The sequence below is a fragment of the Rhabdochlamydiaceae symbiont of Dictyostelium giganteum genome (genome assembly GCF_964291045.1).
In the GTDB taxonomy this organism is placed as follows: domain Bacteria; phylum Chlamydiota; class Chlamydiia; order Chlamydiales; family Rhabdochlamydiaceae; genus PALSA-1444.
Window position 1 is genome coordinate 1,038,089 of the sequence record NZ_OZ197277.1, and the last position, 57,671, is coordinate 1,095,759.

Annotated in this window: 35 protein-coding genes and 3 tRNA genes (1 of these 38 cut by a window edge); 14 read left to right on the top strand and 24 right to left on the bottom strand. The window is 37.8% G+C overall.

Features of this window, described 5'->3' with window-relative positions:
• Positions 1–2,727: 2,727 nt before the first annotated feature.
• Together ACI7T6_RS03615 and ACI7T6_RS03620 are read right to left on the bottom strand one after the other, a co-directional pair.
• The gene (locus ACI7T6_RS03615; protein WP_404665057.1) at positions 2,728–6,228 is read right to left on the bottom strand and encodes a tetratricopeptide repeat protein; all 3,501 of its coding nucleotides are present in this window, start codon (positions 6,226–6,228) and stop codon (positions 2,728–2,730) included.
• Positions 6,229–6,531: 303 nt separating this feature from the next.
• On the bottom strand, positions 6,532–9,318 hold the full coding sequence (locus ACI7T6_RS03620; RefSeq protein ID WP_404665058.1) for an insulinase family protein: 2,787 nt from the start codon (positions 9,316–9,318) through the stop codon (positions 6,532–6,534).
• Positions 9,319–9,767: 449 nt separating this feature from the next.
• Between ACI7T6_RS03620 and ACI7T6_RS03625 the strand changes: the two genes are divergently transcribed.
• The 8 genes from ACI7T6_RS03625 to ACI7T6_RS03660 all read left to right on the top strand — a co-directional run bounded on the left by ACI7T6_RS03625 (position 9,768) and on the right by ACI7T6_RS03660 (position 18,268).
• The gene (locus tag ACI7T6_RS03625; protein WP_404665059.1) at positions 9,768–10,244 is read left to right on the top strand and encodes a hypothetical protein; all 477 of its coding nucleotides are present in this window, start codon (positions 9,768–9,770) and stop codon (positions 10,242–10,244) included.
• A complete protein-coding gene (gene hemW / locus ACI7T6_RS03630) occupies positions 10,244–11,353 on the top strand; it encodes a radical SAM family heme chaperone HemW (protein ID WP_404665060.1) in 1,110 nt (369 codons plus the stop codon). Before ACI7T6_RS03625 ends, hemW begins: the two co-directional genes overlap by 1 nt.
• Positions 11,354–11,442: 89 nt before the next feature.
• The gene (locus ACI7T6_RS03635) at positions 11,443–11,700 is read left to right on the top strand and encodes a hypothetical protein (protein ID WP_404665061.1); all 258 of its coding nucleotides are present in this window, start codon (positions 11,443–11,445) and stop codon (positions 11,698–11,700) included.
• A gap of 477 nt (positions 11,701–12,177) precedes the next feature.
• The gene (gene tal / locus ACI7T6_RS03640; protein WP_404665062.1) at positions 12,178–13,143 is read left to right on the top strand and encodes a transaldolase; all 966 of its coding nucleotides are present in this window, start codon (positions 12,178–12,180) and stop codon (positions 13,141–13,143) included.
• A 116-nt stretch (positions 13,144–13,259) separates the two neighbouring features.
• Positions 13,260–14,183, top strand: coding sequence for an ABC transporter ATP-binding protein (locus tag ACI7T6_RS03645; RefSeq protein ID WP_404665063.1), 924 nt, complete (start codon positions 13,260–13,262; stop codon positions 14,181–14,183).
• Positions 14,180–14,965, top strand: a complete 786-nt coding sequence (locus tag ACI7T6_RS03650; protein WP_404665064.1) for an ABC transporter permease — start codon at positions 14,180–14,182, stop codon at positions 14,963–14,965. The genes ACI7T6_RS03645 and ACI7T6_RS03650 overlap by 4 nt, the downstream gene beginning before the upstream one ends.
• Positions 14,966–15,148: 183 nt before the next feature.
• On the top strand, positions 15,149–17,044 hold the full coding sequence (locus tag ACI7T6_RS03655) for an AAA family ATPase (protein ID WP_404665065.1): 1,896 nt from the start codon (positions 15,149–15,151) through the stop codon (positions 17,042–17,044).
• A 96-nt stretch (positions 17,045–17,140) separates the two neighbouring features.
• Entirely contained in the window at positions 17,141–18,268 is a 1,128-nt protein-coding gene (locus ACI7T6_RS03660) for an ATP-binding protein (protein ID WP_404665066.1), read from the top strand.
• 359 nt (positions 18,269–18,627) lie between these two features.
• Here ACI7T6_RS03660 and rpoC read toward each other — a convergent pair whose 3' ends face one another.
• From rpoC to infA, 12 genes are all read right to left on the bottom strand, one after another.
• Positions 18,628–22,782: a DNA-directed RNA polymerase subunit beta' gene (gene rpoC, locus ACI7T6_RS03665; RefSeq protein ID WP_404665067.1), complete on the bottom strand. Its 4,155-nt coding sequence runs from the start codon at positions 22,780–22,782 to the stop codon at positions 18,628–18,630.
• A gap of 10 nt (positions 22,783–22,792) precedes the next feature.
• Entirely contained in the window at positions 22,793–26,557 is a 3,765-nt protein-coding gene (rpoB, locus tag ACI7T6_RS03670; protein ID WP_404665068.1) for a DNA-directed RNA polymerase subunit beta, read from the bottom strand.
• A 147-nt stretch (positions 26,558–26,704) separates the two neighbouring features.
• Entirely contained in the window at positions 26,705–27,094 is a 390-nt protein-coding gene (gene rplL / locus ACI7T6_RS03675; protein WP_404666126.1) for a 50S ribosomal protein L7/L12, read from the bottom strand.
• 10 nt (positions 27,095–27,104) lie between these two features.
• Positions 27,105–27,614: a 50S ribosomal protein L10 gene (rplJ, locus tag ACI7T6_RS03680; protein ID WP_404665069.1), complete on the bottom strand. Its 510-nt coding sequence runs from the start codon at positions 27,612–27,614 to the stop codon at positions 27,105–27,107.
• A gap of 3 nt (positions 27,615–27,617) precedes the next feature.
• Complete coding sequence (rplA, locus tag ACI7T6_RS03685) at positions 27,618–28,307, bottom strand: 50S ribosomal protein L1 (protein ID WP_404665070.1); 690 nt, start codon at positions 28,305–28,307, stop codon at positions 27,618–27,620.
• Positions 28,308–28,310: 3 nt separating this feature from the next.
• Positions 28,311–28,751 (bottom strand): 50S ribosomal protein L11, encoded by a 441-nt coding sequence (gene rplK, locus ACI7T6_RS03690; RefSeq protein WP_404665071.1) that lies wholly within the window; start codon positions 28,749–28,751, stop codon positions 28,311–28,313.
• An 18-nt stretch (positions 28,752–28,769) separates the two neighbouring features.
• Positions 28,770–29,309, bottom strand: a complete 540-nt coding sequence (nusG, locus tag ACI7T6_RS03695; RefSeq protein WP_404665072.1) for a transcription termination/antitermination protein NusG — start codon at positions 29,307–29,309, stop codon at positions 28,770–28,772.
• A gap of 4 nt (positions 29,310–29,313) precedes the next feature.
• Entirely contained in the window at positions 29,314–29,505 is a 192-nt protein-coding gene (gene secE / locus ACI7T6_RS03700) for a preprotein translocase subunit SecE (protein ID WP_404665073.1), read from the bottom strand.
• Between the two features lie 91 nt (positions 29,506–29,596).
• Positions 29,597–29,669, bottom strand: a tRNA-Trp gene (locus tag ACI7T6_RS03705).
• 44 nt (positions 29,670–29,713) lie between these two features.
• Positions 29,714–30,898 carry an elongation factor Tu gene (gene tuf, locus ACI7T6_RS03710; RefSeq protein ID WP_404665074.1) on the bottom strand — a complete coding sequence of 395 codons (1,185 nt, stop codon included), beginning with the start codon at positions 30,896–30,898 and terminating at the stop codon, positions 29,714–29,716.
• A 25-nt stretch (positions 30,899–30,923) separates the two neighbouring features.
• Positions 30,924–30,995, bottom strand: a tRNA-Thr gene (locus ACI7T6_RS03715).
• A gap of 185 nt (positions 30,996–31,180) precedes the next feature.
• Complete coding sequence (gene infA / locus ACI7T6_RS03720; protein ID WP_404666127.1) at positions 31,181–31,402, bottom strand: translation initiation factor IF-1; 222 nt, start codon at positions 31,400–31,402, stop codon at positions 31,181–31,183.
• A 90-nt stretch (positions 31,403–31,492) separates the two neighbouring features.
• On the opposite strand from infA, the gene ACI7T6_RS03725 reads away from it, so the two are divergent.
• A complete protein-coding gene (locus tag ACI7T6_RS03725) occupies positions 31,493–31,924 on the top strand; it encodes a SufE family protein (protein ID WP_404665075.1) in 432 nt (143 codons plus the stop codon).
• A 160-nt stretch (positions 31,925–32,084) separates the two neighbouring features.
• On the opposite strand, the gene ACI7T6_RS03730 is transcribed toward ACI7T6_RS03725, so the two are convergent.
• The 8 genes from ACI7T6_RS03730 to ACI7T6_RS03765 form a co-directional block, all read right to left on the bottom strand.
• The gene (locus ACI7T6_RS03730) at positions 32,085–32,225 is read right to left on the bottom strand and encodes a hypothetical protein (protein WP_404665076.1); all 141 of its coding nucleotides are present in this window, start codon (positions 32,223–32,225) and stop codon (positions 32,085–32,087) included.
• 154 nt (positions 32,226–32,379) lie between these two features.
• Positions 32,380–38,019, bottom strand: a complete 5,640-nt coding sequence (locus tag ACI7T6_RS03735; protein ID WP_404665077.1) for an ankyrin repeat domain-containing protein — start codon at positions 38,017–38,019, stop codon at positions 32,380–32,382.
• A 417-nt stretch (positions 38,020–38,436) separates the two neighbouring features.
• A complete protein-coding gene (locus ACI7T6_RS03740; protein WP_404665078.1) occupies positions 38,437–39,618 on the bottom strand; it encodes a M24 family metallopeptidase in 1,182 nt (393 codons plus the stop codon).
• Positions 39,619–39,874: 256 nt separating this feature from the next.
• Complete coding sequence (locus tag ACI7T6_RS03745) at positions 39,875–46,273, bottom strand: tetratricopeptide repeat protein (RefSeq protein ID WP_404665079.1); 6,399 nt, start codon at positions 46,271–46,273, stop codon at positions 39,875–39,877.
• A 506-nt stretch (positions 46,274–46,779) separates the two neighbouring features.
• Entirely contained in the window at positions 46,780–48,444 is a 1,665-nt protein-coding gene (locus ACI7T6_RS03750; protein ID WP_404665080.1) for a HEAT repeat domain-containing protein, read from the bottom strand.
• Between the two features lie 29 nt (positions 48,445–48,473).
• The gene (locus ACI7T6_RS03755; protein ID WP_404665081.1) at positions 48,474–48,809 is read right to left on the bottom strand and encodes a histidine triad nucleotide-binding protein; all 336 of its coding nucleotides are present in this window, start codon (positions 48,807–48,809) and stop codon (positions 48,474–48,476) included.
• Complete coding sequence (locus ACI7T6_RS03760; protein WP_404665082.1) at positions 48,806–49,666, bottom strand: MYG1 family protein; 861 nt, start codon at positions 49,664–49,666, stop codon at positions 48,806–48,808. Before ACI7T6_RS03760 ends, ACI7T6_RS03755 begins: the two co-directional genes overlap by 4 nt.
• Positions 49,667–50,167: 501 nt before the next feature.
• Positions 50,168–51,373 (bottom strand): DUF1207 domain-containing protein, encoded by a 1,206-nt coding sequence (locus ACI7T6_RS03765; protein WP_404665083.1) that lies wholly within the window; start codon positions 51,371–51,373, stop codon positions 50,168–50,170.
• Between the two features lie 121 nt (positions 51,374–51,494).
• Between ACI7T6_RS03765 and ACI7T6_RS03770 the strand changes: the two genes are divergently transcribed.
• The 3 genes from ACI7T6_RS03770 to ACI7T6_RS03780 all read left to right on the top strand — a co-directional run bounded on the left by ACI7T6_RS03770 (position 51,495) and on the right by ACI7T6_RS03780 (position 54,235).
• Positions 51,495–51,567: transfer RNA gene (locus ACI7T6_RS03770), tRNA-Ile, on the top strand.
• A gap of 398 nt (positions 51,568–51,965) precedes the next feature.
• Entirely contained in the window at positions 51,966–52,868 is a 903-nt protein-coding gene (locus ACI7T6_RS03775; RefSeq protein ID WP_404665084.1) for a hypothetical protein, read from the top strand.
• Positions 52,869–53,338: 470 nt separating this feature from the next.
• Positions 53,339–54,235, top strand: coding sequence for an HIT family protein (locus ACI7T6_RS03780; protein ID WP_404665085.1), 897 nt, complete (start codon positions 53,339–53,341; stop codon positions 54,233–54,235).
• Positions 54,236–54,263: 28 nt separating this feature from the next.
• Here the strand turns inward: ACI7T6_RS03780 and ACI7T6_RS03785 are convergent, their stop codons facing one another.
• Positions 54,264–55,070: a lysostaphin resistance A-like protein gene (locus tag ACI7T6_RS03785; protein ID WP_404665086.1), complete on the bottom strand. Its 807-nt coding sequence runs from the start codon at positions 55,068–55,070 to the stop codon at positions 54,264–54,266.
• A gap of 188 nt (positions 55,071–55,258) precedes the next feature.
• Between ACI7T6_RS03785 and ACI7T6_RS03790 the strand changes: the two genes are divergently transcribed.
• Positions 55,259–55,876, top strand: coding sequence for a GNAT family N-acetyltransferase (locus ACI7T6_RS03790; protein ID WP_404665087.1), 618 nt, complete (start codon positions 55,259–55,261; stop codon positions 55,874–55,876).
• 85 nt (positions 55,877–55,961) lie between these two features.
• On the opposite strand, the gene ACI7T6_RS03795 is transcribed toward ACI7T6_RS03790, so the two are convergent.
• A complete protein-coding gene (locus ACI7T6_RS03795; RefSeq protein WP_404665088.1) occupies positions 55,962–56,606 on the bottom strand; it encodes a transaldolase family protein in 645 nt (214 codons plus the stop codon).
• Positions 56,607–56,859: 253 nt separating this feature from the next.
• Here ACI7T6_RS03795 and ACI7T6_RS03800 point away from each other — a divergent pair, with 253 nt between their 5' ends.
• A protein-coding gene (locus ACI7T6_RS03800; RefSeq protein WP_404665089.1) for an NAD-dependent epimerase/dehydratase family protein crosses the window boundary here: on the top strand, positions 56,860–57,671 show its 5' portion. 166 nt of this gene lie beyond the right edge of the window; the window shows 812 of its 978 coding nt (coding positions 1–812); its start codon is at positions 56,860–56,862; the stop codon falls past the right edge of the window.

Here is a 57,671-nt window from a genome sequence, read left to right on the forward strand (position 1 = left end):
GACCGCCTCCTATCAGAGATCTCTAAAGATTCATAATTTTTATTTTTTAACGATAGTACCTTTTCTAGATTTACATAAGACCTGGACCAATGCTCAAATAGTGTCACTTGCCATTGGGCCTCTTTTGCATCATGTTGAAGAGAGTCTGTAATATTAATTCCTTTACGAAAATATTCTTCTGCTTGATCATACTTACCTAAAGCACTGTAGGCACTTCCTAAATTATTATAAACAATCCCTTCCCCTATTCGATCTTTAAGGATTAGAGAAATTTTTAATTTCTCCTTATGATAATTAACTGCTTTATGATGATCACCTAATGCACAATAAGAATTTCCTAAATTGCCATAGGCTCTTCCTTCTGCTGCCTGATTTCTACATTCTAAAGCAATTTTTAAATCATTATCATAATATTCAATTGCTTTAGAAAACTCTCCTATAGCGTAATAGTTGTTTCCAAGATTACAAGATGCTCTTCCTTCTCCTAAACGGTCCTTAAGCTTTAGAGTAATAGCTAAATGCATCTCGTTATATTTAATTCCTTTGTGATACTCACCTAATCTATGATATGCATTTCCTAAATTACCATAGGTCTTTCCCTCTCCTTCTTGATCTCCAATTTCTCGAGAAATGATTAAATCTTTCTCATAATATTCAATCGCTTTACGAGACTCTCCCAGCTCATCATAAGCAATTCCCAAACTATTATAACCCCTTCCTATATCATGATAATTTTTTAACTCTTGAACAATCGCTAAATGCTTCTCATGGTACTCAATCGCTTTATGAAATTCCCCTAAATAACGATAAGTCATTCCTAATTTGGCATAAGCCCTTCCTTCTTTTTCCTTGTCTCTAAGCTCTCTGGCAATGACTAAATACTTCTCATGATACTCAATTGCTTTATGACTCTCGCCTAAATCACCATATGCGCCTCCTAAATTACAATACGCATCCGCCTCTCCCAGTTGATCTTTAAGCTCCAAGGCAATTTTTAAACTATTTTCTTGATAATAAATTTTTTGATGGCAATTTCCTAAATTACCATAAGCATTTCCTAAATTAGCGTAAGCTCTACCCTCTCCCAATCGATCTTCAAGCTCTAAAATAATTTTTAAATTTTTCTTATGATACTCAATTTCCTTATGATAACTATTTAAAGTGCAGTAGGCATTTCCTAAATTGTTATAAGCTCTCCCTTCTCCTATTTGGTCGTTAAGCTCTAGTGCAATCTCTAAACTCTTCTCATAATAATCAATTCCTTGATCGCACTTTCTTAAAGCTACATAGGCGTTTCCCAAATTGTTATAAGCCCTTTCTTCTCCTAAACGATCCCTAGCCTCTATAGAAATTTTCAAATCTTTCTCGTGATACATGATGGCTTGATGATAGTTCCTTAGATTATACTCTGTATTTCCCAAGTTCGCATAAGCTCTCCCTATTCCAGGCTGATTTTTGATCTCTAAGGCAATAGTTAACTGTTGATTGTAATAGTTGATAGCTTGATCATACCTTCTTAAAAGGGTGTAGGTATTTCCTAAATTGCCATGCCCTTTCATTTCTAGCTCACGGTCTTTAAGGACTTTAGCGATCTCTAACTCTTTTTCATAACATTTAATCACTTTAGAGTGCTCTCCTAAGAAAGAGTAAGTATTACGTATATCAGTTAAGACTTTTTGAACATGAGCATACGGGCTTTCACTGGTTAATGCATGGGAGTGATCTTGCTGGATTAGTAAAGGTATAGCCGTTTCATAAAATCCCTCTTCTTCAAATAATTGATCCAAAAGGAGAAGAATGTCATCTCTTTGAGGACCTTTTAATAGGAGTTTAAAAGGCTCTTTTCTTAAGAAAGATACAGCGTGGTCTAGATAAAGATGAAACCCTTTTTCATGACGTCCTTGATCTTTTATGAGCTCCTCTAATTGAAATTTAGTCTTATCCCACACCTGAGCACAAATTTCTTTTTGCTGCCCATCGGCAAATTTCTTATAAAGAGCTTCTTGCAACTGATAATCTATTTCATAACATATCAGATTTGAAAGAGAAGAGCTTAAATATTTTATAACCCCATGTTCAATTAGTTGTTCTAAAGCATCTCTAAAATCTGTTAGAGAACGACAAGGATATAAATCCTCAAAAAAGAGCTTTAATAATTCTTCAGGAATAGAGCTTCTTCCCAAGAGAGAGATTCTCTTCATGAGATCTTTACTTAATGGAGAAAATGTATCATCTTCATCAAGGCCTAATAAGATTGCTTGATGTAAAGGGGTTAATATGTTGCTCGGTTCAAGATGAAGATATTGTCTTTCAGTCAGAAAAGATGAGCTTTTTTGTAATACATGGCCGTGACTATCTTGATTAACTGAGGTAATATTTTCTTTAAAGCTTATACTTTTCTTAATCTTTTCTTGTAAGGTAACTGCCATTTCTATAAGAAACTGAGGAATATGCGTAAAAAAGGAATACAGCCTAGTTTTATAATCTAGGGTATTTGAGGAAGAGTGAAGAGCGTCTGCTACTTTTTCTTTAGTCAAAATATTTGTATTAATATCCATCTGTAAACTCCTCAATCATGCATAAAATTAAAAACATAAAACCCAAGACAACATTTTATTTTTTGAATCAAAAATAGAAAATCTTAAACCCGATCTAAACAGGATTAACCTAAAGCTTCATTTTGGAACATCTTAACCTAATCTTCAAACATGTTATGCATGTACATCCTTAAATCAAGCCTGATAAGAAAAAGGCTCCCCATTGACGAGGTTTATCTCGCTCTATTTTTATCGCCATAAGAACTGCCTGCCGTAATGCCTGTGCTTTATTTAGCTTTAAAGTCTCTTTTCCTAGGTAATGTTCATAAAAAGTCTTCACCATTTTGACTGTTATATCTCCCTCAGGAAGTGGCCAATAACTTGCAATGGTAGATCTAGCCCCAGCTCCTAGAAAAGACCAAATGGGACCGATACTTCCTTCTTTTTGAAGATTACCTCTTCCTAAATGGCATGCACTCATAAAGACAAGATCGGCTTTAAGCACAAATTGATTCACCTCTTTTGCGTGAAGATGCCCTGAGGCATGCTGAATATCTGCGGCTAGTTGAAAAAACCCTTCAAATACAGAGTGAGGATCATCTAGTGGCTTTTGCCCTGCTATTCCATGACAGGCAAAATGAATCCACTTTGCCAAGGAAGCATATTTAAGGACATTTTCTACTGTCGCACCTTTCTGAGTCAAAACTTGATCATTGGGAATATTCATCAATGGGGCTATAGCATGGCGTAGCTCTAACTCAGAATGGAGTAGATTATTATCTTTTTCTACGGGAGTTGTGGGATTACCTATTAAAAGAGCTTGATCTGAAAACTCTTTAGGTAGCTGATCTAAAAGAGAAAGCACTTGAATAGAGGGCGCTATGGAGACCGGGTATTTTTCAATGAGATATTGCTTTTCTTGCGTGTGATAAAACGCCCCAAAAGGAAGATGCGCTAAAAAACCATCTGGAATAAAGGTGAGAGTCTCTTGATCATCTTGCGAAGGGAGATATGGTTCTATAGGATGAATGAAAATGTCATACCAATTGATGAGTTTTTCCTTAAAAAGTTCGTTGGGGTTCTTTTTCCCTCTTACGGGGCGTTTACCTTCATCTTGATAGGGAAATGTTTGGAAAATTTGATCCAATTGCGAAAAAGCACCATCTGGAATAGGGATGGAGATTGATTGGATAGAATCTCCTCTTGAAGAAGCAATATAGGCATAGAGGTATATCTTTTCCTCGCCTAAAGGCATAATGGAATAGATGATAAAAGTTGTATGCAGCTTTTTTGCTAACTCTTGCATGTTTTGAAATGAAAGGGCTTGAATAACAGGTTCTTGATTTTTTTCTAGCAAGAGTTTTTGAGAGAGAAGAAAGGAGAGAACTCTGGCCCGTCTCATATCAGCAACTTCTAATGCCTCCTTATCTTTACCCTGTAATAATAACACCTTTTCGAGGCTGCTATAAGTTGTGGATAATTGCTCAAAAATTGTGACTTGCGATTGAGCCTCTTTAGCATTACGTTGAAGAGTGGCGGCAATTTCAATGCTTTGGCGAAAATACATTTCTGCCTGAGGGTAATTTTTTAAGGTATAATGAATATTTCCTAAATTATTATAAGCTCTCTCTTTCCCTACATGATCTTTAATATCTGAAGAAATTTTTAGCTGTTTTTCATACCACTTCATTGCACGAGGAAAGTCATTTAAACTAAAATAATAACGTCCTAAATTCCCATACGCTCTTCCTTCTGCAGTTTGGCTTCCAATTTTTAAAGCAATTGCTAAATCATTTTCATAATATTTAATTGCTTCAGAACTGTTTCCTAATGAGGCATAGGCATTTCCCAAATTGCAAGAAACTCTCCCCTCTCCTATTTGATCTCCTTGCTCTTTAACAATGATGAATTGTTTCTCATAGTATTCAATTGCTTGATGATATTTTCCTAAGCTACTATGGGCATTACCTAAACTCCCATAAGCAGTTCCCTCTCGGCTTCGATTTCTAAGCTCTTGGGCAATAGTTAAATATTTACCGTAATACTCAATCGCTTTACGGGGTTCTCCTAATTCCTCATAAGTAATGCCTAATCCGTTATAAGCATTTCCAATTACTGTCTGGTTTCTAAGCTCTAGAGCAATCATTAACTCTTTCTCATGGTACTTAATCGCTTGATGGTATTCTCCTAAATAGCGATATATCATTCCCAAGTGCGCATAAGCCTTAGATTCCCCGGTGCGGTTTTTAAGATTAAGATCAATGAGCAAAGATTTTTTAATATACTGTATCGCTTGATCAAATTTTCCTAATTCATAATAGGAAGTTCCTATATTGAAATAACATCTCCCCTCTGAAACCAGGTCTTTAAGTCTAAGTGCAATGTCTAAACTTTTCTCATAATACACAGTTGCTTCATAAATTTTTCCTAAAACTTTATAAGCATTTCCTAAATTATTATAGGCTCTTCCTTCTCCAACTTGATCTTTAATCTCTAGAGAAAGATTTAAATCTTTTTCGTGATACATGATAGCTTGATGATACTTACCTAAGATATAAGCTGTATTTCCCAAATTTGCATACGCTCTCCCTACTCCAGGCTGATTTTTGATCTCTAAAGCAAGAACTAACTGCTGATTGTAATAGTGGATAGCTTGATCACATTTTCCTAAAGAATAATAGGCATTTCCTAAATTGCCATACCCTTTCATTTCTAGCTCACGGTCTTTAAGGACATTAGCGATCTCTAACTCTTTTTCATAACATTTAATCACTTTAGAGTGCTCTCCTAAAGAAGAGTAAGCGTTACGTAGATCGGTTAAAACTTGTTGAACATGCGCATAAGAACTTTTACTTGTTAATGCATGAGATGGATACTGAGTGGGTGAAGGTAAAGCTCTCTCATAAAATCCCTCCTTTTCAAATAATTGATCCAAAAGAAGAAGAATATCATCCCTTTGAGGACCTTTTAATAAAAGTTTAAAAGACTCTTTTCTTAAGAAAGATATAGCGTGATCTAGATAGAGATGAAACCCTTTTTCATGACGCCCTTGATCTTTGATGAGCTCATCTAATTGGAATTTAGTCATCTCCCACATATGAGTACGAATCTCTTTTTGCCGCTCATCACAGAATTTTTGATCAAGAGCATCTTGAAGCTGATAATCGATTTCATAACATAGTAAGTCTAAAGAAGAAGAGCTTAAGCGCTGTATAACATGAAGTTTAATGAGCGGTTCTAAAGCATCTCTAAAATCCCTTAAAGAATGACAAGGATATAAACTTTGAAAAAATTGTTTCAGTAGCTCTTCAGTAATAGAGCCTCTTCCTAAAACAGATACTGATCTGATCAGATCTTTACTTAACAAAGACAATCTATCATCCTCATCAAGAGTTAATAAGATGGCTTGGAAAGAAGGAATTAAGGTTTGACTCTGTTCAAAATGAGAGTGCTGCCCTGTAGCTATTGAGTTTTTTTGCTGTGAATAACCTTGATCAAGGAGGTTAATATTTCCTGTAGAGTTTACGCTTTTCTTAAACTTCTCTTTTAAGATAGCTGAAGTTTCTATAAGAGCCTGAGGAACATTTGTCAAAAAAGAAGAAAGCTTTTCTTTGTAACTGGGTAAACTTGATTGAGGCAAAGACGCTTCTGCTAAGCTTTCTTGAGTGAAATTTTTTGTATTAATACTCATGTGCAACTCCCAGAGTTTTAATAAAATTCAACTATGAAATACAAGAGAATATTTCTCAATATTTTTAATAAATGATTCCAATTGAGCTGTTGCAATCTCAATTTTTAGATATTTCAATCTGATCTTAAATCACATATTCAAGAAAATCACTCTCTATTTTGCACTTTTTTAATCATGAGAATAGAGCCTCTTTCTCATTTAAAGATTCAATACACTAAATACTTCTCAAAAAAATATATTGTTTTTTTCAAAACTTAAGGCACATGAATTTTCTATTAACCTCTAAAGCAAAGAAATGAGTTCCTATTTAGAAATAGGGATAGAAAGAAGGGCAGCTTTTTGCCGATTTTTACAGCTTAAGATTTTTCTTGCATGCTCAATAAATTCGTCATAAGAAATGTTCTCAATAGCTTGCAAGTATTTTTTATCGCATTCACAATTTAAATGTCCCTTGATTAAATGAGCATGTAGAGAGACCACTTTCTGAGGAAGTGTTCTTGGATAAATAGGTTTAACCCGGTTTATTGCAATTTTCTTAAGATCCAGAAAACGTTCATAAGGAATTTTAAGGGTTAAATCGTGAATAAAATCTTCTAAAAAATGCTCTATATTAATGACCATTTCTTGAGGTGTATAAGCGGTAGATTGCGCTACAAAAATGTAAAAATTTTTCCCTTTTATCTTCCAACTGTCACAATCGCTTGCATAACTTACCTTCTCATTCGTTCGCATGAAATGAAAAAAGTACGCCTTCATTACAGGTCTAAGAATCTGTTGAACAGCGTAGGTTAAATCTGTGGAACCTTCTGGATTAAGGAGTAAAAAAGCTGCCTGAGGTTGTTGATAAACAGAAGGCCTAAAAATATTTTTTATTCCTCCTTCCAAGGAATTTTCTATTTTTAATAGCGGCTTTTGATTTTCTAATCGATCGGTAAAAGGCGATGGAGGAATAAAATTAGAATATATTTCAATCAAATGTATGGCTTCTTTCTCTGAAAGGTCTCCAGCAATTGTTGCCTCTGTGTAAGTAGAAAGAAATAGAGACTTAGCTTTTAAAAGATAATCTTCATAAGAAAGCGACTCAAGAAACTCTATTTGATGTGCAAGAGGAGAAGTTATTTTTAATATATCTTCTTTAACGATGCTACCAACATTATCTAGAATTTTTCTTCTGCTCATATTTTGATATTTTTTAAGAATATGTTTTTTATAGAAAATAAACTCTTCTCGAGATACCAAGGGATTGAAAAAAGATCTCATCATTTTTTCAAAACAAGCTGGAAAATTCTCACTCCATCCTGAGAGAGTAACAACATAATCCAAATCCCGGGGCATTACCTCAAATTGAATTCCAGCAGCATTCATTAAATCTAACTCTTCCCCCATTTTTCCATAAGTTTTACCCATATGAAGATCGAGTAAAACTTTTGAGGATGTTGTGTTATCTATCATAGGTGCTTGAATATTCAAATAGACAGCAGTTTGAGGAAGCTGATAATTTTGATCTTGAAGAAAATACACCCTTCCCATTGGATTATCTATTATTTTTTTCGGCTGCTGTTCAGGAATTTCCATTTGATGAGAACTGCTTAATGTTTGAGGAAAATAGGGATTAGGTGTAAAAAATATTTGACAATGGGGCAATTCTGCCCACTTTGCTAACTGAGAAGCATCTATTGAATGGAGTGTATAGGGTGTATTAGTCCATTTTTCAATTAATGTATTTTCTTCTGAAAAAGTAGCGGGTGGGACGGTTAATACATACAAACATTTTGTAGGACTTAAATGCTCTAGAAGGGATTTTATTGTTTTGCACTCATTAGTCAATGAGTTAAGATGAAAATTCTTGCCTAATGCCATATCTTGAGCTAGCTGAGAAGCTACTGCACGTTCATCCTTGGAGTATTGATAGTATCTATCAATAAGATTTTTTTTATTAAAATCTTCCCAAATACAGGAAGGAATTTCAGTATTTTTTAGCGATTGAAGATATTGAAATGTTCTCTCAATAATTTCATATGGATGAGTCAATCCTTCCTCTGTTAACACATATTCAAATTCAATCATCGCTGATGATTGATCATGCCACTGGCTTTTAATATTGAAAGATGTTGCAAGATCTTCTCCTCTTAATAAATCAAGAAAACTATCCTGTTCTGGCTTGATCAGGATCATTTTAAGCAATGCAACTGAGCTAGAGTTTTGATCCATCAGAGATGTTGGAATTGCCCAAAGCATACTTAATCGGTGCCTATTTTCCATTGACTCAATGCGAAGAAGCTTTTTTTCATTTTTGGAAGAGAAAAGAGGCGGGAGTGGTAGTTTAGAAGGGATCTTATGATGCATTAGCTGCGAAAAATGGGTTTCAGTCAAAGTCATGAGTGTTTCTAAGGGTTGCGGAGAAATAATCACAAGATGCATTTGGCTGGGGTCATAATTATCCTGGTACCAAGAGTGAAGATCTGTTGCATGAATGGATGATAAAGTTTCGTAATTACCTACTTTAAACTGAGAAAAAGGGTGTAAGGGGTTGACAGCCTGTTGAATACAGTAAAACGTCTTTTGTGCATTTTTTCTTAACTGATACTCTTGCTCAATAACAGTCACTTCTTTTTGGATATTTTCTTGAAAAAAATGCGGTTCTTTAAAAAGAGAAGCAATTTTATCTATCCCTTCTATTAAATCTTGATCAAGAAGAGAAAATTCATAGCTTGTACAGTTAGTGTCTGTATAAGCCCCGTAGGTCCCCCCCTTTTCTGCTAACCATTTCACAAAACTCTGTGAGGAGCCTTGAGGGCCATTTTTTTGGATAATTAAATGCTCTATCAAGTGAGCCATTCCAGGATAATTTTTTGGATCTTGATAGTTTCCTACCGCAACATTTATCACAACATGAGATTGAGAAGCTTGAGGTGATGAGATTAAAAGAGCTTGAAGTTGATTCGGAAGCTTAATTTGAATAGCTGTTGCATGGGAAAAAGAAGGGGAAAGCGCGTCTAATTTTTGCTCATTATTGATGATTGTATAGGAAGAAAATAATGCGTTATTGAAACAAAAAAACACACATAAAAAACGAAAAAACAATTTCATTATTAACACCATTACAAACTGTTATTAAAAACTCTCTACAATTTTAAAATATAATCAATCTTAATTCAACAAAATTTATTCAATTCAAAAAATGTAAAAAATCCAAAACGAGCGTCTTTTATTTGAATAAAAAATATTTGCGAGATTCCATTGTCCCCAAAAATGTACATATTTTCTCATCTTTCATTTTCATGCGTCAATCATTATTTTTTTTAGCATTGTAGAATCCACATAGAATAACAACTCATTACAACGATTAAATATAATCGTTATAAAAACACTATGTTTAAAAAAAACTCAATACTTTAAAAATTCATCAGAAATACAAATATTCTTCTTGTGAATAATTAGATTCTGCTGAATAATTTTGGACACCTTGATTAAAATATGTCTTATATTTTAAAGATACAAAAGAGCTTTAAAATAAGCTGAAAGATAGGATGTTTTCCATGAAAAGCGAACGATTAAGAAAACTTGAAGCCGAGTTAACTGACCTAGAACAATGGTTGAAATTAGGACTAGTGCCTAAAAAAGATGTCGAAAAACACCAAGGTGAAATTCTTGTTCTAAAACAAAAAATTCAAGAAGAGAAAGATAGACTCCGTTTCCTCAAAGAAAGCGGCGCTCTTGAAGAGTATGTTCCCCCTAAACGGTCGAACCACGCCAGACAACCTTTCTCTGATGCAGCCAGCATGCCTGATATTGAAACACCAGAAGAGGGGCTCACAGAGTTCGGCTTAGATGTTGAAAATGAGTCATATGAATTTGAAACAACCATGAGTGATGAAACAGATGGGGGTTCTGAGTCTGGATCTCAAGGTGATGAAGATGATCAAGACGAAGATGAAGATGATGAAGATCCTTTCAGCGATCGTAACAGATGGAAACGAGGAATTCTCGAAGATCCTGATGCAGATAGCTGGTAATGGAGGAGATCTCTCTTTACTTTCACATCCCTTTTTGTACAAAAAAATGCCCTTATTGCCATTTTTTTGTAGTTCCTAACAATATAGGCTCTCATTCAGATCTCCTTGAAGGATTAAAAACTGAATGGGAGCTCATTTCTCCTCTTATTGAAAATAAGAAAATCGTTTCTATCTATTTTGGAGGAGGGACTCCTTTTTTAATTGGCAGCGCTGCCATTCAAACCATTTTAAGCTGGATTAAGCCGTCTCACCCTGTAGAAATCACGTTAGAGGCAAACCCTGATGATATTACCTTAGAAGCGATGCAAGACTTTTATGAAGCTGGAATTAACCGGGTTAGCATTGGTATTCAGTCGTTAGATAATCCTCTTTTAAAAACTTTAGGAAGAATTCATACAGCCCAAAAAGCTACCGAGTCTGTTTTACTTACCCATCAAGCAGGTATTCATAATATTACAGTAGATCTCATGTTTGATCTTCCAGGACAGACACTTAGCTCATGGAAATCTACACTAAGAGAAGTCTCTACACTTCCTATCACTCACCTCTCTCTTTACAACTTAACCTTTGAGCCAGGAGCTGTGTTTTATAAAAAACAAAAAGAGCTCTCTCCTCTTCTCCCCTCGGAAGAGGTGTCTTTAGAAATGCTCTCTTTAGCCACAACATCTTTAGAAAAAATGGGCCTTAAGCGGTATGAGATTTCAGCTTTTGCAAAGCCTTCATTTGAGTCTTTACACAATGTGGGATACTGGACAGGAAGATCTTTTTTAGGGCTTGGCCCCTCGGCTTTTAGTTATTGGGAAGGGAAGAGGTTTCAAAATGTGTGCCATTTAAAAAAATACACCTCTTCTTTAAAAGAGAAAAAGCTCCCTAGAGATTTTGAAGAAAAACTAACTCCTCAAGCAAGCCTTCACGAAAGATTTGCGATTCACCTAAGGCTTTTTAGAGGAGTTCCTCGTCATCTGTATCATATCCAAGGTGATCTTTTAACCCGGTTAGAAAAAAAAGGGTGGATCACTCTATCGCCTGATACCATTTGCCTTACAGATGAAGGTAAACTTTTTTACGACTCTGTCGCTGAAGAGATTGTGATTTTAAACTCTCCCTAGCCAGTCACTTCTCTTATCTATTTTCTTTAAAAAATCTATTTTATCTTCCTATTTACAAAAAAATAGGGATTTGTCATAAGGAAAATATGATGAAAAAAACTTTATATTCTCTCCTTGTAGGGACAATGCTCATGACAGCATCTCCCTCTTTAGCAGAAGGGTCTTTGCAAGATTGGCAAACAGAAACAGATGATCTATGGAAGACAGAGTCTAATGTCCCTGACACCTTAAATACAAACATTAACTCTTCCATGCTGGCATGGGGATTTGGCTTAGGGATTGGGATTGCTATTTTATCTGCAGTGCTGGGTCAAGGAAGCTCTCATCAATCAACTGATGCGCCTTAAAAAAGGCTTACAACCTTCCCTTTTTTAACACAGGGTATTCTTCCTTTGGTAAAGAAAATAGCTATGCTCCTCTTCTTTTTGGAAGAAATTCGCGGCTCAAAATAGCTTCTCTTTTTACAGTAAAAACTCCCCAGCCTAAATAAGATTTCTTTTTATCAAGCAATTCCCTGAAATCTTCTCCATTTCAGGAAAGCTTTTTCTCCTATTTAAAGGCATCACGCTCTCTTAAAGGCTAATTTTTTTTAAATCTTCATATAGACAGTTTTTTCTTCAAAAAACTCTGCTGAACATAACAGGCCTTATTTTTTTTACAAAATCATTTGATTCAGCAAGAAGAAAAAGAGTATCCTTGATCCATTAAGAGTGGCTAGGGGTTAGCTTCTAGGCAATAAAATACCTATTAAAAACCGTTTTTCACCCTCTGTTATCTCTTAAAATATCTACACCTTTCTTTTAACCGATCTTCAAGGAAAACAGATGAATCAACTTGATCAATTAAAGACAATGACCACAATTGTTGCAGATACAGGAGACATTGAGGCTGTTAAAAAATACCTGCCAACTGATGCAACAACCAACCCTTCGCTTATATTAGCTGCCGCCTCTCAAGAAGAGTATCAATTTTTGATTGATGAGGCTATTCAGAAGACCCTTGCACTGGGCTTAGATTCTACTCAAGTCTTAAGATGCCTATTAGATCAAGTGTGTGTAAATTTTGGCATTGAAATATTAAAAATGATTCCTGGCCGTATCTCAACAGAAATCGATCCTAGACTCTCTTTTGACTCTCAAAAATCGGTTCAAAAAGCAAAAGAGATCATTAGCCTGTATGAAAAAGCTGGCATTGATAGAAGCCGTATTTTAATTAAACTAGCTTCGACATGGGAAGGGATCCAAGCAGCAGCTGCTTTAGAAAAAGAAGGTATCCACTGCAATATGACTCTTATTTTTAGCTTAGCTCAAGCGATTGCGTGTGCAGATGCTAAAGCCACTTTAATATCTCCTTTTGTGGGACGGATTTTAGATTGGTACCAAACGCATACAAAAAAGAGCTACTTGCCTCATGAAGATCCAGGTGTTCTCTCTGTGAAAACCATTTATAACTACTATAAGAAATTTCATATTAAAACAGAGATCATGGCAGCTTCTTTTAGAAACTGTGATGAAATTACAGAGCTATCAGGATGTGATCTTTTAACAATTGCGCCTAAATTTCTTGAAACACTTTCTCAAGTAGAGAGTCAAGTGCCTCGTCAACTCTCTATAGAGTCTTCACAAAACATGGATATTAAGCTAGTCAAAATGGATGAAGCTTTATTTCGGTGGATGATGTGTGAAGATGCCATGGCCTCTGACAAACTGTATCAAGGGATTAGAGGATTTACATCTGATATCTTAAAGCTCGAGACACTTTTAACTCAAAAGATGCAATCCGCTTCATAAATAGAAAAGAGTAAAGGGGTGAAGATAAGAAAAGGTCTGCTTCTCCAACCTTAAAGACCTTTTTGTTTACTTCATCCCTTTTATGGGATACAATGATGGCAAAATTTAATTGACTTATGGCACATATTTTAGTTGCAGATCAGCTCTCTAAGACCTTTCCAGGTAGCCCTCCTATGACGGCTGTTGATAGTATTTCTTTTCATTTAGGAAAAGGAGAAATTCTTGGCCTTTTAGGATGTAATGGGGCAGGAAAAACCACTACCATTCAAATGCTTCTAGGAACCCTCACCTACAGCTCAGGTTCGATTCAATATTTTGGTAAAGAGTTTAGCAAGCACCGTACTGAGGTGTTACAACACATTACATTTGCAAGTACTTATGCCAACTTACCTTGGAAGCTCACCATTGAGCAAAATTTAAATGTGTTTGGAAGGTTATATAGCCTCTCTAATGCTCAAATTAAAAAACGGAGAGACCCTCTTTTAGAGCGGTTTGGGATTGCGGATAAGTTAAAAACAGCCGTCTCTCAACTCTCTGCAGGGCAGCTCACCCGTTTAATTCTTGTGAAAGCGTTTTTAGCAAGGCCCAAAATTGTGCTTTTAGATGAACCGACTGCTTCTTTAGATGCGGATATGGCAAAAGAAGTGTGTTCTTTTCTTTTAGAAGAGAGAAAAGAACATGGGACATCCATGCTCTTTACCTCCCATAAAATGGCAGAGGTGTCTCAACTGTGTGATAGAGTTCTTTTTCTTGAGAAAGGAAAAATTGTTGCTAACGATGTCCCGAAGAATTTAGTGAAAACCATTTCTCATTCTCTTGTGCATCTAACTATTGTCGATGGAATGAAAAGACTCATCCACTTTCTAAATCAATCTCACATATCTTATACAGTAAATCACAGACAAATTGAACTCCGGATCGAAGAGACAGCCATCCCTCATCTTCTCACAGAAATCATCCATCTCAAAATTGCGTTTAGTGATATTCAAATTCACCACCCAACTCTTGAAGACTACTTTTTAAAAATGGCAAAGCAATGATAAATTTAAAACGGTGCTGGGGAATTTTTTTACACTACTTTTACCTGTTTGCTAAGCTGGAACAAATTGCAGATCTTTTTTATTGGCCAGCCATTGATATTGTGCTCTGGGGCTTAACCACTGTGTGGATTCAACATGAAAGCGGGCACACATCAAATGTTGCTCTCATTGTGATGACAGGGCTTGTATTTTGGCAGATTGTGTGGAGAGGAAACTATGAAATATCGATTAATCTTCTTCAAGAGTTTTGGAATAGAAATCTTGTAAATCTGTTTTCCACTCCTCTAAAACTCACAGAATGGATGGTGGGAGTGCTACTGTTATCCACTTTGAAGATCTTCATCACGATTGGATTTGGTGCTCTTCTTGTGTATCTCCTTTACTCTCTTAACATCTTCTCCTTAGGGTTTGCTTTTCTTCCATTCACAGCGCTTCTCATGATGTCAGGATGGGCAATTGGCTTTTTTGCTGCCTCTATTGTGATTTATTGGGGACAAAGACTTCAAATGCTTGCTTGGATGACAGCTTATATTTTTGCTCCTTTTAGCGCAGTCTACTACCCTGTCTCATCCCTTCCAGCCTCTTTACATGGTATTGCTTGGAGTCTACCTACAACCTATGTTTTTGAAGGGATGCGTGCCATTTTAAATGGAGGAGCTTTTCCTTGGACTGCTCTTTGCTATAGCTTAGGGCTTAACCTCTTCTATTTATTTTTAAGTATGATGACATTTTCCTTTGCCTTTGAAAAAAGCCGCACTAAGGGTCTCTCAAGATTTGAATAATGACAAATACGCTCTCTTTTATATTGAGTCATCAATAAAATAGAGAGCATTACTCTAAATCAATTTATTATATCTTTATAATTAAAATCAAATAAACAAAAACTAAATCCATAAAAACCAGATATAATAAAACCCGATTGAATCTTTTATAACACTCCTGTAGAATGAATGCTACGAGGTTTTATGAATATTAATTTAGCTCCTATCAAGCCACTACTTACTCCCCAAAATTGTTTAAGGGCAGCTCAATGGATTGTATGTGCTCAGCTAGCTCATAGCTTAGTGATTCCCATTATCTCAAAACTCTACGGCTCTCCTTTTGAACAAATGCCACTTTTTCCTAGAGTGCTAAGTTTCTATTCCTCCACAGCTTCCATCATTGAATTTAGCGATTTAGGAGAAAAATTTTTAGGAAGTTACGGCCTTGCTTTTTCTTGTCTCATTTTCGCTAACGCGTTAACTCACCTAACAAAAGCTCTTTACACCCAAAAAAAGCCCCCAATTCCCTCTTTTTTAAGAGATCTATCTAAAGCTTCTTTAAATAAAAATGATTTAAAAGAGCAAGACTCTAGAGCAGATGCTCTTCTTAATCAGCTTGCCTCTCTTCATAAACCTCACATCATGTTGGTAGGAAATCCAGGAACAGGAAAAACCTCTCTTGTTGAAATTATAGCCAAACAGCTGAAACAATCTCATATGAAAGAGTCCCCCCTTTATCAAAAGACCATTTACCTTTTAGATAAAAATATCTTTTTAAGTAAAACAAAGTATCTTGGCCAGTTTAATGAAAAAATTGCAGAGCTTTTAAGTTTTACTAAACGGAACAAAAATGCCATTATTTTCATTGATGAGATTCACACCATTCTTTCAGATGGAAAAACACAAAAAGGGACAAGCTCAATTGGAGAGAGTTTAAAAGAAGCTTTAAGCCGAAATGAAATTCATGTCATTGGAGCCACGACGCCTCAAGACTATCAAAACTGTATGGTGGACTCAGCACTCAATAGAAGATTTCAAGAAATTCACATTGAAAATATGGATCCTCTAAGCTGTATGGAAGTATTAAACAGTTACCTTAAACAAAATCACCCTGGTAAAACCGTTCACCCTTCTGTTCTTCATTTTGTGATCATGATTTCCTCTCTTTACCAAGGAGATCGGGGACAGCCTGATAAAGCATTAACACTTCTTGATCATCTTCTCAATCTCAAGATTGACTTTACAAATCCTATTGATGAAACCACCTCTTCTCTTTATAAAGAAGCGATCGTAACTGCTTTAAGTCACTATTACTCCATAAATAAGGGTGATATTGATGTGATTCTTAATGCATTTATCCAAAAAACCCCAGCCCCTGAAATCACAAGTCAGCTCATCCTTGCTTCTCCCCCCTCTTTTCTTCAAGATTTATCTTCCTCATCTTCTTCTTTAAAAGATATCCATCCCGTGTTTAGCAATCAAACAGCTGATTATCTTAAGCAAGGAGAAAGTGCTGTGATTCGAGGGGTAAAGGGAAGCGGGAAAACTGCGGCTATTTACTTCATTGCCAACCAGCTCAAAAAAGAACAAAAGAAAATCTATCTTCTTCAAACAGATGCCTTTATTTCACAAGACCCCTCTCTTCTAGAGCATAACTTTCGCCAAATGATAACTTTTTTAAATGAAAATAAAAATGCCATCCTTTGTATTGAAGAGATTGAAGATTTGCTTTCTAATCCTGTAATTCGAACATCCTTGCCCACATTCCAGTACACCTTAAAAAATCATCTGCAAAAGAAAGAAATGCAGCTACTTGCCACAACTGCTTTAATGCACGAAGAGATTTCTTCTCTTCCGCAAGATCTCTTATATCTACCTCTTCCTCCTTTAAAAATAGAAATGGCAGAGCATTTGTTAAAAACTCACTTCAAGGATGCTTCATTAGAAGAAGATAAGATCCAAGAGCTCATAGGAAAAGCGCAGAAAGAACTCTCAGATCAGACAACGGTTGCTAAGGTGCTTCAAACCCTTAAAAAGTATCTATTTGAGTCCTCTAGCTACGCATCTTCATCTATAGCTTTTGCCTCTAAACAGAACTAAAAAAATGCAAATCTCTTTTAATGAAAAAAGAGGTTTGCATTTTTAATTTTTTTATTACAATAAGAATGCATCCCCACCTTTAGAGGATAAAAATTCATGATCAATCCTGTATTCATCCACTCCCCTCTTCTTTACACCTGTTTAAATACAGGAAAAACAACCCTATTATTAAGCATGGCAGTAGTTCAAATGCTTTTTATGGATACAATGGCAACTCAAAACCATCTCACTCTACCCCCTACTCTAAGGGGATTTCTTTACTATTCCACTGTAACCCCCATTCTTTTATATCATGCTGCAAGCTCTATCAAAATCAAAAATATAGCTATTGTGCTTTTAGTGGGAACCTTTACCCTGCAGCTGTTCATCGTTATTAATAACTCCTTAAAATCCCCTCCTCCTTCTGACTCTTCTTTAGAAGAACTCCCTCTTCAAACTTCTACCCCTCCTTTTTTGCAGAAAATTTCTTCCTTAGATAAAGGGGTGATTCCTTTTGATAAAGCAACGCTTGATGCTGTGACACAAAAATTAGCTAAGCACCGCTTAAGTCTCTTAATTCAAGGAGAAAAAGGGATTGGAAAAACATCGACAGCGCAATTAATTGCTCATGCCTTAAGTCAGCAAGAAAAATCCGTCTATCAATTTTTTCCGGGCCACTTAATTGATCTCAATGTGTCTAATATGACATCTAATATTCAATTATTTTGTGACTTTTTTAAGGAAAATGTTAGCTGTATTCTACTGATTGATGATCTAGAGGCTCTTTTTTCAAATGAAGTCTTAAATGCCTATGCTCCTACATTCATTCCCCATTTGGTGAAATTAATTGAAGATAAAAAAATTCAATTTATAGGAATAACTACTCTTCAAGACAATAAAAGGTTCCCTATGGTTCCTATTTATGAAGTACCAAAACCCACCCCTCAGCAAATTGCTCTTTTACTGAAAAATTACACACAGTCTCACTACCCCTCTATTCAGTTTCATCCCGAGGCTCTTTTACAAATTGCAAATCTCAAATTTACCTCTTTACCCATTCAAAAAAACACGCCTTCTGATGATCCTTTAACTTTAGCAACAAATACCTCTCCTTCTCCCTCTCTGAACCTTGCGCATTTTTTTAAAACAGTTGACGATATTATTTTAAAATGTGGAAATACAGAGTTAATAGATTTAACAAATATCAAGGAGTTTTCAAGCTCTTATCATGAAGATATCCTCTAAATTGAGAGTAAAAACATCTTTTTTGACTCAAGATGATGGTTTCTAAGCTAGCTTCTTATCATCCATCTTTTTTGTGAATATCAACTCACTCTCTCATTCCCTTTTATTCATGGGATTTAAGAGTTTTATTTCTCTATCTTTTTCCTTAATGGGAAAATCGCATCACTATACCTAATATTTTTGAGTTTTATTTCTTAAAAAAATAGATTCTATTATGAAATTAAAAAGAGAACCAAGAAAAAATAAGTCATCTCATCAGAAGAGTTTTCTCTTAGATGGATAAGATGCTTGAATAGATGAGTGTGAATTAAAAAGAAATGCAGAGCTAGGAATCCCTAGCTCTGCATCAAAAGAGTGTCTTACTCTACGAAAGCGTTTTCGAAATCTTCTGCATCGTTATGATCCAGATATTTCTTCACGCGGTTATGGTATTCTGTAAACCCAGTTCCCCCAGGGATCATGTGACCCATGATGAGGTTAGATTTAAAGTCGAGCAGGAAGTCTGTTTTTCCTTCACTTGCTGCGTCTGTTAAGACCTTAGTGGTTTCTTGGAAGGAAGCAGCTGATACAAAAGATTCGGTTGTTAACGACGCTTTTGTAATACCCAAGAGCACAGGAGCTGCTTGCGCTGGCTTTCCACCTTCACTCACCACTTTTTGGTTTTGGTCATGGAACTGTTTACGGTCAATATCTTCTCCATAAAGGAATACAGTATCACCCGGATCTGTGATGCGCACCTTTTGAAGCATCTGACGCACAATGATCTCAATGTGTTTATCATTGATATCCACACCTTGGAGTCGATAAACCTCTTGCACTTGGTTCACAAGATATTTTTGAAGTTCGCGGACACCGCAAATATCTAAAATCTCTTGAGGTACCACTAGACCGTCTGTTAACTGTTGTCCTTTAATGACAAGGTCACCTTTTTGAACAATTAAGTGTTTTGTTAACGGAATGAGGTGCTCTTCTTCCATGCCTGTTTCTTCATCATGAACAATCACAATACGCTTACTCTTTTGAACGCCGCGGAAGTCAATAACCCCGTCAATCTTCGCAATTTCTGCTGCATCTTTAGGACGTCTAGCTTCCACAAGTTCTGCAACTCTTGGAAGTCCTCCGGTGATGTCTTTTGTTTTAATCGCACCTCTTGGAAGTCTTGCTAAGAGAACACCAGCTGTCACGTATTGCCCTTCTTGAACAGAGATAAACGCTCCTGATGGAATCGCATACGTTCCTACAAGCTCATTAAACCCTTTATCAGAATAAATCATAATCTGAGGGTGTAATTCACCGCGGTGTTGTTTAACAATCAGCTCATACTGTCCTGTCTGCTTGTTAGCCTCTTTCTGTGTTGAGATCCCTTCCACTAAGTCTTCATACTTCACGTAACCTGGTCTTTCACAGATGATCGGCACGTTATGCTGTTCCCACTGAGCGATCTTGACTCTTTTACCTACTTTGGATCCATCTTCTAATAAGATCTTGGTTCCAAGTTCAATGTTAAAGGTTTGAAGCGGTTCAATCGATTTTGTGCTTAAGAGCTTTTTATATTCTTCAAGTGATCTTTCTTCATCACGGACAATATGTAAAAGTCCATTTTTATTCAGTGCAACAAAAACGCCATCTTCATCTTTAACAATTCTTAAGTTGTCATAAACGAGAATACCTTTTTCTTCCGCAATCGCCTCTGGACTAATCGCTGCAGACGCAATACCTCCAAGGTGGAACGTTCTCATCGTGAGCTGGGTTCCTGGTTCCCCGATCGACTGAGCAGCAATAATCCCCACAGCCTCTCCTGTTCCAACGACTTTTCCGTTAGCGAGGTTAATACCGTAGCACTTCATGCAAATGCCGCGCTTAGCTTCACAGGTAAGCGGTGATCTGATTTTAATCAAATCAATCCCTGCATCGTCAATCGATTCTGATTGTTTAATATTTAAGCAATCACCTGATTTAGCCAGCAGCTTGGTTTGATCTCCTGGTAAGAAGATATCATCACACACTGTTCTACCAAAAATACGATCTCTTAAAGGAAGAAGTTCTTCTTGCCCTTGTTTAATCGCGCTCACTTCAATCCCGTTAATCGTGCCGCAATCGTCATCTGTGATGATCACATCTTGAGCCACGTCCACAAGTCTTCTTGTGAGGTAACCAGAGTCAGCTGTTTTAAGCGCCGTGTCGGCAAGACCTTTACGCGCTCCGTGAGATGAAATAAAGTACTCAAGAACAGATAACCCTTCTCTAAAGTTAGAGGTAATTGGAGATTCAATAATTTCTCCCGAAGGTTTCGCCATTAGGCCCCTTGCTGTTCCAAGCTGCTTAATCTGCGATTTACTTCCCCGAGCTCCTGAATCCATCATCATAAAGAGAGGATTAAGTTTTGAGCCGCTAGATTGCCCTAGCAATTTAAAGAGCTCTTCTGCAAGAGAATCAGTCACTTCTGTCCAAATACTAATCACTTTTGACTTACGTTCCCCGTCTGTGATAATACCGTCTTCGTACTGCTTACGGACCATCTCAATGCGGGTTGCTGTATTTTCCAGCACTTGCGCTTTATCTGCAGGGATTTTCACATCTTTAACACCCATTGAAAGAGCGGCTTTTGTAGCTTCTTTAAATCCAAGATTTTTGAGGTTATCTAAAAATTGAACAGTCGCTTCTAAGCCCACTTTTTTATACGTCTCTAAGATGAGCTCTGAGAGCTTTTTCTTTCTTAAGATGTAGTTTTGAAATCCCAGTTCTTTTGGCACAATCGAGTTGAAAATCACACGGCCAGGTGTTGTTTCTACCATCCCTGTGGGAAGGCGAACTTTAATTTTCTCATGAATGTGCAAACCTCTTCCTAGTTCATCCACGCGGTGATCTAACTGCACTTCTTCAGCGCGGTTAAAACTATCTCCTGCATAAAGAGCTAGCATCACTTCATCAACGCTTCCAAACACTTTTGTCTTCTTTCCATGATCTTCAGGGAAATAAAGAGGGTCATACATCAGATAATAGAGTCCTAAAATCATATCCTGAGAAGGAACCGTCACCGGTTTTCCAGAAGAAGGTAAGAAGATATTATCAGGTGCCATCATAAGCGTTTTAGCTTCAATTTGCGCCTCTACGGAAAGGGGCACGTGAACCGCCATTTGGTCTCCGTCGAAGTCGGCGTTAAAGGCTGTACACACAAGCGGGTGAATCCTGATCGCTTTTCCTTCAATGAGCACCGGTTCAAACGCTTGGATCCCCAAACGGTGAAGTGTTGGAGCTCGGTTAAGAAGAACAGGGTGCCCTTTAATGATTTCATCTAAAACGTCCCACACTTCAGGAGCTTCTCTTTGAATCATTTTCTTTGCAGAGCGGATCGTATAAACATAGCCGAGGTCTTTAAGTCTTTTCACAATAAACGGCTCAAAGAGTTCAAGCGCCATCTGTTTAGGAAGCCCGCACTGATTAAATTTCAGCTCAGGACCTACCACGATCACAGATCTACCGGAATAGTCTACCCGTTTTCCAAGGAGGTTTTGACGGAATCTTCCCTGTTTTCCTTTCAGCATTTCAGAAAGAGATTTTAAGGGTCTATTTCCTGCTCCCATGACAGGGTGGCCGTGACGGCCGTTATCAAAGAGCGCGTCAACAGCTTCTTGCAGCATCCGTTTTTCGTTACGGATGATCACATCAGGAGTTTTGAGCTTTAAAATCGCTTTAAGACGGTTATTACGGTTAATCACACGTCTATACAGATCGTTTAAGTCAGATGTTGCAAACCGTCCGCCATCTAAAGGCACAAGAGGTCTTAATTCTGGCGGGATGACAGGAACTGCAGACATCACCATCCAATCGCATTTATTCGGAGATCCAGCAAACCCTTCGATAATTTTGAGCCGTTTTGCAAGCTTCATTCTAGCTTGCATTGACTTTGTTTTACGGAGTTTATCTTTCAGCTCAACAACAAGAGATTGAAGATCTTCTTTTTCAAGAAGTTCACTGATCGCAGATCCCCCCATTTTCACAGTAAAACTATCAGAGCCCCATTTTTCTTGAGCTTCTCTTAGTTCCACATCGTTTAAGAGTTGTTTTCTTTCAAGGGTTGTTCTCCCTGGATCTGTCACCACGAAATCTTCGTAATAGATGACTCTCTCAAGGTCAGATGTTGACATCCCTAAAATGTTCCCGATGCGTGAAGGCATGATTTTAAAGAACCAGATGTGAACCACTGGAACCGCTAAATCAATGTGTGCCATACGTTCTCTACGCACTTTAGATAAGGTGACTTCTACACCGCATCTGTCACACACAATCCCTTTATGCTTAATCTTCTTATACTTACCGCAAGCACATTCCCAGTCCCGTGTTGGACCAAAAATTTTCTCACAGAAAAGACCGCCCTTCTCAGGTTTGAAGGTACGGTAGTTAATTGTTTCCGGTTTTTTAATCTCTCCACGAGACCATTCATTACGAATGACATCTTCGGAAGCAATCTTGATGGTTAACTTGTCAAATTGCGAATTATGAAAACTTTCCATTGCTTCTCCCTTATTCTTGTGCAGTGCTTTCTGTGCGAACATCTAAGCCAATTCCTTGCATCTCTTTAACGAGAACATTAAACGATTCGGGTGTTCCTGGTACGAGGATATTCTCCCCTTTAACGATCAGTTCATAAATGCGCGTACGACCGGTCACATCATCGGATTTTACAGTGAGCATTTCTTGAAGAAGGTGAGCCGCTCCATAAGCCTCTAGCGCCCAAACCTCCATCTCTCCAAGTCTTTGTCCCCCCATCTGCGCTTTACCGCCAAGTGGCTGCTGTGTGACAAGTGAGTAAGGACCAATCGCTCTTGCGTGGATCTTATCTGCCACTAAGTGGTTAAGTTTTAACATATAGATGTAACCCACAACCACTGTGTTATCAAAACGCTCACCTGTTCTTCCATCATAAAGCCAAAGCTTACCATCTTGAGGAAGACCTACTTGTCCCATCATTTCCCAAACCCGAGATTCAGGGAACCCTTCAAATACAGGCGTCTTGACATAGATCCCGGCTTTTTTCGCCGCATAACCTAAATGCGTCTCTAAAAGCTGACCCATGTTCATCCTGGAAGGCACCCCAAGAGGATTCAAGATCATCTCGATGGACACACCGTCCGGAAGGTACGGCATATCAGCTTCTGGAACAATTTTAGACACAACACCTTTGTTTCCGTGTCTTCCTGCCATTTTATCTCCCACTTGCAACTTACGTTTGGTTGCAATGTAGACTTTAACTTGGCGAATGACTCCAGGATCAAGTTCTGTGTCCCCTTTCTTCATGTGCTCAATTTCTGTTTTATATTGAAGTTGAAGCGTTTCCATCTTCACTTCAAACTCACGGATCATCACTTTAAGTGTTGTGTAAATATCGTGATCAGAAAGAAGAAGATCTTCTGCTTTTTCAGATTCTAACACTTCAATCATGTCTTGAGAAATCACTTCCCCTTCACGGATGAGGACTTCCCCTGTCTTGCGGTGCATAATCGGTCCTGGCGCCTTCTCTCCTAAGAAAATTGCTCCCAGTTTCTCATGCAGCTCCATGATGAGTTCAGACTCTTTATTTTTATACTCAAGATGCACATCTTTCATCCGGCTAGCTTCTTCGACAAGCTCATCATCTGTTTTAGAAAGGCGGTCACGTCTACTAAACACTTTAACATCCATGACAACCCCTTCTGTTCCAGGAGGTGCTGTAAGGGATGCGTCTTTAACATCTGCTGCTTTCTCACCAAAAATGGCTCTAAGAAGTCTCTCTTCAGGAGCAAGCTCTGTTTCAGATTTAGGAGTGATTTTTCCAACTAAGATATCTCCTGGTTGAACTTCAGCTCCAATACGGATAATACCATCTTCTCCAAGATTCGCCAAAATCTCTTCGGAGACGTTAGGGATATCTCTTGTGATCTCTTCTTTTCCAAGCTTTGTGTCTCTAGCAGTGAGCTCAAACTCTTCTAAGTAAAGAGATGTGTAGGTGTCTTCTCTAAGAAGCTTTTCTGAAATGATGATCGCATCTTCGTAGTTGTATCCACACCAAGGCATGAAGGCAACAAGCACGTTTTTACCAAGAGCCACTTCCCCTTTATCAGTAGACGGTCCGTCTGCAATGATGTCACCTGCTACCACCACATCGCCAACATGGCAAATGGGGGTTTGGTTTAAGCATGACCCCGCGTTTGAGCGCATGAATTTCTTCAGCTCATACGTTCTCTTATTTAAAGGGTTAGACTTTGCGGCAATCACAATTTTAAATCCATCCACATAGTCTACAGTGCCGTCTTCTTCTGCGATAATCACTGCTCCAGAGTCTTTAGCAACTCTTTTTTCAAGTCCTGTTCCTACAATAGGCGCTTCAGTTCTTAAAAGAGGGACACCTTGACGTTGCATGTTAGAACCCATAAGCGCCCGGTTAGCGTCATCGTGCTCTAAGAACGGAATCAGTCCTGTGACAACAGAGACCAGCTGTTTAGAAGAGACGTCCATGTGAGTCGCTTTTGCAGTTTCAATCTTTAAAGGATCGCCTTTAATTCTTCCCCAACAAAATTGCTCTTGAAACATGTTGTACTCATCAAGAGGAGCTGACGCCTGAGCAATCACGCTATTTTCTTCTTGATCAGCTGTCATGTATTCAATCTCTTCTGTGACAATGCCGTCTCTGATGATACGGTAAGGGGTTTCAATAAACCCAAGTTCATTGATTTTCGCAAAAGCAGAAAGAGATGTGATCAAACCGATGTTTGGCCCCTCAGGAGTTTCAATTGGGCAAATCCTTCCGTAGTGACTGGTATGAACGTCCCTTACCTCAAAGCCTGCTCTATCTCGGTTAAGTCCACCTGGCCCTAAGGAAGAGAGTCTTCTTTTATGCGTTAGCTCTGCCACAGGATTTGTTTGGTCCATGAATTGAGAAAGCTGTGATCTTCCAAAGAAGTCTTTTAAAACCCCAACCAGTCCTTTTGCAGAAATCACTTTTCCAGGAGTGAGCGTATCAGCAGAAAAATCAAATAAGTTGATTCTTTCTTTAATGATTTTTTCCATTCTGGCAAGGCCAATACGGCATTGGTTTTGCACAAGCTCTCCTACAGAACGGACACGTCTATTGCCTAAATGATCAATATCATCCACAGAAACATCGCTGTCTCCTTTTTTCAGTCTGATGAGATACTTGATCGCTCCAATCACATCTTCTTTACGTAGTGTTGCAATCTCAAGTTCTTGATCAGTTGTCGGGAATTTCAGTTTACGGTTCAGTTTATACCGTCCTACTCTTCCTAAATTGTACCGTTTTACATCAAAGAAAAGACGCATCATCATCGAACGTGCATTGGCAAGCGTTGCAGGCTCACCTGGGCGCACTTTACGGTAGAAATCTTTTAATGCTGATTCATAAGAGTCTGTTGGATCTTTTGCAAGCATCTTAATGATGGGAGATGTTTCATCGGCATCTTCTGCAATTTTCACAACAGAGATTCCAGAATCTAACATTTTCTTAAGCATCGCAGTCGCTAGCTTTTCCCCAGCTTTTCCTAAGATAATGCCCGCTTCTGCATCAACGATATCTTCAGCTAAGATTTTCCCAACAAGCTTTGTAAAGTCTTTTTCTGATTTAATTTTAACACGTTGGGTTGAGAAGAACTCTTCAATGATGTCTGCATCAGATGAATATCCAAGTGTTCTTACAAAAGAGGTCGCTAAAATCTTACGGCGCCGTTTTTTACGGTCCACATAGATGTAAATCATGTCGTTCGTGTCAAAAGAAGCTTCCAGCCAGCTGCCTCTATAAGGAATCATACGGAATGAGTAGATCACCACCCCTTTAGGATGTTTTTCTTGCTCAAATGAGATTCCAGGAGATCTGTGAAGCTGAGAAACGATCACGCGTTCTGCTCCGTTTACAACAAAAGTCCCCTTGTCAGTCATGACAGGGAGAGTCCCCATGTAAACTTCTTCTTCTTTAATCCCGGTTTCATCCGTTAAGCGAAACTTCACTTTCAGAGTGACATTATGGGTAATACCCCGTCTAATGGATTCTTCTGGAGTGTATTTAGGCACGCCTAAATTATAAGACAAATATTCTAAAACGACTTTGTCGTCATAGGACTTAATAGGAAAAATTTCATTAAAAACTTCTTGTAATCCTACATTGTGTCGCTCACTCGGAAGAATGTCTGCTTGCAAAAATTCGCGGTAGGATTTTAATTGAATTTCGATCAAATTTGGGAGATCGATAATTTCTTCTTTCTCTCGAAAACTGATACGCTCAGGTGCATGTTTTAGCATTGCCAATCGCTCCTTCTTAAAATGTCTAAATAGATGACTTAACAGAGTTAAATCAGCTGATTGGACGGCTTAAAAAATAATAATGAGCAGAGGCCCTTTTAAGATAAAAGGGTTCTCTCTGCTCACATTTAAAGAACTTAAATAAGATTAAAGACCTTTAACAGTAACTTGACCACCAGCAGCAACAACTTTTTTAGAGATGTCATCTGCTTCAGCCTTACTGCAAGATGCTTTAAGAACTTTAGGTGTGCTTTCTACGAGTTCTTTTGCTTCTTTCAGTCCAAGACCTGTTAATTCACGGACAATCTTAATCACGCTGATTTTCTTGTCATCAGCAGATTTTTCAAGTGTCACTTGAAATTCTGTTGATTCTGCAACAGCAGGAGCTGCCGCTGCTGCAGGAGCTGCTACTGCTACAGCTGCTGCTGCTGCTTTTACGCCCCATTTATCTTCCAGCATTGTTTTGAGTTTGGACATGTCCAGTACGCTTAATGCGCTTAAGTCTTCTACGATTTGTTCTAAAGTTTTGCTCACAATTTACCTCTATTTATTTTGTACTTTTGTTATCTAAGCAGTGGGGTACGCTACTTAATAGCGCATCAATAACACCCAGCAGCTGCGATGGAACAGCTTCGAGTAGTCCAAGAAGCTGAGCTTGCATTTCTGGTTTAGATGGAAGTTTAGATAACGCTTCCATATCTTTAGCTGAGTAAAGCTGTCCTTCAAAACGGCCACCTAAAACGTCAATTGCGTTTTGGCTTCCTTGTTTAAATTGAAAAACTGCTTTTACTGTTTCAAGAAGATCTTGAGTTGCAAAGATCACTCCAATGTGTCCTTCCATAGAAGACCGCTCTAGAGTAAGTCCTGCTGCTGCTGCCGCTTTAATTAAAATCCTTTTACGAATAACTTCAAATTCTCCGCCTGATTTCATGAGATCAAAACGGAATTTTGCAGCTAAATTAGGATCCATTTTATTGTAACTAGCTAAAATAAACCCTTGGGATTCAGAAATACGGTCTCGAATATCATCGAGAAGAAGTTGCTTTTCTTGTCTCATGTTTTACTCCTGAAGTCCGCTCATATCAATTTTTAGACCAGGTCCCATTGTTGATGACATTGCAAGAGAAACTAAGAAGACTCCCTTTGCAGTAACCGGTTTTGCTTTTGCAATCGCAGAAACAAACGCCTTGATGTTTTGAACAAGAAACTCTTCTGAAAATGATAATTTCCCAACGGATCCGCTGATCACACCGAATTTGTCTGTTTTAAATTCAACACGTCCTGCTTTGATCTCTTTTACAGCTGTGGCAACATCAGATGTCACTGTTCCTGCTTTAGGAGAAGGCATTAAGCTTCTTGGTCCTAAAATTTTTCCCAGTTTACCCACTTCTCTCATCATATCAGGTGTTGCAACAACAGCATCAAAATCTGTCCATCCACCTTTCACTTTCTCAAACAGATCGTCATGACCTGCGTAGTCAGCTCCAGCATCAAGCGCTTCTTTAACTTTGTCCCCTTTAGCAAAAACAAGAACAGTCTGTTTTTTGCCAAGCCCATTCGGTAATGAGACAACGCCACGCACTTGTTGATCTGATTTCTGGGCATTGATCCCTGTCTTCAGAGCAATCTCTACCGACGCGTCAAATTTAACGGCCGGAGCTTTTTTTAAAATCTCGATAGCTTCTGCAAGTTTATAAGCTTTTTGCTTATTCACAAGCTTTGCTATCTCCCGATTGCGTTTACTTTTCATATGTTATCCTTCGATAATGTCTACGCCCATTGAGCGTGCAGTTCCAGCAACGAGTCTCTCTGCAGCTTCTAGAGTACGCACACGCATATCCACTCTTTTTTGCTCAGCGATTTTCGTCACTTGTTGTTTTGTTAATTTAGCAACCTTGTCTCGGTTTGGCACTTTAGAGCCCGCTTCAATTCCCGCTTCTTTTAAAATGAGTCTTGATGTTGGAGACTCTTTCATGACAAACGTAAAAGTTTTGTCAGAAAAAACAGAAATGACAACCGGAACGACTGGCGCAGGAGTTTGTTTTGCAATTTCTTGCGTTCTTGCATTGAATTCTTTACAGAAAGCCATGATGTTGACTTGAGCAGCACCAAGAGCTGGTCCAATTGGAGGCGCTGGGTTAGCTTTTCCTGCAATGATCTGCAATTTAATAGTTTTTACAATTGTTTTAGCCATATTCTCTCTTCAATTACGTTAGATTTCTAGAGGCACTTGTTCAACTTGAGTGAACTCTAAATCATCTACTCTGGTATCACGACCAAAGATAGAGACGAGAACACTTAAGCGGCCTTTGTCGTAGAACACTTCTTGCACAATTCCTGTGAAATTGACAAACACTCCATCGACAATTCGCACACGATCGCCTGATTGGATATTGTGCTTAAGCACAACTCCCTGACTTTTTTCTTCCAGCTCTGCAAAAATAGAATCGACTTCTGACTGAGATAAAAAGCTAGGCTTTCCTCCGCCTAAAAAGTCAATGACCCCGTTAATGTTTTTAATATACATCCACGAATCATCTGTCAGTTCCATTTTCACTAAAATATAGCCTGGCCACAGTCTTTTCTCACTAATGCGTTGTTGACCTTTTTTGACTTCAGCCACATTCTCTGTCGGAACCAAAACATCAAAGACCATCTCACTCATCCCTTGGGAATCACGATTTTCTTCGATTGCTTTTTTCACCCGTTTTTCGTGACTTGAGATCACTTGTATAACGTACCATTTCTGCATGTTTTTACCCAAAAATCAGATCGATGAGATTTTTAAAACTTGTAAGACACCCTTTAATCACTAGATCAACACCATAAATGCCAAGGCCAAATGCAAATGTCACAACCACAACAATTTTTGTGAGTGTGCCAAGTTCTTCCTTTGACGTCCACGTCACTTGCTTCAGTTCATTCTTTAGCTGTTCTAAATAACTCATAGGTACTTCTTAGATTCTTCTATATTCAAAAGCTTAAAAGTGATTTTAGCTTTTCTGTTCTGCACTGTTAACCAATGCTTGTATAAGACAACGAGTGCGGAGGGATTCGAACCCCCGACCGGCGACTTTGGAGATCGCTGCTCTACCAACTGAGCTACACACCCATGAGAAGAAGGTCTTTTGCAAGACCTTCTTCTCTTAAACGAAATTAATCGAGGATCTGGCTAACTGTTCCAGCACCGATTGTACGTCCACCTTCACGGATCGCAAATCTCATTCCAGCTTCCATCGCAATTGGAACAAGGAGTTCCCCTGTGATTTCTACGTTATCGCCAGGCATTACCATTGGTACGCCTTCTGGAAGAGTTACTGTTCCTGTCACGTCAGTTGTACGGAAATAGAACTGAGGACGGTATCCGCTAACGAAAGATTTATGGCGTCCGCCTTCTTCTTTTGTTAAGATGTAAACTGCACCTTTAAATTTCTTATGAGGTTTGCAAGTTCCAGCAGCTGCAAGAACCATTCCACGCTCGATATCTTTCTTATCGATACCACGAAGAAGAAGTCCGACGTTTTCTCCAGCTCTTCCTTCGTCTAAGATTTTCTTAAACATTTCAACACCAGTCGCAACGACTTCACGTGTTTCACGGAGTCCAACGAGTTGGAGTTTATCGTTAGATTTTACGACTCCTCTTTCGATACGTCCAGTTGCAACGGTTCCTCTTCCTGAGATAGAGAAAACGTCTTCAACAGGCATTAAGAAAGGTTTGTCTGTCTCACGAGTTGGAATAGGGATATGTTTATCCACTGCATCCATCAGTTTTACAATGCTGTCTACATAAGTTGGATCATTTTCAAGCGCTCTTAAAGCTGAACCACGAATAATTGGGACATCTTTATATCCTTTAGATTCAAGAAGTTCAGTCAGTTCCATCTCTACTAGATCAACAAGCTCTTCGTCACCTTTTTCAATCATATCCATTTTGTTAAGGAATACAACGATTGCAGGAACTCCAACTTGGCGAGCTAAAAGGATGTGTTCTTTTGTTTGAGGCATTGGACCATCTGTTGCAGCTACAACGAGAATTGCTCCGTCCATTTGCGCAGCACCGGTGATCATGTTTTTAACATAGTCAGCGTGTCCAGGACAGTCAACGTGAGCGTAGTGAACTGTGTCTGTTTCGTACTCTACGTGGGTTGAGTTAATAGTAATACCACGCGCTTTTTCTTCAGGTGTACTGTCGATTGAAGCGTAATCACGAAACTGTGCGCCTCCGCGTTCAGCGAGAACTTTTGTGATAGCAGCCGTCAGAGAGGTTTTTCCATGGTCAACGTGACCAATGGTTCCGATATTGACGTGAGGCTTATTTCTTTGAAATGTTTCTTTTGCCATTTAATTCCTCCGTTTAAATTCTTTATGCCCAAGATAGGAATTGAACCTACGGCCACTTGCTTACCATGCAAGTGCTCTACCACTGAGCTACATGGGCCTATTTTATTATAGTGGATAGGCTTATCCACTAAAGTTCTTTGTATTTATTGATTTTTGCAACTGATCTGCGAAGGAGAAAGAAACGATTTGTTCCTCTCTTTCAAACACAAACACTCAAAATATCCTTAAAGGGCTTTAGGATACTTCGCAACTCAAATAAGTTCAAGGATAAAAAGTAAAAAACTACCGTTGTCTGTAAGTAATTCTAGCTTTTGTTAAATCATAAGGCGACATTTCAACTGTTACCGTATCTCCAACAAGCACGCGAATATTTCTCATCCGCATTTTACCACATAAATGCGCAATCACTTTCATTCCATTTTTCAGGATAACGCGAAAGTGCATATTTGGGAGTAGCTCTTCTACAGATCCATCAATTTTAATCGTATCTTCTTTAGGCATAATTCTCTGATAAGAAAGCAATCCTAACAAATTTTCTATTAATGTGAAAGGAAGATCGATTATACTCTCTTCTTTTGAGGTATAAAGAAATCCATGACATACTCTTCAATAGCAGAAAAAGGGAATCAACTGAAAGAAGAATTTGCTCTTCTCTCCTCTCCTGAAAAAAAATATGAAAAGATTATCACTATGGGAAAGCAGCTCCCTAGGTTCCCCTCTGAAGCTAAAATAGAAAAGAATTTAGTCCTAGGTTGTCAAAGTCTCCTCTACCTAGAAACCTCTTATGAAAATGGAGTGATGTATTTTCAAGCTGATTCAGAAGCGCTTATTTCTAAAGGGCTTGCAGCAATCTTGATTACTGTCTACTCAGGAGCTACTCCTGAATCAATTATTAAAGAGCTGCCTCTTTTTTTAAAAGAGATGGGGCTGCATCAAGCGCTCTCTCCAACGCGCTCTAACGGGCTTGCAAGTCTTTTTAAGAAGATGCAGCTAGAAGCTTTTGAAATTCTTAAGGGTCAGTTTTAAGCGTTAGAAGTTTTCATCTTCTTCTGTACGAAATAGAGCATATATGCAAAATAATTGATTTCTATTCGATTGATTTTTGAGGTTACATTTGAGCGTGTTGCATGATTTTATTACCTAGAAAACTAGGTAATCCTCCTAGCAAAATTGACCAAACTATCTACTAAGATTCTTTCATCTTTTTGGAGACTTCTAGTGCCTCTTCTGTTCTTCCAAGTTCTTTTAAGAGATGAATCACTGTTATATAGCTCTCAGATATCCATCCACCTTTCTTTTCTAATGTTTCTACTCTTATTGCTAACATCTTTTTCGCTATATTAAGCGCCTCCTCTTTTTGGCCAACATTCTTTAAGAGATGAACTACTATTCTATAGCTCCTAAATGTACTCTCATCTCTCTCCTAATGCATCTCTTCTTGTTGCTAACATCTCTTGTGCTACAACAAGAGCCTCTTCCTTTTATCCCAGTTCCTTTAATAACTTAATCACAATTTCATAGCTTACAAATGTCCTATCATCGCCCTCTCCTAGAAGCTCTCTTTTTACTTCTAGCATCTTTTGCGCTATACAAAGTGCTGCATCTCTTTCTCTTAATGTATTAAGAAAAACAATTACCTCCTCGTAACTCTTAAATATCTTTTCCTGTGCAATTCCTAATGTATTTATTCTTGTTTGTAATGTGTTTTGTACAATAGTAAGAGCTTCTTCTTTTTGCCCCAGTTCTTTAAAGAGATCAATCACTATTTTATAGCTCTCAAATATCCACTCGTTTCCTTCACCTAATTGCTTTGCACTCGCCTCTAGCATCTTTTTTGCAATAGGTAAGGCTTTTTCTTTTTGTCCCAGTTCTTTGAAAAGATCGATCACTATTTTATAACTCTCAAATATCCACTGACTTCCATTTTCTAATACAGCTTCCCTTGCTTCTAATAAATGTTGCGCTAAAGTCAGAGCCTTTTCTTTTTGCCCAAGTTCTTTGAAAAGATGAACTACCTCATTCCCCTCTTTTAGCACAGCTTTTCCTGCTTCTAGCATATATTGTGCTAAAATGCTTTGTTCAGTGATTTCTATGTCTGTTTTTTGGCCAATTTTTTTCAAAAGATTAAGCACCGTTTCATAGTTTTGAGATACATCAAAATAACTCTCTTTAAAGATGTCTTTTTCTTTAGTCAGTATCTGTTGAGCAGCGTATAATTTCCGTTGAAATTTAAAAATTACATCGTCTTTGTGTCTTGCATTTTTTAAGACTTTTATGGTTTTTTCATAGATTGAGAGTTTTTCTTGAGAGCTGGTGAGTGTGGATTCCTGATTGAACATTAAGTCATTAAGAACCTTAATAACAATGTCGTAGCTTTTCCATCTTGTCTCATCAATTTTCTTCAAGGAAGTATATTGATTTTCTACCACCATCTGAGCAAAGGACAATACATCAGCCTCATTTTGCGAATCGCACAAAAACTTCAGGATTTTTTGATAGCTATTGAGTGTTTCTTGGTGATTTTCCCCTAATTGCTCTCTTTGTTTATCTAATCTTTGTTTGGCAAAATCCAAAAAAATTTCTTCATTTTTTGATTCAAAAATGAGTTTTATGACTTTGTTGTAGAGAGCTAGAGTCATATGATGACATTCTCCAAACGAACTTCCCAATTGATTTATGAGTTCTTGGAGAAGAAAAATCATATTTTTATCTAGGATTAGATATTGTAAGAGGTCAGTAAATCTCTCATAGCTGCTTTCAGTTTCATCATCTGGTTGTTTAATGAATGATATTCTATTTTTCAACTCTTGTTGAGCAGGGAAAAATGCCTCTTGATAATTTTCTAACCGAAGTAAAATATCAATAACTCTCTCATAAACATCTAATGTCTCATTATTGTTATTCCCTAAAAAATTTATCTTATACTTTAATGCAATATTTGCAAAATCAAGAGCTTCTTGATATTTGTCTAACCTCATCAAAATCTCAACAACCGTATCATAACTCTTGAATAATTCATCAAAATCATTATCTATTTTACTATTAAATCTGTCCTCTCTATTTGCTAGTATCACTTTTGCATGAAGAAGAGCTTCCTTATTCTCATCTTGATCTTCAGCAATGTCATATAAAATATTAACAATTCGGCTACGACTCTTTAATGTTTCATAATGGTTTTCACCAAGATTTTTTATTTTTATTGTTAAAGCTTCTCTGACAAATGGGAGCTCTTTTTTAAATTTTTTGCAATCATGTAATAGCCAAATGACAGCATCATAGCTCTCTAATATATATGGATCATCATGGTTGAGTATTTGTTTTCTTATTATTAGAGCTTTTTCTGCAAGTGTTATCGCTTCTTCAGTACTTTCTGTATAACGTATACACCGGCTTTTAAGCTGATAAAGTTCTGCCATCATTAAAGCTTTTTCTTGCCCTAAGGAGTTCAAGACTTGGCTATTTAATAAATCTATTTCCTTATTTTTCAATAACTCAAAATTATTTTTTTCTAACAAATCAATGCCTTGATCAATATATTGATGGGCTATATTGAGTGGGGACACATAACGAGAATAAGCGCATCCTAAATGGCTTAAGAATTGTATTTTTTGATGATTCTCGAGAGCTTCAAAAAGATTTGTCATTCCATGGAGATGAGATAAATGGGCTCGATATAAAACTTCTAATCTTTGATCAAAATAATTATTTTTTAAATAACTAGGTTCTCTTAGCTGTTTTATTGTTTGATTAACAATAGCACAAGTTTTTTCAAAAAAAAGATATTTTTTTTCTTTGAGCGAAAGTGCTATCACTTTTTGAACAAGCGAATGAACTTGGTAGTATTTCTTTTGATCAAACTCACTAATTATTTCTCGAAAAAATGAGTAGCCTTTTAGTAGCTTAATAGCTCCTGAAATAGAAACTTCATCCTCATGAGGATAAGATAACTTGGCCCAAGTATGAAGTAGATCCAAGGGAATATCTTCCTCTCCAAGAAGAGCGATCATCCGCATCATCTCAATGGCTAAGAATCCCTTTTCTTTTTCTCCAATCGCATCTAAAGAGACTTGCCAAGTGATAAAAATAGATGCCTCTTCTGTTGGGAGATCAATATCATCTTTACCAGGAAGTTTTGGATCACGAGTTTTAAACCTCCTTTCATATTCACAAAGAGAAATCTTCTCTTGCTCTAAATATCTGGCAATATGAGATAGTGCTAAGGGGTGATATCCTACTGCTTTAGCAAGGATTTCTGCAGCTTTTTGCTCTTCTTGAACTGGCTGATCTATCTGAGTAAGATAACGTATAGCCTCTTCTTCGGAGAACTCTGCTAAGAGAATCACTTTAAATCCATTGACTTTAGCTTTATCCCCAATCCTAGTTGAAATGAGGATATGACATTTCTTTCCATGAGGGATATAGTCGCTTAGCTCTTTAAAAAAGCTCTCCTCATCTACTCCATCAATGATGATGAGTCCTGGCAAGATCATTTGCTGAAGATATACTTTGAGCTCAGCTAAGGTGTCCTCAGGCTTCTCTTTTTTAATATTAAGAAGACCTGCTAGTTCAATGAGCCCAGCTCTTACTGCACCAGGAGCTGTTGCTTTGATGAGATGAATAAACCTATATCCAACAAGCTCTGATGCATATTTAAAACTTAAGGTACTTTTTCCCATGCCCCCAAGCCCTGCAATAGCTACTTTAGAAACATCTTTAAATAGTATTTTTAAATCATTTAGCTCTTTAACTCGTCCTGTAAAGAAAATTTCTCTTGGAGGGATATTGTTGAGACAAGAAGGTGATTTAGCTAAAGAGCTCTCATTGGAAAGAGCATTATTTTTAAGAAAAATGTCATATTTCCATGGGGTTAGATTACCTTTAGATCTTGGCTGAACAAGAGGATAACTATTTTCTATGGATGTTTTTTTAGCAGATGAAAAAAGGAGTCCAATGTATTTTTCAGCAGCTGTGATATGATCTTCTTCATCTTCTAGAAAGGAAAGTATCTTGATTCTGCCTCTAGAAATCTCTTCTGAAGAGATCTTTTTTTCAGGCTTATCCATATGAAAATGCATGAGTCTAGCTAAAAGCGATGGCTTAGCTATTAGCTGACTATTTTTATCCACTTGATGATCTAATTTTAATGTCAGCGTACGGTAATTGGTTTGTTTTCCCTGATAATAAGGGTCTTCTTGATACATCAAGCCATCAAATTGATCTACAAGAGAAGCTTCTAAAGAAGGAGCGCCCATTTTTCCATATGTCGTATCATCATAGATACCTCCATCACTGTTCTTTCGTCTTAATATAAGTGGCTTAAAAATCCCTGGAAAGGCAAGTGTTGCAGTAAGAACATCTGAAAGAAGAAAATCGCCATGCTGAGCATTTTCTGAAGTAAAATGGATCATTTTTTGGGTTTTTAAACTATAAACTGAAAGATGTATATGTCTATACCGTTCAGGATACCGTGTAATTTTTTCAGTCAATTCCTTTAAGGTTAGGTTCTCTATTTCTGCTTTATCATTAATGATCTCTTCTAGACTACTTCGTAGTCGCTCTATTTGACATAGTGCTAGGGAGAATTTTAATTGCTTTTCTTCTGAAAAGCTCAAAAGGTTAAGCGATTTAACCTCACCTAGCTGAGAAGAGGTCAGAGATGGATCTATAATGAACAGATCTTGTAGTGAATCAAATGATAGATCTTCAATTTGTGAGGAGGTATATCCAAGAGCTAAGAGCGTTGCTATGATACCCCCCATACCAACCCCTGAAAATCTCCTAATATCTTTTAAAATCTTTTTCGATTCTAATCCTTTAACAATACCTGCAAACCCTTCTCGTTGATCGTAACTTCCCTCTAAAATCAGGTTAAAGGGCGCTCTTTCATTAAAATCAACAACCTTCACTTTTTCTAATCGCTTTGAGGCTATAAAGTTCTCTAAAATATTTTTACATCTTTTCATGATGACATGCTCAGCCTCTTCTCCGTGTAAATACGCAAGAGGGGCCTTACCCCATTCATCTGTTTTATGAGGATCAGCCCCTAGTGAAAGAAGTAGTGTGATTGCATCTGGCTGCTTTCCTTTGACGGCAAAGTGAAGCGCTGTTCCACACTTCTCAAACTCTCCCTTATGAATATGCACTGCTTTATTAACTAGTGCTCTTATGGCAAATAAATCTCCTAAAAAAGCAGCGAGTTGAAGAGGAGTTCTTCCAGACGCATCTTTAAACTCTAAAAGATGTTGAATACTACTATGCTCATGATTGAGAAGATACTCCAGCATCTTCGGCTGGTTTAAATGAATAGCCAAATGGAGAACAGTTTTGACATCTGGAATAACATCTAAGAGACTAATTTCTTTAAATTGATTGTGCTTGAGAAGAAGCTCTAAGATATTAGGATACCCTGAGGCAACTGCAAGAGCGATGATTGAGATGCTATGTTTTTCAAGTTCTAACTCTTGTCCTGTCATTCCATAGCTAAGAAGCTTTTGAATGACTTTTTCATGTCCTTCATGAATGGCTAGGTGAAGAGCAGTGAAACCTAGAGCATCTTTATCTTTAATATTTACAATACCAGAACTTTCATGAAGAAGAGTTTCAAGCATGTCTTCTCTTCCATAGATAGATACTAGATGAAGGAGTGTTTTTCCTCTCAGCTCTTCTCTTGCTTCTAATCCTTTGAGTTTAATTAAATCATTCTCAGAAATATGATTAATGAGATAAGAAAAAAACTCTTTTTTCCCTTCCCGAATTGCTGCAAAGGCAAGATTCATCCCTTGTAAATCATACAGCTGAAGTAAATAATCATAGATAAGACTCTCCCATCTCTCAGGCGTCATGTCATGTAGAATATGAGAAAATAGATCATCTGCTAGATGCTGTTTACTCTGTAAATTCTCTTCTTTAACTATTTGAATCCATGCATCATCAAAGCCGCATGTTTTCATGAAAGAGAGCATTTGCTCTTTCTGAATAGAGCTGATGGCAATAGATTTTATATCTAATTGAGATGAGTTTATCCCTTGATAGGGTGAAGTGACTAAATTAGAAGGTTTAGATGGGATAGGAGCTATAGGTTGATTGTTTTGATGCTGAATATTAGATAGAGGAGCGCTCATTAAACACCTTTCTTGGATAGAATTTTAAATCAAATTATGTATTTTTATGCTCTACTGTATTTTTATCAAACAAAAAAATAGATTTTACATCTGATTTAGAACGTGAGGATCTATTCAGGAATAAGCAGTTATCCCTAAAAATGTTTTCTCAAATCATCACAGATTGAAGGGAAAATGAGATAGGTAGTAGGAAGGGATCATGCAATGAGGTGAGTGGTTTATAAAAGAAGATCTGTAGCCATAAAAACAGGCCTCTTTCAACACTCTTATCTATATGATTTATCAATGAGCTCTAAAAAAGAGCCCTTATTGGCTATTTTGCCCCATACTCTCAGTCTAAAAAGCGCTATGAGGCTTCTACCAACTATAAACTGCATTTTAGTTTAAAAGCGTGAGATCATGCTCTAATAGATCTCTCTAGAGAAGTGTGACAATCTCGTCTTGAATGCCCCCATTGATCTCAACCGTGTAATTGGAATGAATAAATACATCATATTCTTGACGCACCCCAAACTCATTAGGTAGATAAATACCTGGTTCAATCGAAAAGCAGGTTCTTGGGATTAAAAGTCTATCATCTAACGTTTCAAATCCATCAATATTGGTTCCTGGTCCATGATCTTCTGTATGAATATTATGCCCTGTACGGTGAGTAAAATAGTCTCCGTAGCCAGATTTTGTGATAAAATCCCTACAGATCTTATCCACTTCAAACCCTTTAAGAGACTCTTTTTGATGCACTTTCATCTCAACAAATTGTGTCGCTCTTCGCTGACTCTCTCGTACAATATGGTACACTTCTTGTTGTTTAGAAGACGGCCTTTGATCAGCAATAGCCACTCTTGTAATATCTGCATATACAGCACGGGGCCCTTTTTTCTTGCACCACAGATCAATCAAAATCCAATCCCCTTTTTGAACTCTTAAGGCTGTATTTTGATTGGGAGTGTAGTGGGGATTTGCGCTATTGTGATTGACTCCGCAAATAGGAGGGCCATCCATCTCACATCCTCTCTCTTCAATCTCTTTTAAGATAAATTGCTGGATATCGTATTCAGAGAACACTTTTTCTTGTTTAAGTTGATCAGATACCCAATTCCAACATTTATCTGCCACTTGATTTAGCACCTCTCCAGCTTCTCTATGAGATATGAGCTGCTCATCATCCCATGTACAGGTGAGCTGCTGTAAAAAGGCCCCAGAAGAAACCACTTCATGCCCAAGCCCTTTAATCATCTCTACGATGCCAGCATCCACCTTAGAAATGGTGGGAATATGGTGTTCAAAAGAGTACTCCATTGCTACCTTAAGCCGCCCCGGAAGAATTTTTTTCAGTCCCTCTCTCATCGATTCAAGGGAAGTGTAGACTCTTGTTTCTCCAGGAAGGTGCGCTACTACATGAGTTTCAACAAAACTCACCAAAGCAACGGGCACTCCCTTTTGAGGGATCCAGTAAAAAAGCCTACGGGTTAAATGCGTGGAAGGGGAAATTTCAAGAACATCACATGCAATTGAATTGCTATGGCGAAAATCGTAAAGAAGCCATCCATGGATGTTTTCCTGTTTTAAAAGAGCTTGAATGCTATCAATCTGTATCATGGTTTTTCTATACACTTTTGAGCATGTAATTGTCAATTTTTTAATGAAGATTCGTGGGAATTTAAATGCAAATTCCTGGATATCAAATGGTTATAAAACACACTATTTTTTGAGTAAGAATTACCCTAATCAAGTGGCAAAATCCCAAGGGATTTCATCTCTTAGCTTGATCCATCTCTTCAATGATCCGAATAAAATGCTTTGAATAAGAGGTTATTTTAAGATCAAGCAACTTCAAAAGCTACCTTGATCTTACTTAAGTAATCACACAAAGAGGTGTATTGCTCTCTTGAGCTCTTCCTTCTATCTCTCTTATACTTTGTAACTCTTGGAGTGCATTGTGAGTAGCTTCTAGAATTTGGGTGAGTTGTTGAATATGACAAAAGCTTTCTTTGCGCTTTAAGTCTCTAAGGTCTTGTTGATTTTCTTGCGCATCTATTTGACCCCGAGAAAGTGCGCTAGCTTCTTGTTTTACACTTTCTTCATCCCAAGAAGAATCAAAAATAGAGCGGTGGATCTCTTTTCTTAAAATAAGCTCTTTTTGTAAATAATTTATCCTTTCTTGATTTTTTCCTAAAACGTGAGAAATTTTAGCCAGCATTTGATAGTTATCAGCTTTTGGTAAAGAGGAATAATTCCCTAGCTTTTCCCGGATAGCTATCCCCTTATTTGACATGATAAACGCTTCCATGTAGTTTTCTTGTTCAAATAAAATAGCAGCTAATAAGTCATAATTTTCTGCTGTATAATGTGAATATTCACCCAAAATAGATTGCTTGATCTTTAAAGCTCTCTGAGCTGCTATTAAAGCCTCTTGATAATCTTCAAAATCAAATAGAATCTCTCCCCTTTTTTCATAAAACTGGGCTATATAAAGAGACTCTTCCTGCTCTCTCTTCTGAGAAATATTGAATGCTATTTGAGTTTTTTGTAACGCCTCTTCATCTTGTCCAAGAGCTTGTAATACGCTTGCAATCTCTTGATGACCCATCGCTGTATGAAAAGAGTCCTCTCCTAAAACTAAAGAGGAAATATTAAGAGCCTTTTGATAACTTTCTAGCGATTCTGTATAACGACTGAGGTTATACAAAACATCTCCTATCTGATGATAACTTTCTGCAATATCAATCGTATTTTCTCTACCTTGATTTAGTTGAATATCCATTCCTTTTTGATAGATGTCTAAAGCCTCTTCATAGCACTCTTTATCTTGTAAGATTGAGCCTAACAATTGATAACTCTCTACTGTATGAATCGATCCCTCCTCATACACTTTATGTTGGATGTTAAGTGCATGATGGGCGTGATTTAATGCCTTTTGATAAAGACCAAGGCCTTGGAAAATTTCTCCTAAAGCTTTGTACTCTTCTACTGTATCAATAAAGTCTTCTCCATACTTTTGTAGCTTAATATCTAATACCCTTTGACTAATTTTAAGTGCCTCTTCATACCTTCCTGCATCTTGCAAAAGACCTATTAAAAGTTCATAACTCTCAGCCGTTAAATAGGAGTTCTCGCCATAAAGTGTACACTCTATTTCTAACGCTTTATAAAGCATTTCAAATGCCTTTTGATGCTCCCCAAGTTCTTGAAAAAGTGCTACTTGTAGCTTGTAGCTTTCTGCAACCTGCCAGCTTTTTTCCCCATAAGTTAAATGTTGAGCATTTAAAAATTCTTGGCTTATTTCAAGTGCTTTTTGATAGTGTGCTAACGCCTCATTATACCGCTCTAGATTATCAAGAATATCTCCAGCAAATTGATAATTTTGAACTTTGCCCTCTAAATCTTCTTCCTCTATATGACATATGATATGTAGCGATTTCCTTCCCATGTTTAACGCTTTCTCATAGAGGGTAAGATCATTGAGAACCCTTGCTATAGAAAAATAGGTCTCTGCTACCTTAATCGAATCTTCTCCATACACTTTACGCTGAATGACAAGAGCTCTCTCATAATGCTCTAACGCTTTTTCAAACTGCTGAAGATCATAAAGAACATCCCCCATGACTGTATACCAATCAGCTAGCTCTAGTGAGCATGGGCTGAGGAGTTTAAGCTTCATGTCTAACCCTTTTTGAATATATTCTATCCCTTCTTTATCTCTATTAAGATCATGTAAAATTGTCCCTATTTGCTTATAACTTTCTGCGGTATAGAGAGACTCTTCCCCATAAGTGTTCTGCCAAATAGCTAGCCCGTTTTGATAGTTTTCTAAGGCCTCTTCATATCGTCCCTGACCTTGTAAGACACTACCTACCTGTTGATACGCCTCTGCGCTATAGGGAGACTTTTCTCCTAAGGCATCCATAGTAAGCATCATGCTAAGCGCCTTTTGGCTCATCTCTAAAGCTTGATCATACTTTCTAAATTGAGTGAAAACCTCTCCTAATTGTTGAAGACTCTCTGCTACATCAATCGACTCTTCCCCAAATAACTCCTTCTTTATATAAAGAGCCCTCTTGCTCATCTCTAAAGCCTCTTTTTCTCTACCTAAGCTAGCTAAAATAGCTCCATTTAATTGATACCCCTCTGCTGTATTAATGGATTCTTCACCGCTCGTTTTCTTCCAAATAGTTAACGCTTTTTGAGCCTTTTCTAAAGCTTTTTGATGATGCCCTAGCTCCTCTAAAATTTGAGCTGTCACTATGTGATTTTCTGCCATCTCATAAGACTCTTCAAGGCACAGCTTTTGTTTCATTTGAAGTGCCTGACTAGCAGACTCTAATGCCTCTTGATAGTCCCCGCTTTCTTTAAAAGCCGTTGCAATCTTTTCATAACCCTCTGCAATGAGGAGATCTTTATGATCAATTCCGTCTCCTTCCTCAATATTCTTCTTTAGATCAAGCGCTGTTTGAAAATATTTACGCGCTACCTGACTCTTGCCGAGTTTACTTAAAATCTCTCCTATTTGCTCATAGCTTTGAATGAAATCAAGAAGATCTTCTACCCCAACACTGAGTTTTATGCGAAGTGCTTGCCCTGCCATTTGTAGCGCCTCTTGATCTCTTCCTAAGTTCTGTAAACTATCTGCCATTCTCTCATAACACTCTGCAACTGCTATAGATTTTTTCCCGCAGAGTTTCTGTGCTATTTTTAGCTCTTTTTGACTATAAGAAAGGGCTTTTGAAAATAGCGTGAGTTCAAAACAAAGAGAGCTTAAGTTCCTAAAAAAATCTGCCTTATCTTCTAACTCGGTATATTTAAGATTTTTCTCTTCAGAAAGAAAATGCTCCGCATGAAAAATACAAGATGTAAAAGAGTGCCTATCATATTGATCTCTTTCTGCTAGAGATTCTGCTTCCTTCATTAAAGCCTCTTCTAATTTTAAGGTGATCCACGCTTTTTCCCCTTCTTCTATTTGAGAATAAATACAGTCATGAACAAGATCGTGCATATGATAAAACGTGGTATCACTCTTAGGATTTCTCTCTTGCTCAATAAGAGAATAGTTCATGAGATGCTTGAGTGCTGACCTTAAGGAGAGTTCATCTTCCTCTAAAAGCTTAGCTCCTTCTAGTAAAAGTGTAAAAGAGATCGCTCCTTTTCCAAGACATGCCATACCCTTCATCATATTAATTGCTAAAGTTCCATGATCTTTCTGCTTAATAGCATCAAGAGAGATATTCCATGTCGTCAAAATTGTCTGCTCTTCTTCTTGAAGAGAAAATTGACCTTCTTTAAATAACCTTAAATGATACTGATCAAAGAGCGTTTTGTAGTACTCAAGAGAGCATTTTTGCTCATGAACATATCTTCTCACATGCGTGAGTGCAAGAGGAAGGTGCCCTAGTAATGAACTGATATTAAAAGCTGCCTTTTGCTCACGGTCACACCTATCTTGAGCTCCTTGGAGTAAGTAGTCTACTGCCTGATTAGAGGAAAATGATTTTACGCTGATCAGCTTAAATCCTCTCACTTCCGCGTCACTATTTAGCCTTGTGGTGATCAAAATTTTACATTGTGAGCTGTTAGGAAGATACTTCTCAATCCCTGTAAAAGAGGCTAAATGATCCACCCCGTCCAGAATGAAAAGATAGGGCGTTGCCATCTTCCCTAAAAATACTTTAAGTGCTCTTAAGGTGTCTTCTTCCCTCTTTTCTTTGATATTAAAGCTTATAGCCAGTTCTACAAGCTCTTGAATGAAGGTAGTCTCTCCTATGAGCTTAATAAACATCACAAATGCATAATGACTCTTTGATTCACGTGCATAACTTATAGATAACGTGCTTTTTCCCACACCTCCAAGACCAGATAGCGCAAGTTTAGAGCCGCTTTGAAAATGTGAAGTGATCTTTTCAAGCTCTATCTCTCTTGAGATAAAGGTTACAGGTAGCTCTGGAATTTTATCATAACGTTTAAGAGAAGTAGTTTCTTGATATACAGGTGTTTGAAATGAATGTAAGAAAATATCGTATTTCCGAGGGGTAATCTCTTTAGAAGAAAGAGCTGTTAAAGCACATCTAGATAAAGGCTCTATTTCTTTAGAAGAGGAAAAAATTGCTTCAATAGACGAAAATAGTTTCCTTTCAGGATCTAAAGATTCTTGAGAACATGTAAAGGAGTGGATTCTACCTCTTGAAATAGACTCTGGAATAGGGCGCCTTTGAGGAGTTTGATATTTTTGAATAAGATCTAAAAGAAGAGGGTTTGATGCTCCATTTTCTTGATCAGAACTAGAGATCTCTTCACTCTGATTAAATGCAAAGCTTACTGTGCGGTAGTTCGTTTGTCTTCCTTTAAAATAGGGATCTTCTTGATAGGATTCATCATCAAAGAGATCTATAAGAGAAGTTTCTAAAAAAGGCGCAATTAACTTACCTAAACTCTCATCTAAATACAGCATGCCTTCTTGATTTTTGCGGCGTAAGGAAGCTAGCTTAAAAATGCCTGGAAAGGCAAGGGTTGCTGCCACAACATCTGAAATGATCAGCTCTTTATACCGCATATCTTCTGAACTTACATCTAACACTTTTTGTGCCTTTAAACTAAAGAGGGGTAGATGAAGATGTTTATAGTGATCTGGTTTGCTACTAACCTTTTCAGCTAATTCTCCCAAGGTGAGAAAAGAAGCTGTTGTATGACTCTTAATCCACTCTTCTATCTGCTGTTTTAATTTTTCTTCATCACAAAGACTATACGTAAAATGAGGGTCTTCTTCAGGATAAGATGGGTTACATAACCTCCTAATTTGCTCAATTTCTCCTACTAAAGGGCCTGGATTACGCTTTTCAAAGAGTGTTTCAAAAGAATCAAAGGAAAGCCCTTCAATCTGAGAAGATGAGTAGCCAACGGATAAAAGAGTAGAGATTAATCCCCCCATCCCGCTCCCTGAAAATCGCCTTATTCCTTTGAGAATTTTCTTGGACTCTAGCGCCTTGATACTTTCTACAAAGGCTCTTTTTCCATCGTAATTCCCTTCAAAAATCAGGTTAAAGGGGGGCATTTTTTTAAAATCTGCAGGTGTGATCTTTTCTAATCTTTCTGATCGTTGATAATTTTCAAGGATGTTTTTGCATTTTCCAGCTGCAGGAGAAAGCGTCTCTTGTTCATTTAAAAGCGCAAGAGGAGCTCTTCCCTTTTCATCTACCTTAGAACAATCTGATCCTAAAGAAAGAAGAAGAGAGATGGCCTCTGGCTTTTCTCCTCTGACTGCAAAATGAAGGGCTACTCCATTTAGATTCATCTCTCCTTGATGAATAAGACATCCTTTATCAATTAAACTCTTAATTGCAAAACAATCTCCTAAAAAAGCTGCTAGCTGAAGAGGCGTTCTTCCCTCACCATCTTTATGTTCAAGAAGAGAGGCTACACTCTTATGTTCACATTCAAGAAGATGCTTAAGGATTAGGGGCTGATTACATTGAATAGCAAGATGAAGAAGGGTCCCCCAGTTTGAAATTCCCTCAATGACATTCAGCTCTTTAAATGCATCGTGTTCCAAAAGAAGAGCAAAAATATCCGGATATCCTGAGGCAGCAGCAAGAGCTAGAGTTGAAATACTACAATGCGGATCACGCCTCCACGCTTGTCCTGATAACCCATGTTGAAGAAGCAAGATTTTTACAACTCTAGGGTGTCCTTCATGAATAGCCCAGTGAAGAGGTGTAAGGCCTAAACTATCTTTTGCTTCACAGCTAGCAAGACCCTCTTTTAAAAGACCCTCTAGCATCTCCTCTTTTCCATAAATAGCTGCAAGATGCAGGGCACTTCTTCCTGAAGCATCTTTTAAATCTGTAAAATGTGCATGACTAAGCTCCCGCATTAAGGTAAGTAAACACTCTTTTGATCCTTCACGGATCACAGCAAATACAATCTGCATGCCAAAAGAGTCTTGAAGCTCTAAAAGAAACTCTTTATCAATTTTTTCCCAGTCCATAGATGCATAAGAGGAAAAAATATCCTTAAAAATTAAGCCTATAATCCCCTCTTCATGATTTAAAGAATCTGGAATACCCCCATGATCTTTTCCGTGATGAAGAGTGAGATAAAAACGCCAAAGTTTTTCTAACTTAACTGAATCAATTGCTCTCTTCTGTAATACAGTCGTTGCATTTGAAATATTTATTTGATTTAAGCCACTTGAAATGCTCTTCTCATCCTGGGAAATGTAGGTGTATTGATGATTACATAAGGGGGTTACTGAAGAAATTGCCATCACTCTCTCCTTAAACGAGCTAGAAATCTATCCTCAAAAATATAGCCTCTCTTCTAAAAAATGGAATCCTTTTTTTGAACCTAGTTCTTAAAAAGAAATCATGGGATTTACTCACTCTTCTAGAACCCTCCTTTTTAATTTTTTTTGATGCTTTAAGTTTGGTTCATATTAATTTAAAAAACTTCATTTTTTTTATTTAATTTAAATCAATAAAACAACATTAAAATAAAATAAATGGTAAATAAACTAGAAATATTAAAATATTTAATTTAAAATAAAATATATAACAAGGAGTCTTTATGACGCCTCTTCAGGGGATGCGTTTAGTAAAAAGTATTTCTCCGGTATTTAAAATGAAGAATACCCCCATTTAAATAAAAAATACCATGTTTTTGCTTATCTTTAGCGCAAAATCTTGAGAAGAGCCCCTTATTTTATAAAAAACAGGGTAGAGAGGACCTCTACTTAAGCTCTAAGGGTTCATGAGAGAAAAACTTACCCTTTTTTTAATGAGATAAACATTGAATGATCGCAGAGGCTGCAATCACTCTGATGAGCTGAAAAGGCTCTTCTAATCGATCTAAGAGAAAAGGCAGCATCTCTTTTGAACCCAGCTGACTGATCACCTCTAAGATTTGAATTTTGATCTCATAGTCTACATGTTCATAGAGCACTTGAAGTGTCTTTAGGGCATCGGGGTCTTTTTTAAATACAGCTAAAATGAGAGCTGATTGAACTCTAACTAATAAGTTACTGTCATGCATCAGCTCTTGTAAAAGAAGGGTCACATCTTCATCTCCTTCTTGAAAAAGAATAGAGGCTGCAAGAGCGGTTACTTCCAAACTCTCTTGCATGAGCATACTCTTAATCTTCAGTTTAATATCACCATGCTCAAAGGTGCATAAAATACGCATCAAATCAAGCCTTGTAAGCTGACTGATCATATGAGGGTAGTTATAGCTTTGCTCCATATGTCTTATATCACTTGGACTAATCACTTGCTTTGAAGACCACATCAGTTTTTGAGAAAGCGTCTTTTGTAAAAACTGAGAGAGAATTTCACACCCCTCTTTAACATGAACACCTTGTTCAATCAGCCCTAAGGCAAGGTTAACTCTCACAAATGCATCCTCATGAGAATGCAGCATTTCTAAAGAGAGCTTATGCCCTAAAGAGCCTGATCTTGATAGAAGAGACGCCGCTTCCCTTCGCCACTTACCCTCTGGATTAAACATCCACTCTTTAAGACTCTCTACACCTAAAGAGTCTCCAAGGCAGGTAGCTGCCCAGGCAGCAGTGATAGCTACTTTTGGATGAGAGTCTTTCATAAGCGTCTCTAAGAGAGAAGGTGCAATCTCTTTTTGTAAAAAAAGAAGTGTTTTAATCGCCTCTTGCCTAACATCTGGAGAGTGATCTAAAAGAAGCGCTTCAACATCTGGAATATGCGTGATCAGATCGTAATAAGCTGTCATATGGCAGGCAAGTTCTCTTAAGGCAGATCTTGGGCTTAAGAAAAGAGAGGAATGGGTATTTTTCTCAGCTCCTTGATGCATCTTTGTTAAAGCGATGAATATACTTGTTTTTTCCTCAATAGAGATGTGATAAGTGTTAAGAGATTCTAAAAGAGCAGCTTTAAGCTGTGTAAGACGCAGTTCTCCTATTGTCTCAATCACAGCTTGTCTTACAAACCAAACTTTTTCCTCATGAAATAGCCGAATGAGCTCACAAATTAATGGATCATCTCCTAGCTGTCTTAAGAGCCTCACACCTAAAAATCGTAAAATGGCACTTTGGCTCCGTAAAGCTCTCATCACTACCGGGATCGATTTAGCATCAGAGGTGAGAGCAGATCCTATTAAAGCAGCTGTTTGAATGGCAAGCTGCGGAGAGTCTTTAGCTTTTTGAAGCGCTGTCCATGCTAGTATCTCAAGGGCTTTTTTATCGGTGGAAAAGACATCTCTTTGTGTCATCCACTCTTGAAACACCCCTCTTTCATCCCCTTTTGCACTAAGCGCCTCAATGTAGGCAAGTCTGACAAGAGAAGAGCCCGGGTAGATTTCAAGAAGCTTTTTCCCTTCAATAGCTCCTTTCCAAGGGTCATGAATCTGAATATGCGCATGAACTTTCTCTACCCCTCTTTCCTCTGAGGCCATCAGTAAAAAAGAAGTCATGATCCCGCAAAGAAAGAGATGTTTTTTCATCACGCAAGTTCTGTTAAGAGTCTTCCGCCAATTAAATGAAAGTGTAAATGAAAGATCGTTTGACCCGCTTCCTCGCCATTATTTGTAATTAGGCGGTAACCCTCTTCTACTTTAAATTGGATAGCTAGCTTTTGAGCCACTTCAATGATTTCACATATGAGAGGGTAATCTTCTTGAGAGACGGATTGAATATTTTTGATGGGCTTTTTAGGAATCAGCAGTAAATGTACAGGAGCTACGGGATGAATATCTTTAATCGCTAAGATACGGTCATTTTCAAACACCTTTTCCGAAGGGATTTTCCCTTCAATGATTTGACTAAAAATAGTGGTCATTTTAATACCTCTTGTAACGCTTTCATAGCATCTTCTTTTGTTTCCCAAATAGAAATAAATCTTCCCTTATGACAAAAGATTGCGCCTTCAATTTGAGAGATCTCTTTAAGAGCCTCTCCCATCAGCCCTGACCACGCTAAAGGAAGCGGTTTTCTGACATTCATGCGGTCAAGTGTATGAGGAGGGATGCCTCTTAGTTTCCAGTGAGAATCAGCTGGCATAATGACAAAAAGAGCTGGATGAGACTCTCCTCCATTTTCAAAGAAAATATCCATCCACGGCATCGCTTCATCAAAAATCAGCACATCGTGCCCTTTTTTCATCACATGATGGACCCTATTTTCACACGCTTTGATGTAATGGTATCTACTTAAAAGCCGCCTAATATGCCCTACAGTAAAAGCTACTGCCTGATCAAACGCCTCTTTCATCTCATGAGAAGAGACTTGGTAAGAGGGAGGGACAAACTGAGAAATCACGTGAGAAAATGTAGAGACACCCACTTCAAAGGTGGATCTTCCGTTATCGTGATCATCCACTCCTTGAACAAAAGAGTCTTTTAGAAAAGTAAATGTTTTTTGATCGATCACATTTGTTTCTAATAGATGAAGTAAAATCATACCTGCGCTACTTAGCTCTCCTGCGTAGCCCACCTGATGGTGATCAAACCGCTTTAGGGAAGGGTCGTAGATTCCACCTACATCACAAACATATTCACACGGTGTTAACTCAGACTCTTTCCGAGATCTGATGATATGGTGCGGATCAATACAGTCAAAAACTATCAAAAGAGCAGCTGCTGTCACTTCATCTGCGTGAAAAGAGCCGTCGTGGGTTCCTAAAAATCGTGCTTTCATTACGTGTTCATTATAATTAGATAACAAAAATTATACCAGCCTCTATTGATGTAAAACTACCTTACCGCATCGAAAACTTGATTGAAAGACAATCGGAATGTCATCTGGATTTCCCCCTCTTTTTGATTGGAAGGATTGGAACTGATTTTACATACAGTCTTGAAGAGGTAAGACGCAAGGTGGAAACTACCTCCCTTATCCCCATTTTGCTCTTTGGAGAAGAGGCGTATTGGAGAGCAAAAATTTCTTCTAGATTGTAGTGTAACTTAAGCTACAGGAGCTATTTAAGAATCAGGGTGGATCAGTAACTATTTTTTTGTGTCCAAAATATAGATGAGGCGCTACACATCTATCATCAGTTTTTCCATTAACAACTTCTTCTTGGCCCTTTGGGGAGAATCTACCCTGAAGGGTTTATCCCTTACTCTCCCGTTCAAAAAGAGATAGAGAGCTCTTAAGCCAGATCCTTTTCAAGCAATCTGGCTTTCAACACTAGCCCTCTTAAAATCCCCAAGAAAGTCCTAGCTGACCATACTTTGTTTTCTCATTAAAAAACTGCCCTTCATAAGAAAACCCTTCATGATACTCAAGATAGAGCCGCATTTTTCTCCCCACACCTTGAAGCTTACTGATTTCATACCCAAGCTTAAAGGTCATATCAAGATCCCAAGAGTGTTGCTCCCAGTTTTCCATATGCGCTGCAAAAAAAGGGGTTCCATAAAGACGGTGGTAATGCAGTTTTTGTCCTAAAAGCCTCACCTCTGTTCCCCACATGGCATACATAGGCTTGAGTCTAAATGTGGGGTCACTATGAACCACAATACCTGGACCTGCATAGACACGGAGGGCACTTGAGAGCTGATACGAGGAAATGAAATCAATGGCTTCAAAGCTAGGGTTTTTTCTTTTAGTTAGATAGTCTGGGTGATTGACCATGAACTCATCTCCTAAATGCCCTGAAATATGGTAAGGGCGGAGTCTAAAAGACCATCTATCATGTGCATAGGTGACAGGAATACCTACAAGATAGTCTGTATTCACAAGTTCACATTCACTAGATGACCTCCGGTTAGGAATATCGCTAAAGTTAAAGACGGCCCAGATCCCCCCTGATATCCCAATTTGTAAATCGGCATCAGAGTTCATGACATTATGCCAGCGGAAAATGGGAAAATCATCTCCTAAGGAAACAGCAACACTTTTCTTCCCAACCACTTTATCCCCCACCCTGCCGTTCACAGAATAGACAGGCTCTCTTGGATCAGAAACAAGCGGGAGAAAAAGCACTGTGGATTGAGGAAACCAAACCCCTGAAACACGGGGCGTTTCTGTATATTGCTTTCTCACCGTCATCTCTTCGGAAGAGAGCTCTTTTTTCACTTCAACAGATTGAACACCGGGGATATCTTGAACATACGAAACAATACTATTAGCAAAGAGATCGTTATGGGGAAGGTTATAAAGCGTTACATGGTGATCTTTGACAACCACAATCACATTAAATTCATAGTAACTTGCATCAATGAGCGCTTGAATATACCCTTCTAGGTAAGGATCTGTTGCATGCTCAAAATTTTCAATGGGTAAACTATCTCCCCTTTGAATCACCGAGAGTTCTGGATCGATTTTTGCAATTTCTCCTTCATAATTTTCCGCCCCAAGAGAGAGCAACCCAAGCGAAGATAAGATAACTAGGCGAGATAACATATAACTCCTTATACCACTGCTATTTTCCTCTATATCTAAGGTAAAGATATAATCCAAAAAAAATTTACGTTGCATCTCTAATCTATCTTCAGTATCATCTCTTTTTCCTTATTTAGCTTAAGGGGCAATAGCTCAGCGGTTAGAGCAGCGGACTCATAACCCGTCGGTCCCTGGTTCAAACCCAGGTTGCCCCACTTTTTCCTCTCCCCTCTTAAAAAGGGGTCCCTATTTTAAACCTGACAGATATCCGTAACGCTTATGCATTAAAGCTCTTAAGAGCCTCTTCTAGCTAAACCGTTTCTCTTCTAAATCGATTTTTCTTTTTGAGTTCAACGTAGAGAATGTTTAAGAGCTTAATTTCAAATAATAATGATATTAATACCCAATTAACAAATATTTAGTTATACTAGAGGGAATAGATAGATCTAACGGGATATAAGAACTTAAGGGACTTTTAGGAACGCATTGCATCGCTTTTAGCGTGTGATGTAACTTAGGCCCTTGAGTTTTTATCCAGGTGATAAAAGAGGGGATTTTTTACTCTTTTGTTCACTGACAAAAATACTTAAAAAATTACATTAATAGGAGATTTGTGGCTTCTTTTAAAATTATTAACCACGTAAATGACATCCATCTTGACCCCCGTTGGACCTCTTCTACAAAATTTAATAGCAAATATAGGCTTGTTAACGAAATGGGTCAAAAACTCACCTCTTGTCATGTACTCGATAAAGGTAAGTGTTATGAACTTATTGATAAAAAAGAGCGCGCTTTCTCCCCTTTAGAGCGGCTTGGAAGAGGAGCTCTAGGCCTTAGCGCTGTTATTTACACATTAGGCCTTGCGCTATTGTCAAAGTCCATTAGAAACCTCTTTACAAAGCAAAAAGAAACCCTCTATTTTGGGACTCTTTATCAAAGCGCTCAAGAGCTAGAAGGAACTATTGAGATTTCTGATGAAATTAAAGATCAGCTTGCTAAATCCATGAAAGCCATTCTTCGTAATCACAACTGTGATGGAGTTAAAAATCATGCAACCGGGGCTACACACCGCATTTTTACATTAGATAGCCAGCCTCAGCTGATCTTTAAAATGATTGTCTCTCAAGATACCTCTCAACAAACATCTCAAAAAAACATGAGTCATACCTACTCAAAATGGGTTCAAGCTCAAAAAGTCATTCGGGTATATCAACTCACTCACCTAGTGCTTCCTCATGCAAAACTTATCTCTATTCAAGTGGGTGATCAACAGTATGAAATGATTGCGGAAGAAAAATTCAATCTAAAACCCCACCATCTTAGTAGGGAAATTACACATGAGCCGTATGCAAAGAGCGTACAAAAGGCTAAGGAGCAGGTGGATCTATTTATCACGCAAATGGGATATCTCTTTGGAAATGGATTACATCTTCCTGTGTTAGACCCTGTAGATGCAGAGGGAAATCGAAAGATCGCTCTCATTAACACACAGTATCTTACTGATTGGATAAAATAAAAAAATACCTCTTCCATGGAGTCCTCATTAAACATACAAAGACACCTCTCTTTTGATCCATCTAAAAAAGAGAGGCATCCTCATGCCCTCTCTATGCCGCTTAAGGTTGCTAGAGTAAAAATAGGGGTTAAAAAATGATCCCTATTTTTCCATCTCTTCTTAAACAGAAAAAGGCTCTTCTTGGATGAACGCTTCAAAAAGCGTTTCATGCGTCAAAGTAGGCTGTTTTTCAAGAAATAATCCTCTTTTGTTCTCCTCTTAAAAAGTAAAAATATTTTTCAATACGCAATAGAAGTGTTTAAAATAGACGTTTTTTCTTAAAAAAATGTAAAAAGCGGTTTGTTACTGACCTCTTTATAAATTATTAATAAATAGGTGAGTTGACTTTTAATCAAAATCAAGCAATTGTTATTATTGATCTTTGGAAATGAACCCTCTGTTACTATTAAACGTTTTAAGGAGAATCTCTTATGAGTTGCTTATCAGATGTTATTTTAGAAAGTCCAGACTCTACGCTTGTAGCTACTGTCCCAGAGCAGCAGTTACTGCATAAATCCCTGTCGGTATTTGCGCCTCAAAAAAAATTTAGCGATTGGACATCTCAAGATCACGCTGAGTCTTATACATTTATGCAACGTATTGCTAAAGCGTGGAAAGATAGCGGATTAACCGATCAATATCTTGTTTATAGTAAGGTAGATTCTAACATTTTTAAATGGGAAATGATTCCTTATCAAAAGTGCAAGAATGTGTTTGGACGAATAGTTCAGCAACTTCAAGTGTTATGGAGAACCGTTTTTGGCGGGATGATCATCTTAGCAAAAAATAAGCAAGATCAAGTCGGTTACTATAAAGCGAACTTAAAAAAACAAGAGACTATAATTTACCCATCATATACCCAAAATGCAGGTCAAGATGCGTTTTGTAAACAAGAGACCATCGATCGACAATGGGTTGTCATAGGAGAAAAAGTTAATGTTCTTTTCAATTACGCTCCTATTGGATTTGGCGGAGAAAAGCTCCATTTTCTCATCACTCCTAAGGAGCACCGCAAAGCTTTTACTGATGTGACGCAAGAAGAGTATGTAGAGTCCATGCAGCTTACTAATCAACTTATCATGCACTTCTCAGAGACAAGAGAGTGTGTTAAAAATGTTTATCTGATGAATAAAACAGGCGTTGATGCAGGTCAAACAGTTGATCATTGGCATTTACATGTTGTTTTTTCCACAAATACTGCGCAAAATTTTTGGGGAAGGATCACCGTGTTTAAAAATATTCTGTTTGGATCTTCTCCCATGAAAAAAGAGGCTCTAAAGCAAAAAGTAGAGGATCTTAGAAACGAGCTGGCATCATATAAATCCTGAAAATTGCTAAAACAGTCTTTGGTGTTGTCTACATGGCATGATAAGAAAAAAATGTCATGTGGATAACATTAAAAAGAAAGTGACAAAGGATAGCGCTTTCAATCTTCCCCGAAAATAGGTAAACACCTCCATAAAGAAGCCCTGTGAGGAATGTAAAGACTAAAATCCCTACGTTCGGACTCCAATAAATGTGACTTAAAGCAAATAATAAAGAGGAGAGGATTAAAGCAATGATATTGCCTCCTTTGACCTTTTTCAAATAGTCACACAAGGTCTTTTGAATAAATCCTCTATAAAATCCTTCTTCAGGAGCCGATGTGAATAATAAATTACTGCAAAATCGTATCCCTGTATAAGAGGGAATCTTCACATCCCATTGAACAGCTCCTGTCAAAAGAGCAAGCATTATAAGACAAAGGATTCCTCCGCACCCAGCTGCTAAACCCTTCACGATGCTTAAGACATCTTTCTTCCCCCTAGCAACAGGAACAAATAAGGCTAAAGGAAAAAGTCCTAAAAGCGGATTTTTTAATCCTATTCCAAATTTAGAGGTCATCATGAAAGGGATAAATCCTGGGCAGAAGAGTTTAAAACTTAAGCTTAAACCGATCAAGATGGTAAAAAGAGAAACATTTGGAGCTTTATGATAAAAAATCCAACCCATAGCTAGTAAGAGAGCACATAGAAAGGCAAAAGGAGTGACATAGCCAGCAATTACCCCTAGTAGAAGAGACAGGGCTGTGAGTGTCCCCCAAATTTTAGGATCTTTTTTGATCCATAGACTTAGGAGCGCGCCTCCTAAACAGATAAAAGCACATACAAGGGTTAATGACATCTTTTTATCCTCTTAAAATAGCTATTTTTAACACGTAATGCTGTTATATCCTCTGTTGTCTACTTTGCCACTACACCTCAATAAATTCTAGCCCCATTTAAGGGAGGTATTTCTTAAGATTACCCTTCTCTTGACTCTCTTCATGAAACTAGGATCGCTTTTACCTTAAGAACGTGATAAGATTTTTCATGGATTTCGTGAAAAAGAGAAGTGTAGTGCCTCATCAAAAATTTAATACAATTATTCAAACAAACCGGCTGATACTTCGCCCCTGGAAAGAATCAGATTTACTCCCATTTGCACAACTTAACTCTGATCCTAAGGTCATGGAGTATTTCCCCAAGCTTTTAACAACGGAAGAAAGTGACGCTTTAGCTTACCGCATTATCCATAATATTCAACAAAAAGGGTGGGGCTTTTGGGCGGTTTCCCTTAGGGAAACAGATACCTTTATCGGATTTACCGGGCTTAACGAGGTGAACTTTACAGCCCCTTTTACAGCTAAAAAACCGACCATAGAAATCGGGTGGAGACTCTCTTTTTCTCACTGGGGAAAAGGGTATGCAACAGAGGGGGCTAAAGCTGCCTTAGAATACGGCTTTTGCACCTTACATTTAAAAGAGATTGCCTCTTTTACAACCTTGCAAAATCAACGCTCTAGACATGTGATGGAAAAAATAGGGATGGTGCATTATGAAGAGCTAGATTTTGATCATCCTAACCTCCCCTCTGATCACCCTTTAAAGCACCATGTTCTTTACAAATTAAGGAAGAAAGAATGGGAAAAGAGTCAAAAACAGTCATGATGGTTGTTAGTCTTAAAATACGCTTTTTTTTGCAGATAAAAAAAGCGATCCCAAAGACTTCATCTCTTCTCTTGTAAAATAGCTCTTATGGATTCAGCTGTTGATGAAAGTGCGCCCACTCTTCCTCTTGCTGCTCTACATAAAACTTTGTCATTTCATGAGTCTCTATTAACTCTTGATAACACTCCTCTCTTACAATCGATCCATACACTTTGATTTTTGCACACTCTTTTAAGTGCTCAGCAGTTTTAGGGTGAAGAGCTACTAAAGAGGTTTGAGGATAGTTTTCATGAAGGAGCGTTTGAATGGCTTGCATCTGCTCAAAGGGGTGATCTCCCATTTTGACCATCCGTAAAAAATGCGCTGAAATATAAGAAGCTCCAAGTTTTGCAGCAAGGAGCGCTTGATAAAAAGAAAATACGCCCCCTGCCATCACAGGAATACCTTCTTTTTTAAGTAGTGCCATAGGCTCTAGGGCCTCTTCTTTCACAGGAATCCGTAAAACAATCCGAGGGGAAAACTGAGAGAGCTTATGGCCTATCTTCATAAAGTCTGAGAGCACATCGATCACAACAAACCCGGGCTGAATATCTAAAAACTGCTGAATCATGTGCAAAGGATTAACCTCTTTTACAAAAAAGGCAGGAGGAATAACAGCTGCTTGAATGAGTCCGCTTTTAGCCCCTTTTTCAATCAAAGATAAGTTTGTTGTTTCAATCCATAGCTGCATCGTATTTACCCTTTATCATTATTAGAACCTCAAAGGTTTAGCTTAAATTCTAAAAGCTCCCTCAAGATTTGTCAAAGCTTTGTCAAAAAATGCACTTCTTTATTTTTCTAATAAGCTCCTCTACTTTGCTCTTTTTCATCAAGTTAGAAAAAAAAACCTCTTTCTCTTCTCTTTGATAAAGAGAATGTTGTGTTTTTTTTCTTAGATGACTACAGTAAGCTAATAGCCATTTTCAAAAGGGATACAAGGGTTTATGTTGGTTGCTGTTATAGGAGCTTCAGGATTAATTGGAAATAACTTATGTAGAGCTCTTCTTCAAAGCGGATACTCTGTTAAAGCTCTCATTCACCATAACACAGCCTCTTTAGAAGATCTTCCCCTTGAGAAAGTGAAGGGAGATATTTTAGATCCCGAAGGGCTTCAAGCTTTTGTAGAAGGGTGTGATGTTGTCTTTCATACAGCAGGTAAAATATCTATTGATGGAGACCACGACGGTATGGTCCATAAAGTGAATGTAGAAGGGACCAAAAATGTGGTTGAAGCGTGTTTAGCAAAAGGGATTCAAAGGCTTATCTATGTCAGCTCTATCCACGCTTTTAAGCAGCAACCAGAAAGCCTTCTTGATGAATCTAGAGCTCTTGTGGGTTCAGAGGGATTTAAACACGATATCGCTAAATCTGATGCGGAAAAAGAGGTGATGAAAGGGATTGCTCAAGGTCTTGAAACAGTGATACTTGTTCCAACAGCAGCGATTGGCCCTTATGATTTTGAGCCGTCTCTTTTAGGCCAAGGGTTAATCAAACTCTATCAACGGAAACTCCCCACGCTTATTGACGGGGGATTTGATTGGATTGATGTAAGAGATATTGCAAAAGTAGCACTTGCTGCGATGAAAAAAGGGGTTCCTGGAAACCGTTATGTCATCTCAGGGGTGTGGCAAACCATTAAAGAACTCTCTCTTCTCATTGAAGAAATTACAGGTGTCCCCTCTCCTAAGTTCACATCTCCTCACTGGCTTGCAAAGATAGGAGTGCCTTTAGCAAAAGTGTTAAGCCGTATGACCCA

Bases quoted from the DNA above. Each gene is read 5' to 3' on its own strand.
- ACI7T6_RS03660 (WP_404665066.1), top strand. From the start codon at position 17,141: ATGATCAATCCTGTATTCATCCACTCCCCTCTTCTTTACACCTGTTTA.
- ACI7T6_RS03745 (WP_404665079.1), bottom strand. From the start codon at position 46,273: ATGGCAATTTCTTCAGTAACCCCCTTATGTAATCATCAATACACCTAC.
- ACI7T6_RS03765 (WP_404665083.1), bottom strand. From the start codon at position 51,373: ATGTTATCTCGCCTAGTTATCTTATCTTCGCTTGGGTTGCTCTCTCTT.
- ACI7T6_RS03635 (WP_404665061.1), top strand. From the start codon at position 11,443: ATGAAAAAAACTTTATATTCTCTCCTTGTAGGGACAATGCTCATGACA.
- ACI7T6_RS03785 (WP_404665086.1), bottom strand. From the start codon at position 55,070: ATGTCATTAACCCTTGTATGTGCTTTTATCTGTTTAGGAGGCGCGCTC.
- ACI7T6_RS03625 (WP_404665059.1), top strand. From the start codon at position 9,768: ATGAAAAGCGAACGATTAAGAAAACTTGAAGCCGAGTTAACTGACCTA.
- rplK (WP_404665071.1), bottom strand. From the start codon at position 28,751: ATGGCTAAAACAATTGTAAAAACTATTAAATTGCAGATCATTGCAGGA.
- ACI7T6_RS03650 (WP_404665064.1), top strand. From the start codon at position 14,180: ATGATAAATTTAAAACGGTGCTGGGGAATTTTTTTACACTACTTTTAC.
- rpoC (WP_404665067.1), bottom strand. From the start codon at position 22,782: ATGGAAAGTTTTCATAATTCGCAATTTGACAAGTTAACCATCAAGATT.
- ACI7T6_RS03750 (WP_404665080.1), bottom strand. From the start codon at position 48,444: ATGACTTCTTTTTTACTGATGGCCTCAGAGGAAAGAGGGGTAGAGAAA.
- rpoB (WP_404665068.1), bottom strand. From the start codon at position 26,557: ATGCTAAAACATGCACCTGAGCGTATCAGTTTTCGAGAGAAAGAAGAA.
- ACI7T6_RS03735 (WP_404665077.1), bottom strand. From the start codon at position 38,019: ATGAGCGCTCCTCTATCTAATATTCAGCATCAAAACAATCAACCTATA.
- tuf (WP_404665074.1), bottom strand. From the start codon at position 30,898: ATGGCAAAAGAAACATTTCAAAGAAATAAGCCTCACGTCAATATCGGA.
- hemW (WP_404665060.1), top strand. From the start codon at position 10,244: ATGGAGGAGATCTCTCTTTACTTTCACATCCCTTTTTGTACAAAAAAA.
- ACI7T6_RS03655 (WP_404665065.1), top strand. From the start codon at position 15,149: ATGAATATTAATTTAGCTCCTATCAAGCCACTACTTACTCCCCAAAAT.
- ACI7T6_RS03620 (WP_404665058.1), bottom strand. From the start codon at position 9,318: ATGAAATTGTTTTTTCGTTTTTTATGTGTGTTTTTTTGTTTCAATAAC.
- rplJ (WP_404665069.1), bottom strand. From the start codon at position 27,614: ATGAGACAAGAAAAGCAACTTCTTCTCGATGATATTCGAGACCGTATT.
- ACI7T6_RS03645 (WP_404665063.1), top strand. From the start codon at position 13,260: ATGGCACATATTTTAGTTGCAGATCAGCTCTCTAAGACCTTTCCAGGT.
- tal (WP_404665062.1), top strand. From the start codon at position 12,178: ATGAATCAACTTGATCAATTAAAGACAATGACCACAATTGTTGCAGAT.
- secE (WP_404665073.1), bottom strand. From the start codon at position 29,505: ATGAGTTATTTAGAACAGCTAAAGAATGAACTGAAGCAAGTGACGTGG.
- ACI7T6_RS03615 (WP_404665057.1), bottom strand. From the start codon at position 6,228: ATGAGTATTAATACAAAAAATTTCACTCAAGAAAGCTTAGCAGAAGCG.
- ACI7T6_RS03790 (WP_404665087.1), top strand. From the start codon at position 55,259: ATGGATTTCGTGAAAAAGAGAAGTGTAGTGCCTCATCAAAAATTTAAT.
- ACI7T6_RS03795 (WP_404665088.1), bottom strand. From the start codon at position 56,606: ATGCAGCTATGGATTGAAACAACAAACTTATCTTTGATTGAAAAAGGG.
- ACI7T6_RS03780 (WP_404665085.1), top strand. From the start codon at position 53,339: ATGAGTTGCTTATCAGATGTTATTTTAGAAAGTCCAGACTCTACGCTT.
- ACI7T6_RS03740 (WP_404665078.1), bottom strand. From the start codon at position 39,618: ATGATACAGATTGATAGCATTCAAGCTCTTTTAAAACAGGAAAACATC.
- rplA (WP_404665070.1), bottom strand. From the start codon at position 28,307: ATGAAAAGTAAACGCAATCGGGAGATAGCAAAGCTTGTGAATAAGCAA.
- ACI7T6_RS03730 (WP_404665076.1), bottom strand. From the start codon at position 32,225: ATGTTAGCAATAAGAGTAGAAACATTAGAAAAGAAAGGTGGATGGATA.
- ACI7T6_RS03725 (WP_404665075.1), top strand. From the start codon at position 31,493: ATGACATACTCTTCAATAGCAGAAAAAGGGAATCAACTGAAAGAAGAA.
- nusG (WP_404665072.1), bottom strand. From the start codon at position 29,309: ATGCAGAAATGGTACGTTATACAAGTGATCTCAAGTCACGAAAAACGG.
- ACI7T6_RS03755 (WP_404665081.1), bottom strand. From the start codon at position 48,809: ATGACCACTATTTTTAGTCAAATCATTGAAGGGAAAATCCCTTCGGAA.
- ACI7T6_RS03760 (WP_404665082.1), bottom strand. From the start codon at position 49,666: ATGAAAGCACGATTTTTAGGAACCCACGACGGCTCTTTTCACGCAGAT.